We start from the raw sequence: 55,039 nt of genomic DNA on the forward strand, positions 1-55,039 counted from the left end.
GCGGCCAGGGCCGACCGGGGGTTCGCCAGGGGCAGGCTGCCCAGCGTCAGGGTCAGGCCGAGCGCCACGGTCGCGGCAAGCCCTCTGGCCGACGCCGACAATCGGCCACCCCAGTGGACGTTCGTACGATGCACGGTTACCTCCTGTGACTCACCCGGCAGCTCCGCAACACCGGTTCAGGGCACAGCCTCAAGGCCGATACTCGAATCGATTCGACAAGTCTGCCGGCGTCGCCGTCCACCCGGGACGGGGTGGCTGCGGCCGAATACATAGGTATGCATTAATGGGGACACCGAGCGTGAAGTCAAGGTTTCAAGGCGGTTACTTCCTGCCCCTGACGCATCGCAAGCTCCGAGTGGCCGCCCATGAGTACGGCCTTCCGGAGCACTAGGGCATCACGCTCAGGCATTCCGTGTCGCCGACCCAACGACGCGACGCCGATCAAATGGCGAACCGATTCGCCTCTGCGGCGCCCGGCCGCGTGACACGCTGCAGGCGTGGACAGCACTGTGGGTCTTGGTGAAGTCGGCGGGCGGCCGGCCTGCCTCGTTCGGTTCGAAACTGGGGTTAGGGTGGCGGCAAGGAACGTGCTTCGCCTGCGTCAGGGGCGGGTTACAAGATCTTGATGGTGGTGAGTGTCTGATGGCGTAGACATGACTGCGCAATCATACAGGACTATGGCTGGCGATGGGAGGTGCCGTGACGCGACTGGCGAGGCCGGGTGGAAGCCCTCCGACGCCGCGCAGCGTGGACGTCGCGCGGCTGGCCGGCGTCTCCCAGAAGACGGTGTCCAGGGTCCTCAACGACGAGCCGTATGTCTCGGCCGACGTGCGCCGGCGGGTCCTGGACGCCGCCGCGGAGCTCGGCTACCGGCGCAACGAGGCGGCCCGGGCGCTGGCCTCCGGGCGAACCCGGTCGATCGGTGTGGTGACGCTCGGCAGCGCCTTGTACGGGCCGGCGTCGTGGCTCACAGGCATCGAGCGGGCGGTTCGGAAGGCGGGCTACACGCTGCGGGTGGCCACCACGATCGAAGGCGACCCGGGCGGCATCGCGAGCGCCCTGGCGTCGCTGCTGGACCAGGGCGTGGACGGCGTCGTCATCTCCGAGCCGATCGACGAGGGCGTCGGCCTCATCAGCGTGGACGTGCCGGTCCTGGTCCTCGGCGCGCCGCCCACCTTCACCGCGCCGCAGGTGGTGACCGCCAGGGTCGGCGCGGGCCGGCTCGCGCGGGCCGCGACCGAGCACCTGCTGGAGTTGGGGCACGCGACCGTCCATCACCTGGCCGGCCCGCAGCGGTGGTATTCGGCACGGGACCGTCTCGCCGGCTGGCGCGAGGCACTGCGAGCCCACGGCGCGGACGAGCCGCCGGTCGTCGAGGGCGACTGGTCGGCGGCCTCCGGCTACGCGGCGGGCCGGGAACTGGCCGGCGACGGCACCGTGACCGCGGTGTTCGCCGCGAACGACGACATGGCGATCGGTCTCATCCGCGCGCAGCTCGAGGCCGGGCGCCGGGTGCCCGAGGACATCAGCGTCGTCGGGTTCGACGACATCCCGGTCGCCGCCTACGTCACTCCCCCGCTCACCACCCTGCGGCAGCCGTTCGACGAGGCCGCGCGGCAGGGCCTCGCACTGCTGGTACAGGTCATCGAGAAGCCGGACGTCGAGCTTCCACCGGCGGCCGACCAACCGGTCGAGCTCGTCATCCGCGCCTCGACGGCGCCACCACCGCCCCGGCCGATCCCGGGATGTGGCCGCCGAGCGATCCCCCATGCCCACGGTGGCCCGCACGGTCGGCCCGCCGGCAGCGAAGTCCCATCCACCCAGCCCTGATCAGCGTCGATCTGTCCACCTACGACGGCACGTCTCCGAGACCCGCACCGGCCGTCGCTGACGAGCGGCGGTAGCACCCACGTGCGGGCGAAGATGTCCCGGGTGGCCGAGCGGGTGCTGCGCGAGCGCGGAATCAAGGTGTGCCTGGGCAGCTCGGTCGCCCAGGCCACCGCCGACGGCGTACACCTCTCCGACGGCCGGTTCCTACCGTCGCGGACCCTGGTGTCGTGCGTCGGGGTACGACCGGACCCGCTCGTCGAGGCCACCGGTCTGCCGACGACCCGGCCCGACCCGGTGAGACCACCCCCGATGACCGCCCAGCACGCCGTGCGGCAGGGCCGTCCATACCGGGCAGCGCGACCTGGGTTTCGTCGTGGGCCTGGATGGGTGGCAGGCCACCGCAAACCCGCTGCACGTACCCCTGTCCGGGCCGCCAGCACGCGCCGTAGTCCGCGGCGACCACGGCTTGCAACCCGACTCGCGCTCATGCCCGATGATCAACGACGGGTTGACCACAGTAATGGCGACAGTCAGCACTCCTCCCGGCGAGACCCCCGGTCGTGCGCTTGGACATCGCAACGTGCGGTAGCTGGGACGTGTACCGCCGGTTCGCGAGGGTAGGGACCATCCCGGGTCAAGACATGCGCCCTCCACCGCCCGCCTTCGGGCAGATTCGCACCCTACGGCGGGCAGCCCCACTGAAAGCGGAGGCGCCATGTTGACCGACGGCATACCTCGTACCGGCCGAAGGCCCCGACCTGCCACCCCATCGGAACGCGACAGGCTCCGTGAGCCGATCATGTCACTGGCCCTGACCGACGACGGATCGGTCAAACTGATCACCGTCTCGGGTGAGATCGACATGAGTAACGCCCACCTGCTCACCGAACTGGTGGAGTTCGTGTGCCGCCGGCCTGCACCGGTGATCGCGGTGGACCTGTCCGCAGTGAGGTTCTTCGGCGCATACGGCGTAAGCGCACTGCTTCAGGCCCAGGGGATCGCCGCCGATGCCAGGGCCGCCGTCCTCCTGCGTGACCCCGCGCCGTGCGTCTTCTACGTCCTCGCCACGACCGGCGCCCTGGGGAGCTTCCGGTTCAGCCGGGCCGACGGACACCTGAATCCGTGGCGGCACCCATGACCGTTCCGCCCCATTGGAGGCATCCGTGACGTCTGACATCCACGCCTACCTCGACGCGCACCGCCAGGACCTGGTCGAGGAACTCATCGGGTGGGTGCGGATCCGATCGGTCGCCGGGCTGCCGGAGCGCGAGATCGAGGTGCTGCGGTCGGCGAACTGGCTGGCCGGCACCCTGCGCGACCTCGGACTCCCGGTGGTGCAGGTGTGGAACCGGGACGGAGCACCCGCCGTGTACGCCGAGTGGTGCGCCGCCCCGGGCGCGCCCACCGTGCTGGTCTACAGCCATCATGACGTCCGGGCGGCCAAGGACGAGCAGTGGGAGGAGACCCCGCCGTTCGAACCGGCGGAACGCGGCGGGCGCATCTACGGCCGGGGCACCTCCGACGCCAAGGGCCAGGTCCTCGCGCACCTGTGGGGTCTGCGGGCCCATCTGGCGGCCAGCGGGCGCACCGCACCCACGATCAACATCAAGCTGCTCATCGAGGGCGAGGAGGAGACCGGCTCGACACAGCTGTCGGACCTGCTCGACGAGTACCGACCCACCGCCGACCTCGTGCTGTTCTCCGACACGCTGCTGTGGCACCAGGAGCATCCGGCCGTCTGCATGGGCCTGCGCGGCATGATCAGTGCCGAGATCGAGGTGTACGGACCGTTGCGCGATGTGCACAGCGGCGCGGTCTCCGGGCCGGCACCGAACCCGGCGGTAGAGCTGAGCAAACTGCTCGCCGCACTGCACGACGACAAGGGCCGCATCACCCTGCCCGGCTTCTACGACGACGTCGACGAGCCGCCGCAGCACTTCCGCGAGGAGCTCGCCGCGCTGCCCTACCGCGACGAGGACTGGCTGGCCCGCTCGGAGACCCGCAGCATCGGCGGCGAGGACGGCTACAGCGTCCTCGAACGGCTCTGGACCCGACCCGCGGCCGAGGTGCTCACCGTCGCCGCCGGTGACATCACTGGCGCCTCCCGCGCGGCGGTGCCAGCGGTGGCCACGGCCAGCCTCAGCATCCGCACCGTCCCCGACCAGCGCATCGCCGATGTCGCCGAACGGCTGCGCCGGTGGGTCGCCGACACCATCAGCGACTGCGTCGAATACCAGCTGACCATCTCCGAGGAGACCGCTCAGGAGCCGTACCGCACCCCGGCCGACCATCCTGCGGTCGCGGTACTCGCCGCGGCGATGAGCGACGGCTTCGGCCGGCCCGTCGGCCGGATGGCCAACGCCGGCGGCGGACCCGCCGAACTGCTCGCCCGCAAGCTCGACGCACCGGTGCTGTTCTTCGGCACCGGCCTGCCCGAGGACCGCTGGCACGACAGCGACGAGAGCGTCTCCGTGGACGTCCTGCTGGCCGGCGCGGCCACTCTGGCCCGGTTCTGGTCCCGGCTGGCCGAGACGGACCTGACCATGCTCCCGGTGCAGGAGCCAGGCGGCGAGGTCTGAGCGTCCTGGTTACGACGTCATGGCCCCCAGAGGCCGCGGTATGGCACCGACGGGCCGACTGGATGGGGATGCGGCGAGCACGTCGCCGACGGGCGGCGTGCTCGTTCGCCGATAGGAGGCCGCCATGTTCCGCCACGACCGATATCTGCAATTCCAAGCCAAACCCGAGAAGCCGGACGCCCTGTTCGCCGCGAAGCTACAGGAAATCCTGGGCGGCCAGTTCGGCGAGATGACCGTGATGATGCAGTACCTCTGGCAGGGCTGGACGTGCCGAGTCCCTGGCAAGTACAAAGACATGATCATGGACATCGGGACCGAGGAGATCGGCCACGTCGAGATGCTCACCACGATGCTGGCCCGGCTGCTCGAAGGCGCCCCCGCCGAGACCACCGAGAAGGCCGTCGCCGCCAATCCGGTGCTCGCGGCCGTGATCGGCGGCATGAATCCCCAGCACGCCATCGTCGGCGGGGGCGGTCCGTTGCCTCGCGACAGCCAGGGCGTCCCGTGGAACGCCGGTTACATCGTCGCCAGCGGCAACCTCCTGGCGGACTTCCGCTCCAACGTCGCCGCCGAAGCGCAGAGCCGGCTGCAGACCAGCCGCGTGATGAACATGACCGACGACCCGGGCGTGAAGGAGATGTTGCGCTTCAACCTCGCCCGCGACACCTACCACCAGCAGCAGTGGCTGCTCGGCATCGAGCAACTCATCGCCGACGGCTACGCCGACCACGGCATCGAGAACTCCAACTTCGACGAGGAGAACAAGGACCACAACCACACGTTCTGGAGCTTCGGCACCGACAGCCAGGCCGGCGAGGGCCGCTGGGCACAAGGGCCGAGCCTCATTGGCGGACCCGACCTCACTTACCTTCCGCAGCCGGTACCGCTCACCGATGACACGGCCCTGCCCCCGCCGCCCGACCCCAAGCTGTACGCCACCTACGACGGCTCACGTGGCCCCGGCAAAACCGGCGACGCTGCCGGAGCACACGCCCAAGGAATGAGTAACGTGGTCAAGAAGGTGAAGGACGCCCTCGACTGACAGCTCGTACAGGCCGGTCCGGTCTCCGCGGTGAGGAGAGCGGACCGGGCGGACAGTGCCGGTACGGCGAGCGCGCCGATGGCCCTGCGACGGCCGATCCACCGACCGCCGCAGGGCACCAGCTCCTCAAGGGGTGGCAGTGAGCTGCACCCTCAGCTTGGCCAGCGCGCGAGTCAGCAGTCGGGAGACGTGCATCTGTGACACCCCGACCTGCCAGGCGATCTCCTGCTGGGTCAGGTTGCCGTGAAAGCGCAGCGCGACGACCTTCCGCTCCCGGTCGTCAAGGCGCGCGAGGGCCGAGGTGAGAGCCACCCTCAGCTCGGCGAGAGCGAGTTCGTTGTCGTCACCGCCGAGGGTGTCGCCCAACTCCAAGGACCTGGTGCCATCGCCGACCGGGATGGACAGTGAGACCGCGTTGTAGGCGCGGGCGCCTTCCAGCCCTTCGAGGACTTCCTCCTCGGTGAGGTCGAGATGTCGGGCGACGTCGGCGACGGTCGGCGAGCGGCCCAACAGCTGGGTAAGGCTGTTGTTGGCCTCGGCGATGACCAAGCGCCGCTCCTGCAACCGCCGGGGAACCCTGACGTCCCAGGTGCGGTCACGGAAGTGGCGCTTGATCTCTCCCACGATCGTGGGGATCGCGTAGCTGGCGAATTCGATCCCTCGCGTCGGATCGAACCTGTCGATCGCTTTGATCAGGCCCAGTGCCGCCGTCTGGGTCAGGTCGTCGTTCGGCTCGCCGCGGCCGCTGTAGCGTCGGGCGAGGTGATGGGCCAGGGGAAGCCAGGCCTCGATGGCCCGGGTCCGGGCGGCGGGCCTGGACGGATGGTCAGCCGGCAGCGCGACCAGCACGGCGAGGAGGTGGCTGGCCGGCGAGTCGGGCGCGGTGCTGCGGTCAGCCACGCTGTTCGTCGGCGCGGGCCGACCCGTCGAGACGGTGGTCATAGGTATCCTCCGCTGTCCGATGTGGGCATCGTCGCGACCTCCGGGTGGGGAGGCCGCATCGTGTCCAGATCGGGGCGGGCCGGCAGGCGTCCGCACGAACCTGTATTAGGGGACATCAGGTGCGCCTTCACGGCCGCTGCGGTTGCTGGGGTCGTCCGTCACGTGCGGACCCCGAGACTCGGGATCGTGGTGGGCACGTGGCTTGACCCAGAGGAGAGCCTAGATCGGCTGGCACGGTTCTGCCACTCGTCGAGCAGCCACCGCAGTGAACGGGTAGACGTTCGCTCCGCCGGCGAGGTCAACCACATCGATCTGGTGTTAACCGCCCGGCCGAGGGTAGGGGGACGGTCGGGTCAAGACATGCGCCCTCCGTGGTCACCCGTTTCGACGCTGTCGAGGCGGGTGCCAGCCCTTACCAGGGGAGGCGCCATGTCTTCAGCACGTTCTCCTCCTGCGGCGCTCGCGGCCGTGACGGGCCAGCGCCGTTGTGGTGCCCCGGACAGAGGCGCTTCCCCCAGAAGCCGGGGCAAGTCCGTTCACCCCCGATGGTTGGAGAAGGTGTGTTCAATCCGTTAGATCACAAAGGCATTCCCCTGGAAGGCCAGATCCGTAACTGGCGGGAGCTGAACGTCGAGCCCATTGACCCGGAGGCGGTCGACCCGTACACCAGGTGCCGGATCATCACCATGAACGGCATCGAGATCGAGGCGATCAACTTCCAGCATCAGTTCGCCCGCAACTGCCCGGACCAGGAGGTGCGCCGGCAGCTCGCCTACGTCCGGTACGTGGAGAGCCAGCAGCAGCGGGTGGTGAACTGGCTGCTTCCCGGCGTCGCCAGCGTGCTCGAAACGACGCTCGGCTACGAGCAGGTGGCCGTCGACCTGACCGCCTGGGTGGCCCGCCACGAACCCGACCCGTATCTGAAGCAGGCGTACGAGTTCGGCGTGCTGGAGGACTTCGACCACCTGTACCGCTACGCCAACCTGTACGAGATGGTCGAGCGACGCAAGGCGGAGAAGATCGTCGACGGTCTCACCGAGGTCATGCCCGGCCGGCCGACGATTCAGGAGCACCGGCACCCCTTCGACGAGGTGCGCACCCCGTACGACCGCAACTCGGTGGACCCCCGCTCGAAGCTGCACGCGCTGACGATCCTCTCGGCCGAGCAGCAGGTGATGTTCTACTACATGAACGTCGGCCCGCAGTACATGGAACCGATCGCACGCCAGCTCTACCAGGAGATCAGCCTCATCGAGCAGGAGCACGTCACCCACTACGAGTCACTGCTGGACCCGGGCGAAAACTGGTGGGAGCGGCTGCTCACCCACGAGTACAACGAGTGCTGGCTCTACTACTCCTTCCTCCAACAGGAGAGCGACCCCCGGATCAAGGCGGTCTGGGAGCTGCACCTGCAGATGGAGCTGGCCCACCTCCAGCAGGCCGCCGACCTGCTGCGTCGGCACGACGGTCGGGAGCCGGAGGAAATCGTCGGCAGCGCCGGGTTGCCCGAGCCGCTGACCTTCGAGCCCAACAAGGACTACCTGCGCCACCTGCTGGCCACCCAGATGGACCTCACCAAGCTCGGCGAGGGTTACGTCCGTGAGGCCCACGAGCGTTTCGAGTGGATGCAGGATCAACTGCACGACGGCCAGAAGCCGCCGAGCGAGCAGGTCATCGACATGCACCGGGAACGCTTCGGCGACGAGTACCGCATCGAGACCGAGGGCCCGCACCCGGTCGAGACGCTACGCGCCCAGGGAGGCAGCCATGCCTGACACCGACACCCCGGTCACCCCAGGTCCCGAGGAGGATGTGGTCGACCTGTTGCTCGCCCAGCACGCCCAGATCGAGCAGCTCTTCCTGCTGGTCGTCGGGGGCACCGGGGACACCCGGCGCGACGCCTTCGACGACCTGGTCAAGCTCCTCGCCGCGCACGAGACCGCTGAGGAGGAGGTCGTTCACCCACTCGCTCGGACACTGCCCGGTGGGGGTGGGGACGCCATGGTCGACGACCGGCTCGACGAGGAGCGGCAGGCGAAGGAGACCCTGCAAACCTTGATCAAGGGTGGCGTGGACGCCGACGGCTTCGACACCGGCATCGTCCTGCTGCGCGACGCCGTGCTCACCCACGCCCGGTACGAGGAGCGCTACGAGTTCCCCCAGCTTCGCCAGCACGTCCCGGTCGACCGGCTTCGTAGCCTCGCCACGGCCGTCCGGGCGGCGGAGGCGTCCGCGCCTACGCGGCCGCACCCCAGCGCCCAGTCAGCGAAGGGCAATCTCGCCGCCGGGCCGGTGCTGGCCGTCATCGACCGGGTACGCGACGCGGTGCGCAAGCCGGCCGACAGCTGATCCGAGCCAGCCCACAGGACAACCCGGAGAGGGAACGACGTGGAGCGGCAATCACGGGCGGAAGGTTTGAGTCATTCGGCCCGGACGTCCCTCTCGATCGCGTTGACCATCCGGCCGCCCCGCCCGATGGCGGCGTGGGCGGCCGGTGGTTTCCCGGCCCCACCGTACGGCGGACCTGCGGACCGTTCTCCAGCAACTGGCCCGGCGAGCCGTGGCCGGCCGACCTCACCTGAGGTAGAGACTTCAGTGGAGGCATTCACGAGGCGGTGGCGATGGCCAGCGTGAGCATCCGCACCATGCGGGCTCGCCGGCGGCGCCCGGCCTCGATGCTCAGCCGGCGGTGGTCTCGGCGGCCAAATGATCCAGGACCGCACGTCCGTCGCCATCGGTGCGGGCGATGATCCGCCGCTGTCGGGCCGCACCGGTGCCCTCGCGGCGCAGCCGGGCCACCTGTTCCCGGACGTACGGCAGGTCGCCGTGCCGAACCAGCGCCGGTCCGACTGTCGAGCTCCAGTTGATGCGTGACGCATCGGTGTCAGATGTTGGGTGACACGTCCGGCTAGACGATCATGGCTTGTTCTCTGTCTGATCTTGGTTCTTCAGTATCGCTTGCAGGAGAGCGGGCGGTAGCCGGCTGCGGGCACCGAGGATTTCCAGGCCGACGACGTGGCCCTCGGGGTTGAGGTCGAGGTTGAACATGCCTTGATCGGGATCGAACGGTATGACTCGCTGTGCGGCGGCCGGTGGGATGGGGTGGTCGAGGTAGATGTATGCCGTGTCGGCGTCGCTGTCGTAGCTGCAGAGCAGCGGGATGCGTTTCTCCGTATACATGTCGTCAGGCTGGCATATGGCCGGGATGGCTGGTGTGCCGCCGGGATGACTCTGGCTTGCGTGCCTTGAACCGGGCGACGGGCTTGGCGGTGGTGCGGGGCACTTCGGTGACCAGCTGGTCAGCGTCGTAAACGCGGAAGGTGGTGTCGGCGGCTTCGACGGTCAGGGTTGCTCCGGCCCTGGCGATCCCGACGTGGATGCGCTGGCCCGCGATGACCAGGGCCCCTCGGCAGCTGACGCGGCGTTCGACCCGCAGCGGCTGGGCTGCGGGCTGCGGGCTGCGGTGGGGGTCCGGCGGGGCGGGCGTCGCGGATGCGGGCGATCTCGGCGGTGGTGAGGGGGTTGGGCAGGCTGCGCAGCAGGACGCCGTCGGTGGTGATCGGTATGAGGCCGCGGTCGAGGCGGACGGTCACGCGTTGTCCGGCGAAGTGGTAACCGACGGGGTGTTGCCGGCCGGCGAGGCCGATCAGGCCGGTGGCGTTGACGAGCCGTTCGACCTCGATCGGGGCGCCGGCCCGGGCGGGGCCGGTGGTGATCGGTGGTGGCCCGGCAGGTTTGCCGTCGTCGGCGAGGAGTTGGCCCAGGTGGTTTGGGGTGAGGCGGGACGGGACGGTCTTGAGTCGGACGCCGTCGATGAGCAGGTGGACAACGGTGGTGTCGGCCCAGAGGGTGACCGGGAGTCCGGCCCGGGTGGGACTGAGCCAGAACTGCTGTCCGCAGACGGTGAGGTTGCCCGAGGCGGGAACGAGGCGGGTGACCTCCACGGCCAGGCCGACGTCATCGCCGGTCGCCATTGGCACTGGTGGGACGACGGGTTGCCCGGTGGATGACGGAGGCGGCGGCACTGGTGTCGGCACCGGCCGGCGGGGTGCGGGAATGGTGGTGACCAGCGTTGGCGGAAGCCGCAGCGGCAGCTGTTCCTGGGCCGGCTGGGCGGCGAATCGGTCAGCCGGGAATGCCATCCCGAGGGACTGGTGAGGCCGCTGCGTGTTGTATTCGTGCCGGAAGGCGTCGATCGCTGCTTGGGCCTCGTCCGGATCAGACCAGACTTCGACGTCGTCGAGTAGTTCGCGTTGCAGGGTCTGGTGGAATCGCTCGACCTTGCCGGTGGTGGTGGGTGAGCGGGGCTTGGTCAGCCGGTGGGTGATGCCGTTCTCCCGGCAAATCCGGTCGAACATCACCTCTCCACCGCCGCGGCCGAACCGGGCGGTGAATTGCTTGCCGTTGTCCGTCAACACCTCCTCGGGCACCCCGAACCGCTGCAGGGCTTCGGCGAAGGCGAGACAGACGGCCCGGCCGGTGGCCCGCCGGACGACAGCGGCGATGACGCAGAATCGGGAGTGGTCGTCGACGCCGGTGACGACCTTCGCCTCACCACCGTCAGCGAGCTGGATGCCGCCGACGATGTCCATCTGCCACAGCTCCATCGGCCGCTCACGCTGCCAACGGCGATAGTCCTCCCGACGACGACGGCGGGGAACCGGATCAATGAGTCCGTGACGGACCAGCACCCGGTAGATGGTGCTCAGCGACGGGACAGGCCCAGTGCAACCACGACGGCCCAGTTCATAGTGCAACCGCCGTTGCCCCCATCGGGGATGGTTGCGCCGTAGTTCGCAGATCACCGCCTCTACCTCAGCTGGGGTCTGGGCGGGATGCGCATGCGGTCGGTGCGACCGGTCGGCCAGGCCGTCCAAGCCGTGATCCCGATACCAGCCCAACCAGCGGTGCACGGCCTGACGTGAGACGCCGAAGCGTTCGGCGACCTCCGTCACGGACAGGCCAGCTTCGACTTCCAGCACTGCACGGTAACGCTGCTCCGTCACGCTCAACTCCACCAACACTCGGCGGAGTGTCACCCATGAAGTGAGGCCAACGTGTAACGCATCATCCGGAGTCGGACACCAGCGCCGGTCCGACCCTGGTGAGCAGTTCCTCCACGAGTTCCCAGGCCGGTCGCGATCCGCCGAAGCGCAGGTCGATCAGCTGGCCGTCCAGCCCCTCGTGCGCGGCTCGCCAGTGGGCCGCCGCTAGCAGGCAGGTACGCAACCGCGGCGCCGGAACATCGGCACGGCCAGCGCTGCAGTTGCAGGGAACGCCAGCTCGCGTGGCCGGTGTCGGCGCCGTCGTGCAGCGGCGAATTGGCGGTGAGCGCCTGAACGATCGGCAGCCACGGCCGAAGGTGGTTGCAGACCTGCACCGCCAGCTCCCGGTCGGGCAGTCCCACATGCACGTGGCAGCCACAGACCGCAGGATCGTGCGCGACCGGGCCGAACCGCCGCGACATGGCGTGATAGCGCGGTTCGTCCGGCACCGTCCGGTGAGACTCGCGCACGGGAGTGGCACCGACCGCAACCAAACGCGCACCCGCATTCTGCGCCGCGTCGGCTGCGGCGCGCCGCAGCGCCACCAGGTGCGCCCGCAGCTCGGCCAGGTCCGTGCAGACCGGAGTGACCATCTATACCATGCTGTGCCGGAACTCCTGCCGACTCTGCTCCCGGGTCGCACCGTGCAGGGCCGCCAGCACCCGGTCGGCGACCGGCAAGCTCTCCCCCGTCGCCGGGTCCAACAACAGGAACTCCTCCTCCACCCCGAGGGTCAGGCGCGCTGCCGTGTCCACGGCACGCGCCGACAGCGCGGCGGCCGGACGGTCGCTCATCGTCGGCGTCCTCTCCTGCCGGCGGGTCGTCGTGGGTTAGCGCGACTTCCCTGCCGCGGCTGCGACAAACGACCCGGCCTCGGTCCCCGGTTCACCGTTTCGCGCACAGCCCGAAGCGCGACCTCGCGGCGCACCGGCGTCAGAGCCGGCTGTCGGAGTGGCCGACCCGGTCCCGCCGCCCTGGTCGATCCGGAGCCGGGGGCGAGCGGGTCACTGATGACGTACCCGCCGGGCGAGCTCAGCCCGAAGGTGATCGATGCCGGCCCCGGTGCGCGCGGAGACCGCGACGGCGTCCGGGTGGACCCGGCAGAGCGCGTCGACCCACTCCGACGGCGCTACGTCGATCTTGTTGAGGACCAGGAGCTCGGGAACGTCGCGCGCGCCGATCTCGTGCAGCACTCCATGCACGGTGGTGATCTGGTCCAGCGCGTCGGGAGCAGAGGCATCAACCACGTGCAGCGCGAGGTCGCTGCGGGTGACCTCCTCCAGCGTCGAGCGGAAAGCGTCGACGAGTTGGTGGGGCAGGTGTCGTACGAAACCCACGGTGTCGGTGAGGGTATAGGTCAACTCGCCGGTGCTGATCCGGCGGACGGTCGGGTCCAGGGTGGCGAACAGCACGTCCTCGACCTGAGCGTCGGCACCGGTCAGCCGGTTGAGCAGGGCGGATTTGCCGGCGTTGGTGTATCCGGTGATCGACACCGAGGGCACCTGGTTACGGGCCCGCCGGCTGCGGGTCCGCTCACGACGCCGGGCGAGTTCGGAGGCGTTGCGGCGCAACCGGGTCGCCCGCTGCCGCAGCGTGCGGCGCTGGGTCTCCAGCCGCATCTCACCGGGACCCCGGACACCCATGCCCGCGCCGCCGGCCGTCCGACCACCGCCAACACGCGACATCGTCCGGCCACCGCCCCGCAAACGGGGCAACTGGTACGCGATCTGCGCCAGCTCCACCTGCACCCGGCCCTCGCTGGTGCGAGCATGCTCGGCGAAGATGTCGAGGATCAACGCGGTGCGGTCGACCACCCGTACGCCGATCCGCTCCTCCAGGTTGCGCACCTGACCGGGGGTCAGTTCGCCGTCGGCGATCACCAGGTCGGCGTGTGCCCGTTCGGCAAGCGCGGCCAGTTCGTCGACCTTGCCGGAGCCGACGTAGGTCGCCGGGTCGGGGTGCGACCGGCTCTGCACCACCTCGTCGGCGACGGTCAGACCGTCGGTGTCGGCGAGCCGGCGCAGCTCGGTCAGCGAGGTGAGCGAGCCTGTTCCGCTGTCGGCCGCGCCGTCGTCGCCGCGCACCGCCATCAGCACCGCCGTCGGGCGCTCGCCCTGGGCGCCGGCGTCGGGCCCCAGCAACCACGATCCCGCCATGATCCCACCTCACCTCGTCTCGGGTGCCTGTCACCTACCCCCGCCCAGCGCGACCATGCCGGCCGCTCGCTCCCGGCCCCGCGTCGAGGCGGCTTGAGCGCGACGAGTGCGCGATCGCCGCATCGGCCCTCGGTAACGCCGGGCACCAGAACGGCAGGGTCCTCGGAGAGCCGAGGGCACGATGTGGCGATACGCTCCTCGCCTGTGGCTGACTTTCCCATGGTGTCGGCGGTCTGGTCCTGGCTGCGGTGTCCCTGGCGGTGATGCCGGTCCTGTCGGCAGCGCAACGCCGCGCCGGTCGCGAACTCGGGTCGGCCTCGGCCGTCGCGGATTCCAAGCAGACCCTGCTGTGTAGGTACCTCTCGGCGGTGCTGTTGGTCGGGTTGGCGGTCAACTCGCTGTTCGGCTGGTGGTGGGCCGACCCCGCCGCCGCGTTGGTCATCGCCGCGGTCGCGGTCGAGGAAGGCCGCGAAGCGCGGGGCGGCGACAACTGCTGCACCCCGGCGCAGCGCTGGACTCCCCACCGCAAGCGGTGACGCCAACGGGTGCTGACTCAGAATCTTGCGCAGGCAGGTGGGGCGCTGATGGCCAGGACGGCGGTGTCGTCGGTCAGCCCGGCGCCGAAGGTGCCGAGCAACTCGGTGACTGCGGCGACGGCGGAGGCGGCGTTGGTGGGTGCGAGGGAGTGAGCGAACCGAGCGAGGGCCACGGTTCCGTAACGGCCATCGGCGGTCTCGCTGCTGGCGGGGCGGGCCTCAGTGAGTCCGTCGCTGTAGAGAAGCAATGTGTCGCCGGGGTTCGCCGCGATGGTGGTGTTGGTGTACCGGGTGTTCGGAAAGGCCCCGACGATGCGGCCCTTCGTACGGTGGTAATGGACGGAGCCGTCGGCCTTCAATACCAGTGGCTCGGGGTGCCCGCCGCTGGCGACGACCGCGGTGAACCCGCCGACGGCCGGCGTGGGTGTGAGGATGCCGGACACAACTGTGCAGTAGCGGGCGTCCTGGCGGTACTCCTGCCAGAGCACGGTGTTCAGGTTGGCCAGCGCGGCGGCAGGATCCGGGTTGTAGACGGTCGCAGCCCGCAACGTGTAGCGGGCCAGGGCGGTGACGGCTGCCGCTTCGACGCCTTTGCCGCTGACGTCGCCAAGGAAGAAACCCCAGCGGCGGTCCTCAAGGGGAAACAGGTCGTAGAAGTCGCCGCCGACTTCGTCTGTGGACGCCGCCCGGTAGTACGCGGCGCTTTCCAGTCCCGGCGGGGTTTGCAGCACGGCCGGGAGGAGACTGCGCTGCAGTTTGCTGACGAGTTGTCGTAGCCGTTCGTCCTCGCGTTCCGCGGCTCTACGGGCATTGAGGAGCTCCCGCTCGTAGGAGCGGCGCATCGTGGCGTCGAAGATGGCCGTTCGGATCAGCTGAGGTTGCCCGTCGCTGCCAACCTTGACCGTGGAAGTGACGAGGACCGGCATGCGAACGCCGTCCTTCGTGCGGAGGTCGAGGGCGACGCCGCCGATCTCGCCCTGCATGGCCAACATTGGCGCGAAGTGCGTTTCGTGGTAGATCCGACCCCCACCGGTGAGCAGGTCGCTGAAACGGCGCCGACCGACGAGTTCCTCACGGCTGTAGCCGAGCCAGGCCAGCAGCGTGCCGTTGATCTTCGCGATGGTGCCGTCCAGGAGGGTGGACAGGTTCCCGCACGGCGCATTCTCGTACAGGTCTTCGAGGTCGTCTTCAAGCAACGCGGGAAACCCCGCCTCGCTCGGTCGTGCGCTTCCGTCGTCGCTGGGACCTGGGCCGCGCGGATCACGCCCCCCAGTGGCGGTCATCGGTAGGCGGCCCTGACAAACGACGTGATCGCCGCGGTCGTGGCGTGCGGCGCGCTCAGCTGCGGGCAGTGCCCGGTCGCATCCAGTGTGACGAGCTGACTGCCGGCGATCTGCGCGTGCACGAACGCGCCGACTTCGGGCGGTGCGATGGCGTCCTGAGCACATTGCAGGATCAGGGTCGGAACGCTCACCGCGGCGAGGTCCGCACGGTTGTCGGACAGGAACGTGGCACGGGCGAACACCTGCGCCATCGCCGGGTCCGTCCGGCAGAAACTGGCCGTCAGCTCCTCGCCCAGCTCGGGCCGCTCCGCGTTGCCCATGATCAGGGGTGCCATGCTCGATGACCAGCCCAGGTAGTTGCTGTCGAGTGACTCCAGCAGGTCGTCGATGTCCTCGCGGGTGAAACCGCCCCGGTAGTCTCCTTCATCGATGTAGCACGGTGACGGGGTGACCAGGACAAGCGCGGAGAAGCGGTCCGGTTCGCGATTCGCCGCGAGGATCCCGATACTCGAACTGACCGAATGCCCGACGAAGATCGGCTGCCGGAGGTTCAGGTCCCGGCAGATGGTGAGCACGTCGTCGGCGTAGCCATCCAGGCGGGCGTACCGGTCAGCGTCCCAGGCCGCCGGGTCAGCCTTGCCGGACCCGACGTGATCGAATAACACCACCTGGGCCCACTGTCCGATTTCGCTGGCGACGTGACGCCACATGTGCTGATCACAGCCGAAGCCGTGCGCGAGCACAACGGTAGGGCCCCCCTTCCGACCGGTCAGCGTCACGTTGTTGCGGTCCCACACACCCATTCACCTATCCTTCACCACCCCCACCTCGGGGACCAAGCGCCAGCTCAGCTGGGCGATCGTCGGGTGGTGGCGCGGGCAGCCGGGCGAACCCGCCGAGGAATGTGTCGGGCCTCGGAAGCGACGAGCGTGATCATCGTGAGGTCGATGTGCTTCGCCGTCGTGGTGGTGTACCAGCCGAGGCGTGACGACAGGGGCTTGCTGATCATGAGCCCACGCCCCCGGAATCCCGTGACGGTGGAATCGGTGAGGTGCGGAACGCCGGCCGGGTCGCTGTCGGACACATCGAGGATCAGGTACTCGTCGTGGCCGCAGAGTCGAACGGTCGCCGGCGGCGTGGCCTGTTGGAGCGCCCGGCCAGTGGGTACCGGTCCTCGAAGTCGGCCTTGCCGCCGGCGCGGTAGCGGGTGATCTTCCCGAGGTCGCGGATCCGCGGGGAGAGCTGCTTGCCGACCGGGTCGAAGTCCAGCAGACGGCGCAGCTGGTCGCGGTCCCTGTTACGCCAGTCGGGCCACGGTTCCGGGTGTGTGTGGATCACGCCAGACTCGCGTGGCTCGCCCCGCGTTCAACCGGCCGCGCATCGTCACGGAGCGTGGGGCCCCGTCAGTCGCATGAGCGTGCACCCGATCATGAAGTCCCGCTGGGGGTGGGGCGGGCTGCGGTCCAGACCGTGCGGGAGGGGTGCTTGTCGGTGAGCGCTGAGCGGGTCGCGTGCAACGAGGCCAGGAGCTGCAGCCGGTCCGCGTCGGCGCTGCTGCCCGGCCAGCAGTGCCAGCTCCTCGCGCCGTAGCCCGGTGACCTTGCGCAGGCCGCCCGGCTCCAGGCCGACGTCGTGCGGACGCAGCCGGCCAGGAGGCTGGGTATCCAGGGGCGCCCGGGAAATGGGCGCGAATCGCCCTCGCGTTGCTCCGGACGCGACTACGGTCAGTCCAGTGGTCGACGACCCCAGAGCGGTGGAGGCACTCAAGGCGGACCCGACCCTGTCCGGGTTGCGCCGCTCCCTGGAGGCGTACTACGGCGACCCGGCCCGCGAGGCGGCGATGGACGCGTTCTACGCGCCCCTGGTTCGCCCAGGGGACCTGGTCTTCGACGTCGGCGCGCACGTGGGCGATCGGCTCGGCAGCTTCCGGCGGCTGGGCGCCCGCGTGGTGGCCGTCGAGCCGCAACCGCTCTGCACCCAGGCCCTGCGCGCCCTCTACGCGGACGACGACCGGGTGACCGTGGTGGAGGCGGCGTGCGGGGCGCGTACCGGGCCGGTGCGGCTGCACGTCAACTCGGCGAACCCGACGATCTCCACGGCGTCGGCCGACTTCCTGCAGGCCGCCGAGGGGGCCAGCGGCTGGAAGGACGAGATCTGGGACGTCGAGATCGAGGTGGCGGGAACCACACTCGACACCCTGGTCGCGGCGCACGGCGTGCCGGCCTTCGTAAAGATCGACGTGGAGGGATTCGAGGACGCCGTGCTGGCCGGGCTGAGCCGCCCCCTGCCGGCGCTGTCCTTCGAGTTCACCACCATCGAACGGGACCTGGCCGCGCACTGCTTGGACCAGCTCACCGGCTTGGGCTTCACCAGGTTCACCGTGGCGCTCGGCGACGAGATGGCGTTCGCACTCAATGGCTGGCGGCCGGCGGGCGAGGTGGCGGCGTACCTCCGGGCGCTGCCCCACGAGGCCAACTCGGGCGACGTCTACGCCCGCGCCCGGCCCGCCTGATCCTGAACCCCGTCCGCCCAGGTCACGCAGCGTATTCGTACTCGTCAAGGATGCCACCCAAGGGGTTTATGCCGACGTATGTCGAGAGGGCATGCCTCACCCATGGCCCGGCCCTCGGCCTCGGTGGCGCCATCGCCACCAATCGTGCCCTCGGCGCACCACGACTACCCGCCCGACTCTTCGGAAGGACCGGTCCGCCGGCCAGCCCTTGCGCCCACCGTGAGGGAGAATCGAAGAATGTTTGTCATCAGGGAGCGGTTCTTTTCGATCGGCGACGACTTCGACGTACTAGACGAGCACGGCACCAAGGTCTTCCACGTCGACGGCAAGGTGCTCAGCGTCCGCAACAAGGTCGTCATCGAGGACGCCTCCGGCCATGAGGTCGCCACGCTGCACCGGCACCTGGTGGCGCTGCGTCCCACCTACGAGATCCGGATCGGCGGCGAGAAGGCCGCAGAAGTCCGCAAGAAGCTGCTCACGCCGTTCCGCGACAAGTTCACCATCGACGTGCCGGGGCCCAACGACCTGGAAATGAAGGGCGACCTGCTCGACCACGAGTACGTGATCGAACGCGACGGCACCGAGGTGGCCGCGGTCTCCAAGCGGTGGCTGACGATCCGCGACACCTATGCCGTGCAGGTCACCGCCGGTGTCGACCCACTGCTCATCATCGGCAGCGTCCTCGCGCTCGACCTGGCCCTGGACCGCGACAAGAAGAAGGGCGACGAGGACTGACCCGTTGGGCGGCAGCAGCGTTGCTCCGGGCCCGCTCGTCGCCGCGACGGTCACCCGGGATCGTCCGCGGCGGATCGCCCCTCAATCAGGTCACCATTGCCCGCGACCGTCCACAACGGAGACGGGGCAGGTTATGAGACGTCTCTCTGCCGGCTTCAGGGTGGCGTGCTGAGGCCAGCTTCGTGGGGACCAGCCCTGTCGAGCCGAGCTCCGCGTTGATCAGCACATGATGAGCGTTTCACTGTCGCCGAAGAGGTCTCAAGCCTGAAGGGCCAGGTCAGAGCGCCGCATGCGGGATCGGTGTCTCGAATGACGGAACAGCGGCGGACCCCAGCAAGCTCACCGGTAACGCTCCACATCGATCTGCAGCACGTCCACCGACGCGACCTTAGGCGAACCGGGACGCCGACCGACGCCAGCGATGCCGGGAACAACTACGCCTGACCACTTCGACCTCTACTGGGAGGTCACGCCGCACCGCGCGAATGCAAGACCACAGGTCAACGCCCTCGTCGCCGTCCGGCGTCGGCGAGCACTTCGGCGCGTGACCACTTCGCCAACCTGCACCCAATCTGCTCCCAGTTACAAGGCCAGGCCGGCCAATAGCTTGAGGTCACGGCCGACCTATGGTGCCGGCATGAGTGTGAATCTCGGGCGAGGAGCGACGGCGGGCAGAGCTTCGGGAGTTCCTGCGCAGCCGGCGCGCAGGGCTCACCCCGGGTGAGGTCGGGCTGCCGGATGCTTGTCGCCGGCGTACGCCGGGGTTGCGGCGGGAGGAGCTGGCCATGCTGGCCGGGGTTGGGGTGTCCTGGTACACGTGGCTGGATCATGGCCGGGACAGCAAGGTGTCCGAGTCGGTGCTGGGCGCGGTCGGGTGGACGCTGCGGCTGGATACCGCCGAGGCGGCTCACCTCTTCCGGTTGGCGGGTCTCACTCCGGCGGCGCCGACCGGCGAGCGGCGGCCGCCGTCGGCACGTCTCATCAAACTGCTCGACGCGTGGGCGCCGCGTCCGGCGTACGTCAGGGATCGGTATTGGAATTTCGTGGCGATCAATGAGCCGGCGCGATTGGTGTTCGGGTTCGGCAAGACCGACCACAACTGAGCGCCGCGTAGGTCGACGCGATCAGCTCGCTGGAGCGGGACCTGCGTGTCGGGCCGCACCCGGCGACGTTCAACCGCTGAGCGCGCACTGCCTGTCCCCCGCCCCCCAGACACTGGTAGCCGTCGTCTGCCGGTCGGGGAATTCAATATAATTCCCCGACTTTGGAGGACTTACCAAGGAACATGGGCCCTGTGCTGCGGCACCCCCGCTCCAGGGCGCTACCGGGACAAGGGAGCGGCATGGCTCGGCACGAGCGGCCCGTAGATCCAACGGCTGGGCCGTTGTCGTCCTTCGCCCATGAGCTACGAAAGTTACGTGTCGAAGCGGGAAACCCCACCTACCGGCGATTGGCCGAAGTCGCCGGCTACAGCGCCTCGACGCTGTCCGCCGCTGCCAGCGGAATCCGGCAACCCAGCCTCGACGTGCTGCTCGCGTACGTCGGGGCCTGCGGCGGGGACACCGCCCAGTGGAGGCAGCGTTGGTTCGAACTGAACGAGGGACTGGGGCCCGCCAGTTCGGCCAGCGCACCAGCCGACCCGGCGAGGGCAGAAACACCCGACCCGACGCCGGCCGAACCGATCGCCACGCCCCTTGCCGAGTCACCGTCCACTGTGGCGGCGAGGGATCCATCCGCCCCGGCTACGGGTGAGCCAACCGGCACCAGCGGAGCAGCCGGACCGACCCACGACCGGCGCGCGAGCCCCCCGCGGCACCGGAAACTCCGACGGCGACTGGCGCTGGCGGCGGTGGTGGTCGCCGGTCTCGCCGGTACGGCGGCCGTGGTGCCGATGACCCAGCCGAGGTCGGCGGCCAAGGGGGCGACGTCGGCCGCTGGCACGACGACAACCACGGCCTGCCCGGCGACCACCACGGACGCCGCCTTCACCGCCGTCACCTACGACGGTGGCGTGCACGTCCGGAGCGAGCCCCGCCGCGACCAGGGCATCCTCTACACCATTCCGCCCGGCTGCGTGGTCGGGCTCACCGGCTACTGCCTGGGTGAGCGGATCACCGACTCCACCTCCCAGACCCCCGACATCCGCTGGTTCATCCTCGCCGACGGTGGGCTGATCGCCTCCGGGGTGGTGCACGGCAACCCGCCCACGGGCCTGGAACCGTCCCGCTGCCCGGGCGACCGACCCGGGCCGGCCGCGATCGCCCTCGCGATCGCCCCCGATGTGACCGGCCCGGGTGGGTGGCGGCTGAGCGCGACAGGCACGCACGTGGAGATCGTCGGCTTTGCCGCCTACTACGCGGACGACCCCGCGCTGCCGGCGGAGCGCCGCTGGCACCAGATCGGAATGACCGGCACGGCCGCCCCGCCGTTCGACCTCGTCTGGAAGCTCGACCGCCTGTCCGTGCAACACGGACCTACTGCCGAGATCCCGGTGGCCGCGGTCGCCTGTCTCGGCGGTGGCGCGCCGACCGACGTACTCGACGTGCGGGCGGCCCGCCCCGACGGCTCCAGCACCGCCGAGGCCCTGCCGCTCGCCGCCGACCAGCGGCTCGCGGCCCGCCGTACCGCCTGCCTCTACCCCTGATGGGGGCGTCCGCGGACGGCGGACGGCAACCACCGGTGGCCCGGCGGGACGGATCCCACCGGGCCACCGGTCAGGTGCACCGAACTCAACAGCCCTGGCGACCGGAGTGGATCCAGTAGGTGGTGCCGGCCCAGTCCATCTCGCCGTACGCGTCGACGCAGTTGTTCGCCGTGCCGGTCACTCCGCGCGGCCCGGCGTAGTACAGGTAGTCGGCGTTGTCCTTGGTGGAGACCGCAGTGGCGGTGCACGAGCCGGTGCCGGAGGTCTCCGCGCACCGGGCGATCTGCACGGAGGTCCGCGCCGAGGAGCCGTACGCCGCGCCACGGTGGTACATGCAGGCGCTGTTCGTGCCGCCGTTGCTGCTGTTGTAGTAGATGACCAGCTCGGCAACGGGCTTGCTCGGCGGGTACGCGTAGCTGTAGGTGATCGTGCCCGAGCACGCCACCGCCGCCTGCGACGGAGCCGCCGTGACGACCAGCACCGTGCAGAAGGTCAGCATCGCCAGCAGCGCTCCGAACGCCTTGCGCAGCATCATGACTTCCACTCCTCAGGGACGGGGTTGGTTGAGAGTCGTCCCGCCGTCCACTTCTACGGATCAGCGAAGTTGATCGCCGCTGGTGGTGGCGCCAATCAATCAATCTCGCACAACGCCGAACAACCGCGTGCCGCGTCGCCGCGTGCGGGGAGCGACAAGTGCTGACCACTTCGGTATCCAACAGGACGCCGTACCAACTCTGACCTGCGGAAACGTGGAGCTGCCGCCAGGGGGCGTGCAGTTGAGTGCCGTTTGATGCCGTTGGGCGCAGTTCAAGGCCGTTCAGGGCACCCCGCTGCTCCCAACCTGCTCCTCTTTTCGGGCATGGATTGTTGGAGAAGGGGTCATGATCCGTCGAGGGTCTGCCGGCGCATCGGGGAGTGCAGGATCGGCACTTACACCAGCGTGAGTCCGGCGCAGGCGACCAGGTGACGATGCGCGGTGAGGGGGCTGGCACCGAGCAGCCGACACCGGCAAAGGGTCACGGAACGTGACGGCTCTGGCTGAGGGTGACGCGCCCGGCTGGCGGCATGAGGCGATGGCTAGGGATCCGGCATCAGGCCGGCCACCAGGTCGTGCAAGGTGTGGATGAGGCGGTCTCCATCGCCACGCTCCAGTGCGTTGAGGATGGGCTCGCTGTGCAGGGTGGCGAGGAGGACGTGGGCGAGCATGTCGGCGTCGAGGTCCTGCCGTTGCTGGTGAATCAGGTGGCTGATGTGGCCGTGCCAGGACCGGTAGACCGGATGCGCCTCGCGCGGTTCCTGTTCCGGCACGGCAGTGACGGGCGCCGCAGGGCCAAGGGCGGCGAGCAGGCCCTTGTTGCGGGCGACCATCTCGACCACAGCAGTGAGGAACGCCAGGAGTCGTGCGCGCGGCGGGGCGCCCTGGCCAAGCGGCGGCGGGCCGGTGGTGATCGCGATCTCCAGGTCTTGCGCGCGTTCCTGCATGAGCGCGCGCATGAGCCCGTGCCGGCTGCCGAAGCGGTGGAAGACGGTGCCCTTGCCGACGCCGGCCGCAGCGGCCACCTTCTCCATCGAGATCTGCTGCGGGTGATACCGGGTCAGCAGTTCCTCAGTGGCGCGCAGGATGGCCGTGCGGTTGCGCATCGCGTCGGCGCGGAGTCGTTCGGGTTCGGTCATGACACCCACCTCGACAAATGGACCGTCGGTCCAGTAACGTCCTGAACCGAAATTGACTGTCGGTCCATTTTAGGTGAGGGGTAGCCGTGCAACGCGTCCGGTACTACGAGTACGGCGGACCGGAGGTGCTGACCGTCGAAGATGCGGACCCGCCGGCTCCGCAGGCGGGACAGGTGCTGCTGCGAGCCGAGGCGATCGGCGTCAACTTCGTCGACACCAAGTTCCGCCGGGGATCCGACAGCGGCAGCATCTTCCAGCGTCCGCTGCCTGGCCGACCGACCGGTGACGTCGTCGGCACGGTCACTCAGGTAGGCCCCGACGTCGACCGGCGGCTTGTGGGCCGGCGGGTCGCCGCGCTCGCCGAGGACGCGTACGCGGACTACGTCGTCGCTGAAGCGTCCTGGCTCGCCACCGTCCCTGACCATCTCGATTCCGGTGACGCCAGCATGCTCGCCATGAGCGCCCCCGTCGCCCTGCGGATCCTTCGCGCCGCGCGGCTGAACCCCGGCGACACCGTCCTGATCCACGCCGCCGCTGGAGGTATCGGACACCTCGCGGTGCAACTCGCCAAGGTCCTCGGCGCCGGCACCGTCATCGGCACTGCCCGGTCCTCACGCAAACTCGACTTCGTGCGGAACGTCGGCGCTGACGTCGCCATCGACTACGCGCTACCGGACTGGCCCGACCAGGTTCGCGCCGCCGCTCCGGGCGGTGTCGATGTCGTACTCGACGCGGTCGGTGGATCGGTCCTGCAATCCAGCCTCGACCTGCTTGCGCCCTTCGGCCGCACCGTGGTCTACGGCGCCGCGACCGGAGAACTGGAACGGGTCCCCGTCGTCAAGCTTTTCGCGCTGCGCTCCGTCACCGGCTTCAACCTCACCGCCTGGCGCCATGCGAACCCGGACCAGGCACGCCAGGAGATGGGGGAACTCGCCGACCTGTTCGCGGCCGGTCAACTGCGCACCACAGTGCATGCGAGCCTCCCACTCACCGAGGCCGCGACCGCCCACGAGCTCATCGAGGCCCGCTCTCACACCGGCCGCATCCTGTTGATTCCAACGACGCCCCCAGCCGCATAGGCATCCGCACATCGGCAGATCCAGGCACCTGACCTTGTTCAGGTCGGCCTCCAGGTCTGCCTACTTCCAGAGATTCGGCGCGTCAGGTCTCCCGCGACGTCGTCCCAATCAGGACCGCGCAGCCAGAGGTCCCGCGCAACCTCCCGCATCAGCGTGGGCTCATCGGATCGCTGCAGAAGGACCAGTGGGCACGAAGTGCCCGACCGCTCGGAGATGCCGCGCCGGCTCCAGGCCGGACGGCAGTGACTCCGGGTCGACGAGACTGGGGAGCCGGTACACCTCACCGGCGCCAACCCACCGTCGTAGAGTGGCGCGTCCGAGCCCGGGGTAGACGCCACAGGCCCAGCGCGGGCGTGGTCGGACCAGCAACGCGGTCGCCGAGGTTTCCGCCAATGATCGCGCAGATCCAGGCCGAATGCGCCCGCGCGGAAGCACATCTACGCACAATCGCGGGCACCACCCCGCGCCGGCTAAGCCGAGCAGAAATCACGGCCCCGGTAACCGCACTCAGCGTGCCTTGTCTCTTCATCGGTTCGCGTGTGACCGCCGCCGCACCCTCAGCAGCAGGTCGGCGCACGGGCCTCTGCGACCGCGTCGGCAAGGGCTGCCACTCCGTCGATGATGGCGCGTTCGGTGAGGGTGGCGTAGCCGAAGATCAGCCCGCCGGGTCGGGTGGGGCTCAGTCGGTACCGGGAGACGCCTTGCACGATCAGTCCGCGTCGGGCGGCGGCGGCCACGACCCGGGCTTCGTCCAGGTCGTGCGGGAGCCAGGTGACGACGTGTTGGCCCGCCGCGACACCGACCGGTTCCAGTTCGGGCAGCCGTGCGCGCAGCGCGGCCAGGAGTGCGTCGCGGCGGCGGCGGTAGACCGGGCGCATGCGCCGTAGGTGCCTGTCGAATTCGCCGCGGGTGAGGAAGTCGGCGAAGGTTAGTTGGTCGATGACGGGAGAGCCGCGGTCGGCTCGTACCTTGGCCGCCGTAATGTCGTCGACCAGGTGCGACGGCGCAAGCAGCCACCCGAGGCGCAGTCCTGGTGCCAGGGTCTTGCTCGCTGTGCCGCAGTACACGACGGTGTCGGGTGCCAGCCCCTGCATGGCGCCGATGGGCGAGCGGTCGTAGCGGTACTCCGCGTCGTAGTCGTCCTCGATCACCACGGCGCCGCGACGCTGCGCCCAGCCGATCAGCCGGGCCCGCGCGGGGGCCGACAGGACCCCGCCGGTGGGCCACTGGTGCGAGGGCGTCAGCACGACGGCGTCCGCGTCGGTCTGTTCGAGCTTCTCGACGAGAATGCCGTCTGGCCCGACCGGGACGCCGATCACGTCCAGGCCGGCGGCGGCCGCGACGAGGCGGGCGTCGTCGTCCGCGGATGGGTCCTCGACGGCCAGCCTGCGGGCGCCGCGCGCCGCAAGTACCTGGAGTATCAGCGCGACGCCCTGGCCGTAGCCACTGCAGATCACGACGTTCTCCGGGCGGGCCGCTGTGCCGCGGACCCGGTTGAGGTAGTCGGTCAGGGCTGCGTGCAGTTCGGGTACGCCACGCCCGTCGAGGTAGGCGAAGCGTTCGTTCGGCGTGGTGGTGAGGACGGTTCGCACCGAACGCAGCCAGGCCGCCCGGGGGAACGACGACACGTCGGTACGGCCGTACCCGAAGTCGGTGCGGGCCGCCGGCCGATCGCCGCTGTGCCGACCGGCCGGCGTCGGAGCCGACTCGACCGCGACCTGGGTGTAGCCGCCCGCCCGGCTGGTGAGGTAGCCCTCGGCGACGAGTTGCTGGTACGCCTCGACCACGACGCCGCGCGACACTCCCAGATCGGCTGCGATGGTGCGGGTGGGCGGTAGGGACGTGCCGAGACGAACCCGGCCGGAACGGATGCTGTCTCGGATCGAGGCGGCAATCTGCCGGTGCAGCGGTTCGGCCGCGGACCTGTCGACATGGATGAGCAGGTCCTCCGCAGTGCTCGAATTGGTCCTGATTCGGCCCATGCAATCGGACCTTATCGGTTGGACCGATTTCCGTCAGGCTCAGTCGTATGACGACAACGACAAGTCCCTGCTTCGACGGCCGCGTCCTCACGCCGGGTAGTCCGGGTTACGACGCGGCCCGCACCGTCTGGAACGCCATGATTGACCGGCGTCCGCGGATGATCGTGCGGGCCGCGAGCGTCACCGACGTGGTGGCCACGGTGCGCCTGGCCCGCGAACTGGACCTGGAGATCGGGGTTCGCTGCGGCGGGCACAACGTGGCGGGCCTCGCCGTCCCCGCGGACGGCCTGATGATCGACCTGACCTCGTTGAACGGCGTTCGGGTCGACCCGATCCGGCGACGCGCCCGGGTCCAGGGCGGCGCGCTGCTCGGCGCACTCGACCAGGCATCGCAGCCATATGGTCTCGCCACGACCGCAGGTAACGTCTCGCACACCGGGGTCGGCGGCCTGACCCTCGGCGGCGGCATGGGCTGGCTCGCCCGCCAACACGGCTTGGCCTGCGACAACGTCGTCTCCTACACGATGGTCACCGCAGACGGGGAGGTGGTGACCGCGAGCCGAACCGAGAACCCCGACCTCTACTGGGGCCTGCGCGGTGGCGGCGGCAACTTCGGCATCGTCACCGACTTCGAATTCCAACTGCACCGAACCGGAACGCAGAGCCTCGTCGCCGAGTTCGACTTCCGCGCCGAGGACGCCGTACCGGTTCTCCAAGGCTGGCGGGACCTCAACGCCGTCGCGCCGCGCCAGGCGACCTTCACCGCCGACGTCCACAGCACGGCCAGGGGCCCTGTCGCCACGGTCGGCTTCGTTTGGGTCGGCGACCCGGCACAGGGTCACCGTTTGCTGCCGGCGATGCGCGCGCTCGGGCGCCCGGTCGCCGAGCGGATCACCACCCCGTCCTACCTGGATCTACAGCAACGCGACGACGCCGTCGGCAGCCACGCCTACCGCCGGTACTCCAGTGCGCACTACCTACGGCAGTTCCCCACCGCGGCGATCGAGGCGTTCCTGCTGCGCGGCGCGTCGGACCTGCACAACGGCACCGACCTGGCCGGCGTCGGCCTGCAAGCGCACGGCGGGGCCATCGCCGACGTCGCGGATGCCGACGCGGCCTTCAGCCACCGCGGCACCATGTTCGAGTTCGGCGCCGGCTCCCGCTGGACCGAGCCGTCCGAAGACGACGTCCGGATGGCAGCCGCTCGCAGTGCCGGAGCCGCGCTCGACCCGTACGCCGACGGCGTCTACGTCAACTCGCTCGCCGCGGACGAGGGGCAACGCGGGGTACGCCGCGCATACCCGGCCGCCAAACTCGCCAGGCTCACCGCACTCAAGACGATCTGGGACCCGCACAACGTGTTCCACCTCAACCACAACATCCGACCGCACAGCCAGTAGCGCGGGAAGCCACCCCTGCCCAGCCGCGTTAGCATCCCAACCGGCTCCCCCGAACCGGGCTCGCGGTAGCCGGCGGCGTGTGCGCATCCGGTGGGCGGCGCCCCGACGTCCTGAGTGCCGTCGACACCGCCATCGGCGGTCGGGCTGGTGTCGCGCTCGGCTCGGAAGGTGGCGCGTACAGCCGGCGGGGTGAGCGGATGTTCCTGGTGCACCCATCTCCGGGTGCTTACGCCGTTAAGGCAGCATCATCGTCATGCAGACGGTTGTCGCGCTCCGGCGTTACCCGCTCAAGAGCGCCAGGGGTGAGGTTCTCAAAGCGGCCGATGTCGAGCCGACCGGCCTGCGCGGCGATCGGACATGGGCCTGTATCGACTCCCTGGACGGGACGGTCGGCAGTGCCAAACACCCCCGACGATGGGGTCGCCTGCTCGATGTCGGTACGACAATGCGGGACGACGGCCCGGAGACGATGTTGACGCTGCATGTCAACGGCACGTCGCTGCGAGCCGGAAGCGCCGCGGCAGATGCCGCCCTCAGCAAGCACCTGGGCCGGCCGGTGCGGCTGAGCCGGGAGCTGCCGCCCGACGCGAGGCTGCACCGGACGTTGCCTGACGAGGTCGGCATGGTGCCGGATTGGATGGGCGGCGCCCGGCCCGGTCAGGAAACGATCACGGCGATCGCGGGCGCGGGGCGGGTCGGCCGGTTCGTCGACTTCGGCGCCGTTCATATCGTGACCACTGGTGCGCTGTCCTTGCTGGGTGAACGCATGGGAGGTGGCAGTGTGGCCGCGCAGCGGTTTCGCCCGAACCTGGTCATCGACGCACCGCGTGACCCCGAACCGGGGCAGGAACTACGTCTGGGCGATGTCGTGCTCCGGGTGGTCCTGCCCACTCCGCGGTGCGTCATTCCCGGGCTCTCCCAGGCCGAGCTACCGGCCGACCTCGCAGTGCTGAGCGCCCTGGCCAGGCACTATCGCATCCCGGTGGCCGAGCTAGGGCGTGCGGCCTGCTTCGGGACCTATGCCGATGTTGTCCAGCCAGGCCGGCTCGGACTGGGGCAGCTCGTCCGCTGAGCCCGCACCTGGTCGTCGACGTCCGGGCCAACCAACGGCTCCTTGGCGCCTTGACCTCGCACACTCCCCTGCCGGGCGACAGAAAGAGCCGTCGAATGCTGCGCAGAACCGCGACCACTCTGACCTGTGGGAACGTGGAGCCGCAGGCAGGGGTGTGTGCAGTTGAGCTCCGTTCGATGCCGTTGGACGCAGTTCAAGGCCGTTCAAGGCACCCTCTGCTCCCAAACCTGCTCCCCTACCGACGCGGCGGTGCCGTTGCGCGACAGGCATCGGGAGCGCTGGCTCGCGGCCATCGAGGTACGAGGGATCGCGGCGTTGCGTTCGTCGACTCGGTGCGTCAGGTGCTGGGGCGGGACGGCTGACGCGACGAGCGGTCGGATCGTCGTGCTCCTCACTCACCGGTTCGGCGCGCCCGCAGGACCCTCCGATCGTCGCGCCACAGCGCGATCCGCTGGCGGCCCGCGTACAGCACGCCTATGGTCACCAGCACCGTGAGGAGACCGGTCCAGATCCAGAACCGGCCACCCACCCCGCCGGGTGGTTGTGCGTCGCGGATGCGTCCGCTGCGGATCACCTGGTCGGCGATGTCGACGGCGACCACCTGGTCCGGTGCGGTGAGTACGGTTCGTGGCGCGGTGGCGCCGGGCGTCAGTGCCAGCACCCGCACGGTTCGCACTGTCTGGTCGGTGCCGGACGGCTGGCCGGTCTGCTCCTGCAGTGGTGGGTCGGGGGCGAGGGGGTCCGGCTGGTAGGCCGCCACCAGCGCTGACCCGTCCGGCGTCCAGCCGAGCAGCCGGATGGAGACGACCCCGGGCACCGCGGGCAGGCGCAGTGGCCCGACGTCACGTCCGGTGGCGGGATCGACGTGGCGAAGCGTCCACTCGTCGGTGTCGGGACGGTGGGTGGTCAGGGTCAGCGCAGTGCCGTCGGGACTCCATGCGCCCTTGCCGGCCAGCGAGGTCTCGTCGGGCAGGGTGAACGAGGACTGCTCCCGGCCGTCCAGGTCGGTCACCGCGACGGTGCGGCCGTACTGGTAGGCGAGCCGGCCCGGCGCGGCGGCGACGACCGACCCGACGTGCGCCTCCTGGGCGCTGGCGGCCAGTCTGGTCCATCGCTGTCCGTCAACGGTCACCGCGCTCAGCACGGTGGTGTAGGTGGCGCCGTCGAACGCGACCGGCACGTCGTCGCGGACCACCAGCGAGTCGCCGTCGGCGGACCAGCCGGCCGGCGTGCTCCACACACTGCGGCCGACGGTCGACGCCAGCCGCCGGGTGCGGCCGGTGACCAGGTCGATGACGTCGACGCCCGGGTCGTCCTGGTCTCCGCGGCCGGGCCAGGTACCGGCCGTCCGGCGAGAGGTGCACCAACTCGCCCGCCAGCGACTCCCCGCCCATCCGCATGATCCGGTAGCGGTCGGAGTCCGCGTCGACCACGCCGACGACGTTCACGTCGTTCCAGCCGTGCAGACGCGGTGCCCGGCCGTCGAAGATGACCGACGCCGGACCGAGCCGGGGTCGGTCGGTGACGTGCAGCGTGCCGATCGGTGGCAGCGCGATCCGGTCGGGCAGCGCGGCGTCCCCGGCCGCGGCCGGGTCGAGGGCAGGGGTACGGGCCAGCGGCAGTGCCACGCCGGCCAACGCGAGCAGCGTCACGACTGCGGCGGCGGCGGCCAGCCGACGTCGACGGTCGCGGCGGGCGGTGGCGAGGGCCCGTTCGTACACCGGGTACGCCGGCACGCCCTCGGCGGTGGAACGGAGAGCGTCGCGGAGTCGGGCGGTCATTGGATGCTCCTCTGTGCGGCGACTTCCACCAGCTCGGGGGCGACCGATCGCAGCCGTCGCAGCCCGTCGTGACCGTGTCGCTTCACGGTGCCGACCGAGCAGCCCAGCACCTCAGCGACCTGCGCCTCGGTCAGATCCTCGTAGTAGCGCAACACGATCACCGCACGCTGACGGGGGGTGAGCTGGCGCAGCGCCGCGGTCAGCGTCAACCGGAGCGTCGTGGCGTCACTGTGATCGGCATCAACGCGTTCGGTGGGCTCCGCCTCCAGTCGCTCCACCAGCCGGCGACGGCGCCACCAGGAGACCTGCTGGTGGTACATGACCCGTCGCACGTAGGCCTCCGGGTTGCCGTCCCGGACGCGTCGCCAGTGCCGGTAGGTCCGGGCCAGGGCCGTCTGCACCAGGTCCTCGGCGAGCTGGTGGTCACCCGTGAGCAGATAGGCGGTCCGGGACAGAGCCGCCGAACGATGCACCACGAACTCGTGGAACGACTCGACCATGCCCACCCCCTCGCTCAGGAGAAACGCCTCCGGTCCGGCGGATGGTTGAGGTGACGCCCTATCCTCGCCACGGAGCGTACGGGGGGACCGTGATCGTGGAGCTGGCAGACGTCGATGCGGTGCTGTTCGGCATGGCGGCACCGGGTCCTCCGTCGCCTCGCTGGAAGGTCGGCAAAGGGCTGTCCGTCCGCCAGGTGCGAAGGATCCTGACCGCCGCAGCCGGTCATCGGCTCCACGCGCTCTACGTCGTAGCGGCGACGATGAGGTCTGCGGCGAGGCAGGCTGGTCGGCCTTCGCTGGTCGGATCTCGACCTGAGCGAGGGCACGCTACGGGTGCAGCAGACCGTCCAGCGGATTGCCGGGCAGCTTCACGTCCAGGCCACATCGTCCGCGACGACGACGGCACTGTCCGCGCCCGGATGAGGAGCATCTCGTACGACGCCATCCTGGCGATGATCATCGACGACATTCGACTCGTCTCGCGGCAGCAGCCCCGCGTCCAACGCCTGCTGGACGCCGTCGTCCACGACGTGGCCGCCGTCGCGCTTCCCGTCCACCACGCCGCGATCCGGCGTCGGCTAGCAACGCCGGCCGCTGACGACCTGCCCTGACACCCTTCAATTGACGTCGTTTCGCAGTTCACGTCCCGGGTCGGCACCCAACCGGCGGAACAGGTCGGGTTCACCCTCGCGACCAGCGCCCCACGGTGGAGACGCTCGTCGACGGCCTGCTCGTCGGAGTGGGCGTCACCCTCGGGAAGAGCCAGCGCGTCATCCTCACGATCGCACTCACCCTGGAGGTCATGTGCCTCGGTAGCGGGGTTGACCGGGGATCCGGATCACGTTTAGGTGAGGCGGTAGGTGTTGGCCCGGTCGGGGCTACCTCACTCGGAGGGTGAGCAGGGTGATCTCGCTCGGCGCGAAGATCCGGAATGGCGGACCCCAGAAACCGGTCCCTCGGCTCGTGTAGAGCTGGGTCTGGCCATGCCGGCTGAGGCCCTGCACGACCGGCTGGTCGAGCCGGACCAGGTAGTGGAACGGCCACATCTGGCCGCCGTGGGTGTGCCCGGACAGTTGCAGATCCACGCCGGCCGCGACCGCGTCGTCGATCTGCTTGGGCTGGTGCGCCAGCAGCAGCACGGGCAGCCGCGGGTCGGCGCCGGCGAGCGCCCCGGCGTGGTCGGCGCGGTGACCGGCGACGCCGGACGAGGCGGCGGTCAGGTCGTCCACCCCGGCGACGACGAGCCGGGCGCCGCCCCGCTCCACCACAAGGTGCCGGTTGTGCAGCGGCTCCCAGCCGAGGGTCCGCATGTGCTCGACCCAGCCCTCCGCCTCGCCGTAGTACTCGTGGTTGCCCGTCACGTACACCCGGGCCAGCCGCGCCTGGACGGCTCCCAGCGGCGCGGCCTGCGCCCGGCGCTGGTCGACCGTACCGTCGGCGATGTCGCCGGTGTGGCAGACGATGTCGGCAGCCAACCCGTTGACCACCTCGGTGGTCCGGGCGGACCAGCGGGCCCGGTTGATCGGTCCGTAGTGGGTGTCCGTCAGCAGCACCACCCGGACGCCGTCAAGACCGGCACCCAGCCGATCCACGGTGACGTCCACCCGCCGGACCCGAGGCACTCGCATCGCCTCGGCGTACCCCCAGACGGCCAGGACGACCGAGACGACCGCCGCACCGACCGCCACAGCCCGGGACCGCGCCGGATCGGCGACCCCCGCGGCTGCCAGCGGGAGCCGGGCCGCGTTGCCGATCAGCGCCCAGACGAACAGGATCCAGACCAGGCCAAGGAGTGTGTCCCCCGCCCGGGCCGCCGCGTCCAGCCGGCGGCGGCCGTGCCCGAGATACATCAGAACGGGGAACGCGACCAGCGCCACGACGAACACGCTCGTGCCGGCGGCCACGACCGGCGCCGGCCACCGGGCCGCCACCGTCAACGTCCACCAGGGCAGCCCGAACAGCAACGCCAGGAGCGCGACCAGCGTCGCCCCGGACACCAGCGGTCGCAGCGACCCTCGCGCCGGCCTCACCTGTACGGCATCGCCAGCAGCCATCGTCATCCTCCGTTCGGGTCCGTGCAGCATGACACGGTCCGGGCCGGATCGACCACGACGGAATCCGTGAAGGACCGCCCCCGTAGGGAATCGACCCGCGACCCGGGGGTGCCTCGTTTCGGGTGCGGTCAGCGGGTGGCGTGCGACGCCCCGGCCGAGAGTCTGCGCCTGATCCGCGCCCGCCGCGCAGGCGCGGCAGCACGGTGTCGGTTGCAGTCGTCGCGCCGGTGCTGTTGACGCTGATCCGGGCGGCCCACCCGGGGCGTGGGCAGGGTCGGTCTGTCCGGTGCCAGGACGGCGGCGTTGTAGACCAGGACGTCGGGTTCGGCGAGTTCGGCGATGGCGTTGGTGAGCCGAGAACAAACTCACCGGACTGGACCGCAACCATCCGGGCCCACACCGTTCGGGGACCGACCATCAACCTGCCCGAAGGCCCGACCCTGAGCACCATGCGCCGAAGCCCGCGCCACCACACGCCTGGCCAACCACAGCCAGTCCCACCACAAGCCAACAAACCCGCGCCGTTCCATCCAGTCCCCTCAACATGCGATCCGCAGGCCAACCGTCGACAGGAAGGACGATGGCTCCCCCGCAGCAGCGGACATGCCCAACCGCGTCACCTTCAGGCGGACAACCGACGACGCTCACACCATCGGCGGCTCGAGAGTCGCAGCGCCGACGGCGACGGACACGACGAGCTGTGCAGCGGCAAAGCTCGGGCCCTGGGAAGGACACTCGCAAGTACCTGTGGGATCTTCGCCCCAAAGGCGGACCGCGGGACAGAAATCGGAACGCTCCGCTCGGGCGCACCCTGAACGCCGATGCGGCCTCGAGGAGGAGGCAAACGCCACGCGAGCCGCTGCTCCCCATCCGCAACGGCCATACCCCGCAGTTATCGTGTCCGACGTGAGCCTCGCGGATTCTGTGATCGCCGCAGCCAGCACAGATTCGGGCAGCCTGGACGCGCGGGTGAATGTCCAGCTGATCGGGCGGGTGGATGAGTTCCGGGTGGGAAGGGCTGGACCGTGGGTATCGCGTGGCGCGAGTCGCCGAAAGAGCTGGTCGGGCTACTACGCCAACACGGCCTGACTCCGCACCGGGTGGACAACGTCGAGACGGCGTGGCAGGCGTTCCGCGAGTTCCTTGCCCAGCGGGTCGACGGCTTGGAGCCAGGGCCGGACAGCGACGCCGATGGCTTCATTGTTCAGTGGGGCCGGTACAGCTGGCACGGCCGGCTTCCCAGCCTGAGCTTCACCCGACAGTTCGCCGTTGACGTGCGAGGAACCTGGACCGAGAACGACTGGTACCAACCAGAGATCTGGCAGGTGAGCCTGGACTTGGTCTTCCCAGACGCACCCGCGCTCGCCGACCTAGACCGGCTCAACGTCCAGGACACCGGGTTCGACTTCAGTCCCTCCGGTCCGCAGCGAAACCATGCTACTGCTGAAGCGGAGTCGCAGGTCAAGCACCACCCGACATTGCAAGCACTTTGGGTGAGCACCCCCGTGCACAGCGCCGTCACGCTGGACCGCGCAGACTGATCACCAGAACGCCCCAGCCGGACCCGGCTCCGGTGGCCCGCGCGTTGCTCGAGTGCACGGCAATCGACAGTCACAGGTGGTCTCGTGGTAGCAGCCTCATCGCCAGGCGGCCGGCTGAACGATGTCCGGGCCGCCGGTGTGCGGCGTCGGGAGGTAGCCAGGGTAGGGCTGCGGCAGTGCCGCCACGCAGGCCGCGGAGCACGCGTTTACCAGCAACGGCAACACGTCGGTGGCGACCAGGCCGGAGATCCAGACTTGGCGAAGCTCACCGTCAACCGGCCCATCGCAGACGCTGCAGGTTCGCACCGCGTCGCAGCCCCAGACGTCTGGGTCGAGCGCGGCGAAGTCCGCCTCAACTGCACGGGTCGCTGGCTGCAGCCGTGGAAAAGGCGGACGGAACTTGAAGTTGCCATAGAGGACGCGCGTGCTCACCGTGCTGTCGGCTAATTTCGTGCATCTGGTCAGCTCATACGGATACCAATGCAGCCGGTGCGAGGTGTACGGCTCGAAGACCTCAAGGCTGGTCATGGAACCAATCTCGGGCGGGATGCGAACCAGATTCGTGCCATAGAGCACCAGACGTTTGACGGCGGTCAGCTTCGCGATCGTCGCCGGTAGCGTGACGATCTGCCGCCGTTCAGGCGCAGTCAGCTCCACGAACGGCGTGAACACCGTCCGCCCATCCGCTGCGGCCTCGTCGATCAGCGCCAGCAGATGCCGCCAACCCGCCGCCTCGGTGTCCTGACGGTCCGCATGGAAGACGACGTTGTTCGGCCGGGTCGCGACCGAGTGGCCGACGCAGCGGCAGTGGTCGCGGGCCGGACCGCCCGCATCGGGTCCGACCGCATCCGCAAAGCGATTGGGAACCAGCTGCGGCGTGATCTCGTTCGCGTCCACGCCGAGGACCCTATCGGCACCCATCAGCCACGTGCGTGCTGTCATCGGCTACGCCAGAGAGTCGACGACCAGAACCCACTCGTCGCCGAGCGCGCCGATGACGAGGTCGCCGCTCTCGAATCGCAGCAGGAGACCAGCACAGACCTCGTCAACGTCCTGGCCGACGATCACGGCACCGCCCGTGAGCCGGGCCCAATGAACCCGGACAACACATCCGGACGCCGCGCCGGGCCGCCCCTGGCCTCTCCGCACCTGTCCATCTCGTAGGAACGATAGGGACTCTCCTTCGCGAGCAGGAGTTCGTCGCCGCGACCGTGCAGACCGACCGGTATCGCGTTTTCTACGAGTAGCCAAGCGTGCAGCAGGCTCTCGGCGTCCGGATCACGCCGTCCCTCACACCAGTACCGGGCCTCCATCACGGCATCGAGCCGTCGACCCACCATGCTTTCAAGCCACGACGCGACCATCGCGGGGTGGCTGAAACCCACGTACGACGCCGGGTCTTCGACGCGCATGGCCTGCCATACGGCGCGGGCAGTGGCCTCGTAGACGTCGCCCACACTGGTGTCGACCTCACTGACGAAAAGACTGGTGACGGTTACCCTCGCCGCCGCAGAAAGTCCACGCAGCGCCCACCGAGCGCCCAGCTCAGCCTCCCGCCGGTGTTCGTCGACTGCGACGGCGCTCACCTCTACGGCGGAGCGGCTCGACACTGCGACTTGGACGGTGACCTCAGCGAATCGGGAGGGGCGATTCGTCTGCCGCAGCAGGCGGAAGGTCCTCACGGCTCTGATGGTTCCCGGTAGGTTCCGGCCTCGGCAGGTCGGGGGCCGAGCACACCGAGCGGGCTGGCGATCGGCGACCGGCCGGGCTGGCTGAAGGCCCAGCGCTACGTGATGGGCACCGTGCTCGGCGCGATGGCGGTGCGGATCGCCGCGGACCGGTCCCGCGCTGTGGTCACCGCCACGCCGTGATCAGCCGGCGGTCAGCCACCCCAGGGGCCTGGTGGAAGCGGAAGCGATCGAAGTGTTGGCGGGGTTCCGGGAGCGGTTCTACCGGTGCCTGAGCCGACGGGCGGATGCGTTGTTCGAGCTGACCGAGGCGCTGTTGTGCACTGACGGGCCGTCACAACCATTGTCGGGCTGTCTCTCGCTCCGGTGCATCCCCGTGGCCACGGCGCGTTGCATGACGGGACTTCTTCGCCGGGCCGGCGGGCGGCGTCCGCCGAAAACTCAGGAACGAACGATCCGGGTCAACGCCGCCAGCAGGCGCTCGAGCTCCCTGCGGTCGGCGTCGGACAGCTCACGGAGAATGGCCGCCTCGTTGGCCAGGTGCTGCTCGATGAGGCGGTCGGTCAACGCCACGCCGGCCGGGGTCAGCCCCACCACTCTGCCCCGAGCGTCGATGTCGGAGACCGAACGCGACACGAGGCCCCGGGTGACGAGCCGGTCGACTCGCTTTGTCACCGCCCCGGTGGTCACGAGCATCCGTTGGCTCAACTGCCCGGCCGTGAGCGTGTACGGCGCGCCTTCCCGGCGCAGTGCCGCCAGCACGTCGAACTCGCCGTTTCCCAGATCCACCTCGGCGAACGGCGGCCGCAGGGCCGTGTCGAGCACCTCGGCCAGCCACTGGATCCGCCCGATGATCAGCAACGGGTCGGGGTCGAGCTCGGGACGTTCACGACGCCACTGGGCGACGATGTCGCCGATGCGGTCCTCATTCATGCTTGCATCTTACCTTCCATGGAAGGTAACTTTCCTTCCATGGAAGATAACTTCGACCGCGCGTCGGTCCCGGTGGTCACGGCCTACGTGGATCCGTCCTGCCCGTTCGCCTGGATCACCTCCCGCTGGCTCATGGAAGTGGGGCGGCTGCGTCCGATCGACCTGCGGTTCGAGGTGATGAGCCTTTCGGTCCTCAACGAAGACCGCGAGCTGGAGCCCTGGTACCGCGCCTTCAACGACCGCGCGTGGGGGCCGGCGCGGGTGTGTGTGGCAGCCGCAGTGCACCACGGCCCGGCGGCCCTTGCCCGCCTCTACCCGGCGCTCGGCCGCCGCATTCACGACGAGGGCGACAAGGACTTCGCCACCGTCGTCCCGGCGGCCCTGGTCGAGGCAGGCCTGCCCGCCGACCTCGCCGATGCCTCCCACCGCAGCGACCTCGACCCGCAGATGCGCGCCGGCACCGCCAAGGCTCGGCAACTCGTCGGCGAGGACCTCGGTACCCCGACCGTCGTGGTCGACGGCGTCGCCTTCTTCGGCCCGGTGCTGACCTCCATCCCCCGCGGCGAGGAGGCCCTGCGGGTCTTCGACGGCGCCCGCCTGCTCGCTGGCTGCCGGGCCTTCTCCGAACTCAAGCGGGCCCGCTCCGATGGCCTCAGCTTCGCCTAGCCCGGCCGCGCTCACCGCGGTCCCTCGCCGGCGGCCGGCCACCACCCTGCTCCGGGCACAGCTTGTCACCGCCGTGGGCGACGGCTGCTTCTACGTGACCTTCGTCGTCTACCTGGTGCAGGTCGGCGACCTGAGACCGGCGCAGGTCGGCGGCCTGCTGACCGTCGCGTGGGGGGCCGGCTTCCTCCTCACCCATCCGCTCGGAGCCCTGGGCGACCGGATCGGACTGCGGCGGGTGACCATCCTGCTGTCCGTGGCCACCGCGGCCGCCCTGCTGACATTGGCGTCGGCACCGAAACCCTGGTTGGTCTCGTCCGCCTGCGTCGCGTACGCGATCGCCCAGAGCGGGGCCGGCGCGACCCGGCAGGCCCTGCTGGTCTCCCTGGTGCCGTCCACTCAACTGGTCACGGTGCGAGCAGGTATCCAGACCGCCGTCAACGCCGGCATCGGGCTCGGCGCCGCCTTCGGAGGGCTGGCGCTCCTCTCCGGTACGCCGACCGTCTACCGCGCCGCCCTGGTCGGTGACGCGGCGCTCTTCGTCGTGAGCGCGATCATGCTCACCCGGCTGCCGCCCGCCGCGCGGGCCCCGGTACGGACGGGCCGCGGATGGGACGCCCCGCGGGACACCCGCTACGTGGTGGTGGCAGCGCTCAACGCGGTGCTGTACCTGTACATGCCGATGCTCAGCGTGCTGCTACCCCTCTACCTGACCAGCCGCACGGCGGCGCCGCGCTGGATCGTGGCGGCGGTCTTCGTCGTCAATACCCTCGGCGTCCTCGGCTGGCAGCGCCGGACGGCCCGACGGGTGATCACCCTGGCCGAGGCGACCCGGGCCATCCGCCTCGCCGGCCTCGCCCTTTGCGCAGCCTGCGTGCTCTTCTGGACGGCGACCGCCACCACCGACCCTGCCGTCACCACGGGTCTCCTCCTCGCCGCAGTGGCCGTGCAGGTGGCCGGCGAGCTGCGACTGGCCGCCGGGTCGTGGTGCGTCGGATTCGCGTTGGCTGATCCCACCCGCCCGGGGCAGTGGCAGGGCGTGTATTCCAGCGGCGTCCCGCTCGCTCGGGCCGTCGGGCCGGCCGCCCTGACCACCCTGGTGATGGTCTGGTCCGGTCCGGGGTGGCTCGTTCTCGGGCTCGTCTTCCTGGCCACCGGGCTCACCACGACCCTCGCTGTCACCTGGGCCGCGCACCGCCGGCCCTTTCAGAGACTCGACCCGGGAGCCACATGACCACTTCGACACCGACCCTTCAGGAGAAGGCCCGGCGGCTGCGTACGCTGCACGACGAGTCGAGGATCCTCGTGCTTGTCAACGCGTGGGACGCTGCCTCGGCCCGTGCCGTGGCAGCCGTGCCGGGGTGCCACGCGATCGCGACGGCGAGCCACTCCATCGCGGCGGCCCACGGCTACGAGGACGGCGAACAGATCCCGGTCGAGCTCGCGCTCGCGGCCATCGCCCGCATCGCCGCCGCCGTGGATCTTCCGGTGACCGCCGATCTGGAGGGCGGCTACGGCGACGTGGCGGCGACGGTTCGCGCCGCGATCCGCGCCGGCGCCGTCGGCGGCAACATCGAGGACGCCATGCGGCCCGTCGACCAGGCAGTGCGGGCGGTACGCGCGGCGGTGGCCGCGGGCCGCGACGAGGGCGTGCCCTTCCTGCTCAACGCCCGCACGGACGCCTACCTCACCGGCCCGCCCGAGACCGCCCTCGCCGCCTCCGTCGAACGCGGCACCGCCTACCTCGCGGCCGGCGCCGACTGCGTCTTCGTGCCCGGCTGCAGCGACCCGCGCGACATCCGGAAACTCGTCGCCGCCTTCGGCCCGGGCCGTCTCAGCCTGCTGGGAATGCCCGCCCTGCCCGCGCCCGCCGAGTTGCAAGCACTTGGTGTCGCCCGGGTCTCCTACGGTCCGTACCCCCAGGCGGTGGACGCTGGATGCCCTCACCAGCAGAGCCGCGACGCTGCTCGCTGCAGCGCCCGACCGGCGGGCCAGCGACGCCCGCCCACGTCCGTGACCGACGGCACGCACCACCGCGCTATGTCGCCGCACCGGTCCTACCGAAGAGAAGGAACACCTGCCGCCATGACGTTCGACCTGAACACCCGCGACCGGTCGGCGACCGCCTCCGACACCTCCCTGCGCCAGGCCCGCAACTCCGCCGCCTTCTGGACGGCCGTCGGCCACGCCCGTGGTCACACCGTGATCCGGCGCCGCGGCTTCCTCGCGGTCGCCGGAGATGAGCGCGCGGGCCTGCGCATCCTGGTCCAGGAGCCCGACCTTGGTCGCGAGGAACTCGCGGAGCTGATCGACCTGGCCGGCCGGGCATCCGGCCCGATCGACGCGGAGGATCCGTTCAGCGCCACGGACCTGAGCAACCTCGACATGCACGGTCGGCAGATGCCGATCATGCTGCGTGCGCCCGGTGCGGTCGCCGAGGCGACGATGCAGGTGATCCCGGTACGGACCGAGGAGGACCTGCGCGCGGCCGAACAGGCCGTGATCGCGGCCTTCACACTGTCCAGGTTCGAGCCCTACCGGGCCGGTGAGATGTTTCCCGCGGCCCTGATCCACCAGCCAGGTGTCGACGTGTTCCTCGCCAGACTGGACGGCGAGGTCGCCGGGGCGTGCGTCACGACGGTGGAAGGCGGGTACGGCAGCCACTACTGGGTGGGAACGGCGCCGGCGTACCGCTCCCGGGGCGTGGGGCGCGCGATCATGCTCGGCTCCCTGGTGTCGATCACCGGCCTGCCGGTCACCCTGACCGCGTCCCGGCTGGGCAGGCCCCTGTACGAGTCCCTCGGCTTCCGGGTCACGGCGACCTCGACCTGGTGGTCGTCCCGATGACGCAAGCCCTCTCCGGCACTCCTCCGCCGGGGCGACCCCGCCGGCGTCGACGCGAGGACGTCGGACTCCCGCGCCGACAGCTCGATCTGCCGACTGTTGCGGAACACCCGCCGTCGAGCCGGGTCGAGCAGCAGGTCATCCGCGCGGAACTCCGCCGGCACGGGTCCGACGACCCCGGTGCGGCGCGAGCAGCCGAGCGAGGATCTCGTCGAGCGGGAACAGCTCGGCCAGGTAGTCAGGCCGCGGTTACCGCCGTCGTGCACGCCTACTGAGACGACGGCCTGACCGCCGAGACCGAGCGGCAGGCCCCACCGAGACATGAACGGAAGTTCGCCGATGCCGAGGATCACTCTGCGGCAGGGGCAGCTTCGCCAGCGGCTCGGGCGGTCGGACAGCCGACGGCACGGCTATCTACAACATCGACAACGACGCCAAGGGCGACTTCGTCCGGGAGCTGACCGGATCGCCGTCGATCGGCTGATCACGGACCGCCCCGCCGGCCTGGGCGCAGGCGCCCCCCGGCCGTGGCGTGGCCGGCCGCCAGGGAGGGGCACGACGATGACGGGTCGTGGATTCTACGACGCCAACGAGGTACTGGCGTTTCTGCTTGAGCTTGCCGCTTTGGCGGTGTTCGCCTGGTGGGGTTTCACCCGGGGCGCGCATGTCGTCGTACGGCTCGCCCTGGGCCTCGGTGCACCGCTGGCGGGTGCAGTGCTGTGGGGAATGCTCGCCGCGCCCAAAGCTGTACTGCAACTGCCGCTCCCTGCCGTGCTAGCAGTCAAGGCGGCGTTCTTCCTGACGGCTGCGCTGGCCTTGGCCAAGGTACGGAACCTCACCGTCGCCGCATTGTTGGCACTGCTCGTGGCGGTCAACCTCACCGTGGCAACGGTGGTCCGCTGATGCCGGTAGCGGCCCGGACGGCGGAAGCGGTCCGGGCGTGCAGGCCACGTCGGACGAGCCGTAGCCGCCAGGGTGGCTGCGGTGCTCACCAGTGCTTCTCGCCGGGGCGGGCGTACCGTCGATCGCTGGTGACCAACCTGCGCGAACCCGGCCGGATGGCCGCAGTACGCGGCGTGTTCACGTCGATGACGCCACATGGGACCGACCGGGCCGGCGCGGTCACGCAACCGGTGCTGGTGCTCGTGGGTGACAAGGACCGCGCCGCCTTCCGTTCCTGGCCCGACATTCGGCTGGGTACGTACCACAAGGGTCGGGGGTGGTGACCGTGCTCCGGGGACTCGGGCTGCTGCTGATCTTCCTGCTCGAACTCGCCGTGCTGACGATCGGTGCGCGCTGGGGCTGGATGCTGGATACGCCCACCGCCGTTCGGCTGCTCGCTGCCATCGCGGTGCCGCTGCTGCTCGCCGGGCTCTGGGGTGCCCTCGGCTCACCGAGGGCCCGGGTGCCGCTGCTCCCACCGGCCAAGCGCGCGGTCCAAGCCGGCTGGTTCGTGCTCGGCGGTGCGATGCTCGCCCTACTAGGACATCTGCGGCTCGGTCTCGCCCTGGTCGTCGTCTGGGTGACCGTCACCATCCTGCTGCGCCGCGACCCCTGACCCGCCCGGAAGCGCGGCAACGGCACGGCGCGCCGGCTACGCCGTCCCGGACGGCCTTCTCGACCAGGTTCGGCACGCTCCGGATAGGCGTACGGGTGCCCCTGGTAGCCACCGCGACCGAGGCCACGGCGGCTCGGCTCCGCCTTGGCCGAGGTCGAGCAGACCCAGCGTCCACCGGGCCCACGCCCGGCCGGCCGCCTTCGGTGCCGTCCAGCGCGGAGGCCACCAACTCCTTGCAGCGCGCCTCATCGCCGGCGACCGCAGCCAACACGACATCTCTTCGCTCCGTCGTAGCGAATGCTGGAAGATCGTGGCGCTTCTAGGGCCTGTTTCATAAGGGCGGTCGAGCCGAGGCGGAGTCCGGGCGGCGATCCGGCAAGGCGCGGTTTCGTTCGGATACCGGTGTTGTATCCGGACGAAACCGCAACGCCGCCGGTCGTCGTCCGGGCCCGCCGCAGGCCGGCCAGTCCTTATGAAACAGGCCCTAGCCCGTGTTTCATAAAGCTCGGAGGTACTGGTTGATGGCGGCGATGGTCAGGGTGGCTTCGTAGCGGACGGCCAGCTTGTCGTAGCGGGTGGCCATGGCGCGGTGTTGCTTGAGCTGGTTGATGCCGCACTCGACTGCGTGGCGTCGGCGGTAGGTTTCAGGACTGAAGGCGGGTGGCCGGCCGCCGCGGGAGCCTTTCGCGAGGCGGTGGGCGTCTTGGTCGCTCTTGCTCGGGATGCAGGCCTTGATTCCGCGTCGGCGCAGGTATGCGCGGTTGGCCTTGGACGTGTAGGCCCGGTCCGCCAAGATCTGCTGCGGGCGGGTCCGGGGCCTACCGGGCCCGGACCGGGTGACGCGGATACGGTCGAGGACCGTGGTGAATTGCGGGCTGTCACCGCGATGTCCGGCCGTGACGACGGTGGCCAGGACCTTGCGGCCCTGTTCACAGGCAAGATGAGTCTTGGTGGTCCACCCGCCCCGCGACCGGCCCAGCGCGTGATCGGCAGGCTCGGCATGGATCCCGCCGGGTGGTTCTTTCTGCCGATCGCCGTCACGACGGGCACCGGCGGCGTGTTGATGGGCGCGGCTGATCGTGGAGTCGACGCTGACGCTCCAGTCGATGCGCCCGGCCGCGTCGGCGGCGGCTTGGAGCCCGGCCAGGATGCGGGCCCAGGTGCCGTCACGTTGCCAGCGGCGGAACCATCGATACAGCGTTTGCCATGGGGCGTAGTTCGCGGGCACGTCGCGCCAGGGTGCACCGGTGCGTACCCGCCACCGTATGCCGTCGATGATCTGTCGTCTGGTCCACTTGCACGGTCTTCCCCGCGACGATTCCGCAGGCAGCAACGGGTGCAGGTGCTGCCACTGGATGTCGCTCAGGTCATGCCGCGCCGCCGCCGCTAGGCTGGCCACGAGGTCTCCGGTATTCAGGTTTGCTTGGTCGCTAACCCACTTACCGGAGACCTCTTCAGTTATCGATCACCGCCACGCCGTGACCTCACCCGGCCCACGCCCACTTACGAAACACGGCCTAGGCGTTGGCCGCAGGTATGAAGATCAGCGAGGCTTCCAGAGCTAGCGGTGTGAGTGCCCGATCGTTGCGGCACTACGAGGATGAGGGCTTGATCGTCTCTGGCCGTTTCAGCAATGGGTTTCGCGATTATTGTCAGTCAACGATTGATCGGGTGCTCGTCATCCGCTCGCTGCTGGAGTCCGGGCTGCCCGTGCGGTTGATCAGGGAAGTCCTGCCCCGCCTCACTGACGGCTCCGATGCTGGCGCCGAGGCGGCGTGCGCGGAGTTTCTGCACGAGGTTCAGAGCTATCGCGATCGGCTCGCTGCTCGCATCGCCATTCTGAGCGGTCAGCAGGCGGCACTCGACGCCTACCTGCGAGAGGCCCGGCGTATTGATCTCTGACCGGCACTTGACCTTGACGTAAGTGTCAGACTCCTATCTTCGGTGCATGGACATCAACGAGCAGCGGCACACGGCGGAGCAGACGGTACGAGCGCTGGTCCAGCGGTCGCACCGGGGGCCGAAGGATCTGACCCTCACGACCGATCATCCCCGCCCCACCCCTGGGCCCGGCGAGTACCTGGTCCGCGTCGGTGCCGCCGGGGTCAACTTCGCTGACGTCATGCAGACGCATGGAACCTATGGCGGAGGCCCGCAGGCACCCTATGTGGCGGGCTTTGAGGCCGCCGGCGAGATTGTGGGTGTCGGCCCGGACGTTGAGAGTCCGCTTCAACTCGGCACACACGTCGTCGGAGCCGGTCCGGGGGCCTTCGCGCAGTACATGACGATGCCGGCCGGGGGTGTGGTTCCGGTGCCGTCCGGCTGGAGCGACGCCGAAGCCCTCGGCCTGGTGCTGAACTGGGCCACCGCCTTGGCGGCACTGAAGCCGTTGGGGGAGATAAAGATGGGCGAGGTGGTGCTCGTACATGCCGCGGCCGGAGGCGTGGGCCAGGCCGCCGTTCGCCTCGCCCGCCACTACGGTGCGCGCGTGCTCGCCGCGGCGTCACCCGCGAAACACGACACCGTCAAGGCCCTCGGCGCCGACGATGTCCTGGACAGCCGACGCCCGGATCTGGCCGAGGAGATCACCCGCCTGACGGGCGGGGTCGATCTGGTCCTGGAATCGGTCGGACAGGCCACATTCAAGGTCAGCCTCTCGGTCACCAAACCCTTCACCGGACGAGTTGTCGTATTCGGTGCCGCTTCCGGCGACGCCACCCTGACCACACACGATCTGGTCTTCACCCACCAGGTCCAACTCAAAGGTCTGCACATCGGTGCGCTGGCGACCGCAGCCCCGTCCCTCTACCAGTCGGTGCTTGTCGAGATCGAGTCGCTCATCGCTCACGGCGTGTACCCGCCCGGTACCCCCCACCTGCATCCCCTCGCCGAGGGAGCATCGGTGCTGCAGCAACTCGAAGCGGGCCAGACCCGGGGCAAGCTCGCCCTCGATCCCTGGCGTTAGGAACGCCTGACGATCTCGCCGGCCGTTCGGCGGGTCGGTTATCACGACTAGCCCGTGTTTCATAAAGCGCGGAGGTACTGGTTGATGGCGGCGATGGTCAGGGTGGCTTCGTAGCGGACGGCCAGTTTGTCGTAGCGGGTGGCCATGGCGCGGTGTTGCTTGAGCTGGTTGATGCCGCACTCGACTGCGTGGCGCCGGCGGTAGGTCTCAGGGGTTGAAGGCGGGTGGCCGGCCGCCGCGGGAGCCTTTCGCGAGGCGGTGGGCGTCTTGGTCGCTCTTGCTCGGGATGCAGGCCTTGATTCCGCGTCGGCGCAGGTATGCGCGGTTGGCCTTGGACGTGTAGGCCCGGTCCGCCAAGATCTGCTGCGGGCGGGTCCGGGGCCTACCGGGCCCGGACCGGGTGACGCGGATACGGTCGAGGACCGTGCTGAATTGCGGGCTGTCGCCGCGGTGTCCGGCCGTGACGACGGTGGCCAGGACCTTGCGGCCCTGTTCGCAGGCGAGGTGAGTTTTGGTGGTCCATCCGCCTCGCGAGCGGCCCAGCGCGTGATCGGCAGGCTCGGCATGGATCCCGCCGGGTGGTTCTTTTTGCTGGTCGCCGTCACGGCGGGCGCCGGCTGCGTGTTGATGGGCGCGGCTGATCGTGGAGTCGACGCTGACGGTCCAGTCGATGCGCCCGGCAGTGTCGGCGGCGGCTTGGAGCCCGGCCAGGATGCGGGCCCAGGTGCCGTCACGTTGCCAGCGGCGGAACCATCGGTACAGCGTTTGCCATGGGGCGTAGTTCGCGGGCACGTCACGCCATGGCGCACCGGTGCGTACCCGCCACCGTATGCCGTCGATGATCTGTCGTCTGGTCCACTTGCACGGTCTTCCCCGCGACGATTCCGCAGGCAGCAACGGGTGCAGGTGCTGCCACTGGATGTCGCTCAGGTCATGCCGCGCCGCCGCCGCTAGGCTGGCCACGAGGTCTCCGGTATTCAGGTTTGCTTGGTCGCTAACCCACTTACCGGAGACCTCTTCAGTTATCGATCACCGCCACGCCGTGACCTCACCCGGCCCACGCCCACTTACGAAACACGGCCTAGGCGCGACTGGCCCCGAGGTTGCCGCTGACCAGCGAGGCGCAACGTCAGCGACGTCCGCTCGGCCGGTTGGCGGGCAGCAGTGCGAGGGCGGCCTGCTTGGCGTGGTGGCCAGCACCGGCCCGGTCGTGGTGGGCGGCGACCAGGGTTGCGCCCTCGACCAGCAGGAGCAGTTGTCGCCCGAGAGCGTCGGGGTCGGCTGCGCCGGCGCGCTCAGCGATCGCGGTCAGCAGGCCGAGGCGGCGGTCCAGATGGCGAGCGGTGACGGCCTGTACCGCCTCGACCTGGTGTTGAGCGGCGGCGTTCTGCATCGCGCAGCCACGGAAGGTGGGTTCCTCGTACCACCGTTGGAGTTCGTCGAAGACGGCGGCGAGCTGCTCGCGGGGATCGTCCCCGGCTGCGGCCGCGGCCCCGGCGATCCAGGCCGTCACCCGCTCGCTGCGGGCCTCCAGCACCGCCTGGATGAGACCGTCCTTGGTGCCGAAGTATCGGTAAACGGTTTCCTTCGACACGCCGACGCGGGCGCACAGTTCGGCGACGCCGATGCCGTCGAGGCCCCGCTCGTACAGCAGTGGGGCGGCGGCGTCGATGATGCCGGCGCGGGTGCGCTCCGGGTCGATCGTCGAACCCTTGGGAACTGGCATGGCAGAGATAGTACCGTACGGTTCTTTCTGCTGCTACCATCGCTCAGTTCGTACCGATCAGTTCGATGATGTGGAGGGCTCATGACGGCGACCGCGCCCGCGAGTGTGTGGCGCGCCGCACGGCTGGCCCTGGGCACCGCCGCCGCGCTCGGCCTGGCACGCTTCGCCTACGGGATGCTGCTGCCGGCCATGCGCGACGACCTGAACTGGACGCTGGCCGCTGCCGGCGGAATGGGGACAGCGAACGGGCTCGGCTACCTGCTGGGCGCGCTGCTGACGAACCGGTTGGTACGCCGAGTCGGTGCCGCCACCGCGTTCCGCGCTGCCATGGTGCTGACCGCCGCGTCGCTGGTGGCGACCGCGGTCAGCGGCGATTACCTTGTGCTGCTGGCTCTCCGAACGCTGTCCGGCGCGGCCGGAGCGGTGGTGTTCGTCGCGGGCAGCGTGATCGCGTCCCGCCTCGCCGCAGACGCCGCCTCGGCTACTCCCCTCACCGTCTACTTCGCCGGCGCTGGGCTGGGCATCGTGGTCAGCGGCTTGGCCGTACCCCTGCTCGGCGTGCACTGGCGGCTCGCCTGGGTGGCCCTGGGTGCTGCCGCCGCCGTAGCGACCGGGGTGAGCTGGACCGCGGCCAGCTCCGCCGGTGCCCGGCAACCCGAGGTCGGCCGCGCCCGACTCCGGCCACTCCTGCCCGCGGCCCTGGCTTACCTGCTGTTCGCCGCCGGCTACATCACATACATCACCTTCCTCTCCGCCTACCTGGTCGAACGGCACAGCTCCGTGTTGCAGGTGATGCTCACCTGGACGGTGCTCGGAACGGCGGTGGCGGCAGCGCCCGCCGTCTGGACCCGCCCGATCGCCAGGTGGCCCGGCACCCGCGCCCTGGCCATCCTGCTCGCCGTCCTGAGCGGCGGAGCGGCACTGGCGCTGACGTCATCCGCGACACCTGTCGTCCTGGCCTCCGCCCTCATTTACGGGGGGACCTTCATGGGCGTGCCGGCCGCGATCACCGCCCTCATCAGGGCTCACACTCCGAGCGCTGACTGGACCGCCACGCTCGCCGTCTTCACCGCAGTGTTCGCCGCCGGCCAGACCGCCGGTCCGTGGCTCGCCGGTCTGGTCGCCGACCACACCTCCACCGCGGCCACACTCGGGTGGACCGCTGTCCTGTGCGCCGCCGCAGCATTGAGCGCCCTCCTCGGACGACTCGCCACCCTGGACACCACCCTCAGAACCAACCGAAGGAGCAAGCCCGATGTCGAACTTTCTACTCGTCCCAGGGATGTGCCACGGTGGATGGTGCTTCGAGCACGTCACCCGGCGGCTGCGCGACCTGGGACACACCGTCCACCCGCTGACGTTGACCGGCGTGAGTGAACGCAGCCACCTGCTGCACGGCACGGTCAACCTCGACACGCACATCCAGGACGTGGTCGCCCTCCTCGAAGGCGAGAACCTGCACGACACGGTGCTGGTCGGGCACAGCTACGCCGGGATGGTCATCACCGGCGCCGCCGACCGGGCACCGGACCGGATCGACTCGCTGGTCTACCTCGACGCCGTGGTACCCACCGACGGCGACTCCTGCTGGTCACTGGTGTCCGACCAGGAGCGGAGGTGGTATCTGGAGGTGGATGAGACCGGCTCCGCGTCCCGAACACTGCCGTTCTTCGACGCCCGGGCGACGCCGCACCCGCTCGCCTCGGTGCTCCAGCCACTCCGACTCACCGGCGACCCAGGACAGGTCCGCCGCCGGGACTACGTCTACGCCGCCGGGTGGGCCGACCAGTCCCCGTTCACCACGATCTACCAGAAGCTCAGCGCGGAGCCCGGCTGGACCACCCATGCTCTTGCCGGCGGACACAACCTCATGGGTGACACACCGGAGGAGCTGACGAAGATCTTGTCCGACGTTGCCGCGTCCCGCTGAGCACGCATCCGGTGACCCACTCCGGAAGGTCGCGCCGGTCACGACGTCGACGTGCAGCGTGAGGCCCGGTGTCCAGCCCAAGGCCCGCAGCAGCGCACGAGCGGTGACGCGGCCGGCGGCGTCGGGTCGGCCCACGTCGAACAGCACGCCATCACTCGTGCGGGCGGAGGGCGCGGACAATGTCGGCAGCGGTGCCGGCTCCGGCGACGCGACCGGCCGTGGGGTGAGTACGAGAGCCTCGGCGAGCTGCTCGTCGGGCCGGCGAGAGCGCGGCCTGCCGGGGCTCACCTCTAGATCAGGCAAGTACGGCTGGAGTACTAGCGCCGCCGGACAGCGTGCCCAGCGGTCAGTGCCCGCTGGGGTCCGAACGAACTCGTGCCAGTGCCTGGGACAGTCGCTCGATCTGGCCCGTCGCACGGACGCCCTGCACCCCCTGCAGGATCACGGCTGCTTCGGCCTGGTGCTGCTCGACGCGCCTGGTGTCACCCTGCCGAGCGTACGACAGGGCCAGCCCTTCGTGGCAGGTGGCGGCCCACAGGTGACTCGGTCCGACCGACGCCACGTACACATCGAGCGCTTTGCGGCAGGCCTGCATTGCCTCCACGGCGTCGGCGGTTTGGGCGAGCGCAATGCCGATCCAGGACATGCTGTACGCGTAGCGGGGATGGTGCTCCCCGTACAGGACCTCGTAGGTTTCCAACGCGCGACGGTGGCAGGCGAGCGCTTCCTCATGTCGGCCCTGTCCCTGGAGCGCCTCGCCCAGTCCGTCGTACGCCTAAGCGACGCGGGGGTCATGCGGGTCGGCGTAGAGGTTGTGGATGTCAAGCACCTCGCGATGAGCTGCCTCCGCGTCGGCATACCGACCGAGGCCGCTTAGCGCGTGACCCTCGGCGTTCCGGGTCGCCGCCACCGGTGGGCTGGACGTACCGAGGACAAGGGTGCGGATCCTCTTTGCCTCGGTGTACGCCTTCAGTGCTTCGTCGAAGTGGCCGAGCCCGCGCAGCGCATGGCCGATGCCGTCGTACGCGTGGGAAACCTTCAGGTCCTCGCAGCCAGGGCGTGCCCGCGGAGGTCCATCGCGTCCGCGAGTCGACGCCGCCACCGTGTTCGGCTCGACGCCCGTTCCATCGCCATGGTCATCAGCTGCTCGACAGCCCGGAACCTTCGACGCGCTGCCAGGAAGTGTCCCGCCCGGTTCATGACCTCAAGCAACGCGTCGGAGGTCGAGCGGTCGTCGGAGTGCTCGACGAGCGCGAGGACGTGTGGCAGATACCGCTCGCACTCCGCCCAGCACGCGTCGGACTCCACGTTATTCGGGAACACCTGGGCGAGCGAACTCGCGACGCGCCCAGCAACTTTGCGGTAAGTCCTCGGCGACATCTCGGATCGGGTCATCGCCTGCACAAGCCGATGCACGGAGACGCTGCTGTCGGAGCGGTTCACCAGCGAGTACGCCCGCAACGTCGTAACAGCGTCGTCTGCTTTGTCGGACGCCGATCCGCCGCGCGACGAGAGGGTCAGACGGCGGCTCGCGGCGAGGGACAGTAGGTCGAGGGATATGTCCTGGGGAGCGAGGAATGCTGCGGCCGACAGCATGTCGACGGCGGCACGGGAGCGTCGGCGGGCGGCCTCGACCGACATCGACCAGGTGCCGGCGGCGGTGTACCCCCGCAGTCGCTTGTGCGTCCGCCGCAGCTCGTTGGAGCGGTCACGCAAGCTTTTTGAGGCGACCGCCGCAGGTTCACCCACCACGACGGTCACCGCCAACCCCGATGGCCTGGCCGAATTGACCCAGAGCGCCGTGCCGATTCGCAAACGTATCGACGGCTAGTGGAAGGACCTTGGTCAGCCCTTGACGGAGGGCCGAGGCGTTAACGGATGGTGAAGGTCAGCGGGTTCGAGATGCCGAGGCCGCCGTGGGAATCGTGGACCCGCACGGTGAAGGTGGACGACGTGCCGGCCGACAGGGCCGTCTGGAACTGGTAGCGCTGTCCGCTGTTGGTCGGCGTCACGGCCAGCCGGGTTGCGCCGAGGTAAAGCTCCACCCGGCTGACGAGGTCCCCGGGATCGGTGTCGGCGACGTCGGCGACCAGCGTGACGGTCGTCGGCTCGAGGAAGTAGGTCTGCCCGCCGGGGGTGCTCAACGCCACCGCCGGCGGGTGGTTGGTGCCGGTGGACGCCGGCGTCACCACCGTGACCAGCAACGGCGGCGCAGCGCCAGACAGCGACTGGTCGGTGCCGGCCGAGACGTACAGCACGAAGGTGGTGCTGGTGCCGGGCTCCCCGATGGGTGGTGTCCACAGCGCCTCGTACCGGTCACCGGTCGTCCTCACCCCCCGGGCCGCCGTGACGCCGTCCACCTGGAACGACACCGAGGTGATGCCGTGTCCGCCTCCCACGGTCGCGGTCGCCGCCAGCAGGACGGTTCCCGGCGTGGTGTACACCGCGCCGGCGGTCGGGCTGAGCCAGGTGACGATCGCCGGGTAGTCAGCGACCGGCGGTGTGGTCGTCCGGGTCGGCGTCACGCTGGGCAGGACGCCGCCGGTGCACGTGACGCCGTTGAGCGTGAACGACGCCGGTATGGGGTTGCTGCCCGACCAGGCGCCAACGAAACCGATGTTCGCGGAGCCATCGGTGCCCAGGGTCGCGTTCCAGCCCAGATTGGTCGCGCTGACCTGCTGGCCCGCCTGGGCCCAGGTGGCGCTCCAGGTTTGCGTGAGCCGCTGGTCGACTGCAGGGAACGCGAACCGCAGCGTCCACCCGTTGACCAGGTCACCCAAGTTGGTGACCGCGATGTCAGCGTGGAAGCCACCGGTCCACTGGCTGGTGACGACGTAGTTCACCCGACACCCGGCCGCCGCGTTCGCCGCACTGGCGTGTGAGATCGCGGCCGTCATCGCGACCATGGCAACAGCGATGGCGGCCACAGCAGTCAGCGACTTCCGCATGGCACACCTCGCCGAAGATAGTTAAACGTCTATGAATATGTCGACTGTCCTGCTGCTCCGCCTTCCTGTCAAGGCACGCACGGCAGTCCTGCCGCCGGCAGGACAAGGACAGCCTGCCCATGGCTGATCGGCAGCGGCCACAGCGCCGAGCAGGCAGAAGAGTGGATAGCGCAGCTTCCCACCTGGACCGCGACTGACCGCCAGGTCCTGGACGACTTCGCGTCAAAGAACGCAACGAAGTGGGCGGCCAAGTCCCAGAACAAGCAACGCCCGACGAGGTCCTTCTCGACGTCGACGACGTCGCGCTCGGTCACACCGGTGTCATGCGCTGGAACCCGCGGGACAAGTGGGTCATCTCCAAAGGGACCACCCACCCACCGATCATCGAAGAGACCACCTTCGAACAGGCGCAGACACTGCTCGCACGACACGCGCCAAGTGAGGCAATGGCGGGCTGAAGGCTATACATGGCGGGCCATCGCTGCCTGCGCCGACGACGCGTGGGGCACCGACTCCCACGGCAACCAACTGTTCGGCGAAGACCTGTGCCTGGAGAGTGCGCGGCTGCTCGGCGAGAATCCGAACGCCGACCCCTGGAACTGATCGCCCGTCCGTCTTCGCGGCTTCTTCGCGGCGCGGCCTGAGGGCAGCATGCGCCCTTGCGCCTGGCAGCGGCGGCGGACCCGGCCGTCGCTGCAGGCCGACGTCCGGGACTGTGGTCGGCCGGCATGTTGCGTCCGCAGCACGACAGCTTCGATGCCGGACCACGGCACCACCGCAAGTGACCACAAGCGCGTCCAGCAATGGCCGCTCCGCGCCTGGTAACCCGTCGACTACAGGGTCACCGCGACAGCCGAAGGCGATGTCGACCTCGAGGCCTACACGCCCCGCAGAAGGTCACCCGCGATGTGATGGCCGTTACAGCGGATGCACCGACTCGTCGCTGTCGACGGCGGTGGCGGCCCAGGAGGCGAGAAGAGCCAGCGCCTGGGCGGTCGGTGAGGCCGGCTCGGCGGCGTAGATGGTCAGGGTGAGGTCCGGCTCGGCGCGCAGGTCCATGCTCTCGTACGCCAGGGTGAGCTCGCCGACGACGTGGTGGTGGAACTTCTTGGTGCCGGTGCCGTGGGTGCGCACGTTGTGGGCGCCCCAGCGGCGGCGGAAGTCGTCGCTGCGGGTGGACAACTCGCCGACCAGGTCGTGTAGGCCCTTGTCGTGTGGGTCCTTGCCGGCTGCGGTGCGCAGGTTCGCGACGGTCATGTCGGCGGCAAGGTTCCAGTCGGGGTAGAAGCGGCGGGCGGCGCTGTCGAGGAAGGTGAACCGGCCGAAGTTGGGCACGTTCGCCGGGTCGATGTAGAGGTCGCTGTACATGGCTCGGCCGAGGTGGTTGGCGGCGAGCAGGTCCTGCCGGTTGTTGACCAGGATCGCCGGGGTGGTGATGGCGTCGAGCGACCATTGCAGGCTGGGCCGGGCGGTCCACTGCTTCGGTCGGCGGCTCGGCCGCAGCAGCGCGTTGCTGCCGTTCGCCTCCTGTGCGAGGCGGAGCAGGTGGGTCCGTTCGGCGTCGTCGAGCTGCAGTGCCCGGGCGATGGCGTCCAGCACGCTGGCGGAGACACCGGCCAGCTGACCGCGTTCGAGTTTCGCGTAGTACTCGACGCTCATCCCGGCCAGCGCGGCAACCTCACTGCGCCGTAGCCCTGGCACCCGTCGCTGCCCGGAGGTCGGGATCCCGGCCTGCTCCGGGGTGATCTTGGCGCGGCGGGTGGTGAGGAACTCGCGTGCTTCGACTCGGTTGTCCACGACTTCGACGATACGACGGGCCGCGGAGAGGTGCGATGTACTGCTGGTACACCCATCGTCAGGGCCTTTTCCGGGTGCGGCGTGCGAGATCTGCTTGATGCATGACCGCGGTATCAACCACCCGGATGGACGAGACGTCCCCGCTCACGTCCGCCACCGAAGCCAGTGTCGTTCCCGACCCGGTACGCCGTCAGGCCCGGATCACCTCCGCCCTGGTCGCGACCGTGATCCTCCTGACCGCGATCGCCCCGCTGGCGACCGACATGTACGTGCCAGCGTTCCCCCGCGTCGCCGGGGACCTGTCGGCGTCCGCGACGCAGGTGCAGCTCACCCTGACCACGTTCTTCGTCGGGATGGCGTTGGGCCAGTTGATCGGCGGGCCGGTCTCCGACCAGCGCGGCCGGCGCCGGCCGCTGATCGCCGCGATCGTGATGATGAGCGTTGCCTCGGTCGTCTGTGCTCTCGCCCCGTCCATCGGCGTGATGATGGTCGCCCGGCTGGTGCAGGGCTTCAGTGGCGGCTGGGCGATGGTGATCGGCCGGGCGGTGATCGTCGACCTGGCGGCCGGCGCGCGGCTGGTTCGCCTGCTGAACGTGATCGCCGGTGTCGGCGGCGTCGCCCCGATCGCCGGTCCGCTGCTGGGCGCGGTCATCCTGCAGATGTCGCACTGGCGGGTGTCGTTCTGGGTCGTCGCGGCCCTGGGTGTGGTGATGACGCTGGCGGTGCTGCTCGCCGTGCCGGAGTCGCTGCCGTTCGATCGCCGCCACGGTGGTGGCCTGCGGGCGTTCGCCGTTGCCGGGCGGCAGGTCCTCGCTCAGCGCCGTTACGTCGGGTACCTGCTGGTCAGCGGTTCAGCGATGGGTGCGCTGTTTGCGTATGTCGCCACCTCCGCGTTCGTGTTGCAGTCGATGAATGGAATGTCGCCCATCGCGTACTCGGTCGACTTCGCCGTCAATGCCGGCGGCATGACGGTGGCGGCTCTGATCGCCGCACGGCTGGCCGGGCGGGTCGCCACCCGCAAGGTCATTCTCGTCGGGCAGGCCGCGGCCCTCGCCGCGGGTGTGGCGATGCTCGTCGGCGCGCTGTGGCTCGGCACACCGATGCTGCTCGCGGTGGTCTGCTTCTTCGTGCTGATGAGCGCCCAAGGCCTCATCGGCCCCAACGGCGGCGCGCTCGCCTCTGCGGAGGTGCCCGAGCATCCCGGGACCGGTTCGGCGATTCTCGGGTTCGTCCAGTGGGTCGCCGCCGGGATCATCGCCCCGATCGCCGGGCTCGGCGGCGAGCACACCGCTGTGCCGATGGCACTGCTCATGGTCGCCGGCGCGGCGCTCTCGATGATCGGCCTGCTCGTGCTGGCCCGCCCGGAAAAGACGGCGGCGGCGGGCGCCGCAACAGCAGGTAACGGTGTCCTGCACCACAGCGCGCCCTGAACTCCAGGGCCGTACCGGACCCTTCCTTGCCGGCCTGATCGGCTGGAGCAGCGCCCCCGCTTGTGTAAGGGGTACTGGCAGTACACCCATTGGCAGAGACTCGCAGCGCCGCCGCACCTGTGGTGAGGTGCAGGTAGGTCAGCATCACGTCACCGGAGGACATCATCTTC

57 protein-coding genes and 5 pseudogenes (2 of these 62 only partly in view) are annotated in these 55,039 nt (G+C 69.7%); 32 read left to right on the forward strand and 30 right to left on the reverse strand.

Going from position 1 to position 55,039, the window contains the following annotated elements:
• On the reverse strand, window positions 1–134 hold the beginning of the coding sequence (locus MILUP08_RS34825) for an RICIN domain-containing protein (protein WP_007462269.1). Its footprint begins 2,575 nt before the window's first position; the window shows 134 of its 2,709 coding nt (coding positions 1–134); the start codon lies at window positions 132–134; its stop codon lies off the left edge, out of view.
• 565 nt (window positions 135–699) lie between these two features.
• On the opposite strand from MILUP08_RS34825, the gene MILUP08_RS23230 reads away from it, so the two are divergent.
• From MILUP08_RS23230 to MILUP08_RS23245, 5 genes are all read left to right on the forward strand, one after another.
• Window positions 700–1,830 carry a LacI family DNA-binding transcriptional regulator gene (locus MILUP08_RS23230; RefSeq protein ID WP_007462273.1) on the forward strand — a complete coding sequence of 377 codons (1,131 nt, stop codon included), beginning with the start codon at window positions 700–702 and terminating at the stop codon, window positions 1,828–1,830.
• A 93-nt stretch (window positions 1,831–1,923) separates the two neighbouring features.
• Window positions 1,924–2,451, forward strand: a complete 528-nt coding sequence (locus MILUP08_RS34830; protein WP_237747286.1) for an FAD-dependent oxidoreductase — start codon at window positions 1,924–1,926, stop codon at window positions 2,449–2,451.
• A gap of 178 nt (window positions 2,452–2,629) precedes the next feature.
• The gene (locus tag MILUP08_RS23235; RefSeq protein ID WP_051065794.1) at window positions 2,630–2,968 is read left to right on the forward strand and encodes an STAS domain-containing protein; all 339 of its coding nucleotides are present in this window, start codon (window positions 2,630–2,632) and stop codon (window positions 2,966–2,968) included.
• A 25-nt stretch (window positions 2,969–2,993) separates the two neighbouring features.
• Window positions 2,994–4,409 (forward strand): M20/M25/M40 family metallo-hydrolase, encoded by a 1,416-nt coding sequence (locus tag MILUP08_RS23240; RefSeq protein WP_007462279.1) that lies wholly within the window; start codon window positions 2,994–2,996, stop codon window positions 4,407–4,409.
• A gap of 124 nt (window positions 4,410–4,533) precedes the next feature.
• Window positions 4,534–5,451, forward strand: coding sequence for a manganese catalase (locus MILUP08_RS23245; RefSeq protein ID WP_007462280.1), 918 nt, complete (start codon window positions 4,534–4,536; stop codon window positions 5,449–5,451).
• Window positions 5,452–5,577: 126 nt separating this feature from the next.
• Here the strand turns inward: MILUP08_RS23245 and MILUP08_RS23250 are convergent, their stop codons facing one another.
• Window positions 5,578–6,393, reverse strand: coding sequence for a SigB/SigF/SigG family RNA polymerase sigma factor (locus MILUP08_RS23250; RefSeq protein WP_007462282.1), 816 nt, complete (start codon window positions 6,391–6,393; stop codon window positions 5,578–5,580).
• A gap of 560 nt (window positions 6,394–6,953) precedes the next feature.
• Here MILUP08_RS23250 and MILUP08_RS23255 point away from each other — a divergent pair.
• Both MILUP08_RS23255 and MILUP08_RS23260 read left to right on the forward strand, forming a co-directional pair.
• Complete coding sequence (locus tag MILUP08_RS23255; RefSeq protein WP_007462285.1) at window positions 6,954–8,168, forward strand: hypothetical protein; 1,215 nt, start codon at window positions 6,954–6,956, stop codon at window positions 8,166–8,168.
• Complete coding sequence (locus tag MILUP08_RS23260) at window positions 8,161–8,742, forward strand: hemerythrin domain-containing protein (protein WP_007462288.1); 582 nt, start codon at window positions 8,161–8,163, stop codon at window positions 8,740–8,742. The genes MILUP08_RS23255 and MILUP08_RS23260 overlap by 8 nt, the downstream gene beginning before the upstream one ends.
• Window positions 8,743–9,072: 330 nt before the next feature.
• Here the strand turns inward: MILUP08_RS23260 and MILUP08_RS36880 are convergent.
• The 5 genes and pseudogenes from MILUP08_RS36880 to hflX form a co-directional block, all read right to left on the reverse strand.
• A pseudogene (locus tag MILUP08_RS36880) lies at window positions 9,073–9,243 on the reverse strand (carboxylate--amine ligase); the annotation flags it as partial.
• 66 nt (window positions 9,244–9,309) lie between these two features.
• Window positions 9,310–9,573: a DUF2283 domain-containing protein gene (locus MILUP08_RS23265; protein ID WP_007462292.1), complete on the reverse strand. Its 264-nt coding sequence runs from the start codon at window positions 9,571–9,573 to the stop codon at window positions 9,310–9,312.
• A 4-nt stretch (window positions 9,574–9,577) separates the two neighbouring features.
• Window positions 9,578–11,417, reverse strand: a pseudogene (locus MILUP08_RS23270) (IS481 family transposase).
• Between the two features lie 61 nt (window positions 11,418–11,478).
• A pseudogene (locus MILUP08_RS34835) lies at window positions 11,479–12,232 on the reverse strand (carboxylate-amine ligase); the annotation flags it as partial.
• 210 nt (window positions 12,233–12,442) lie between these two features.
• The gene (gene hflX / locus MILUP08_RS23285) at window positions 12,443–13,594 is read right to left on the reverse strand and encodes a GTPase HflX (protein ID WP_007462302.1); all 1,152 of its coding nucleotides are present in this window, start codon (window positions 13,592–13,594) and stop codon (window positions 12,443–12,445) included.
• 218 nt (window positions 13,595–13,812) lie between these two features.
• On the opposite strand from hflX, the pseudogene MILUP08_RS23290 reads away from it, so the two are divergent.
• Window positions 13,813–14,165 (forward strand): annotated as a pseudogene (locus tag MILUP08_RS23290) (cation efflux transmembrane domain-containing protein); the annotation flags it as partial.
• Here the strand turns inward: MILUP08_RS23290 and MILUP08_RS23295 are convergent.
• The 4 genes from MILUP08_RS23295 to MILUP08_RS23310 form a co-directional block, all read right to left on the reverse strand.
• On the reverse strand, window positions 14,148–15,326 hold the full coding sequence (locus tag MILUP08_RS23295; RefSeq protein WP_237747179.1) for a PP2C family protein-serine/threonine phosphatase: 1,179 nt from the start codon (window positions 15,324–15,326) through the stop codon (window positions 14,148–14,150). The pseudogene MILUP08_RS23290 and the gene MILUP08_RS23295 sit on opposite strands and share 18 nt — an antisense overlap.
• A gap of 83 nt (window positions 15,327–15,409) precedes the next feature.
• Window positions 15,410–16,216, reverse strand: coding sequence for an alpha/beta fold hydrolase (locus tag MILUP08_RS23300; RefSeq protein WP_007462307.1), 807 nt, complete (start codon window positions 16,214–16,216; stop codon window positions 15,410–15,412).
• 44 nt (window positions 16,217–16,260) lie between these two features.
• Window positions 16,261–16,422 (reverse strand): hypothetical protein, encoded by a 162-nt coding sequence (locus MILUP08_RS36075; RefSeq protein ID WP_167626064.1) that lies wholly within the window; start codon window positions 16,420–16,422, stop codon window positions 16,261–16,263.
• Window positions 16,423–16,505: 83 nt separating this feature from the next.
• Window positions 16,506–16,751, reverse strand: a complete 246-nt coding sequence (locus MILUP08_RS23310) for a hypothetical protein (RefSeq protein ID WP_007462311.1) — start codon at window positions 16,749–16,751, stop codon at window positions 16,506–16,508.
• A gap of 343 nt (window positions 16,752–17,094) precedes the next feature.
• On the opposite strand from MILUP08_RS23310, the gene MILUP08_RS23315 reads away from it, so the two are divergent.
• The 5 genes and pseudogenes from MILUP08_RS23315 (at window position 17,095) to MILUP08_RS36390 (ending at window position 21,304) form a co-directional block, all read left to right on the forward strand.
• The gene (locus MILUP08_RS23315) at window positions 17,095–17,925 is read left to right on the forward strand and encodes an FkbM family methyltransferase (RefSeq protein ID WP_083915908.1); all 831 of its coding nucleotides are present in this window, start codon (window positions 17,095–17,097) and stop codon (window positions 17,923–17,925) included.
• 237 nt (window positions 17,926–18,162) lie between these two features.
• A complete protein-coding gene (locus tag MILUP08_RS23320; protein WP_007462316.1) occupies window positions 18,163–18,660 on the forward strand; it encodes an LURP-one-related/scramblase family protein in 498 nt (165 codons plus the stop codon).
• A gap of 785 nt (window positions 18,661–19,445) precedes the next feature.
• Entirely contained in the window at window positions 19,446–19,763 is a 318-nt protein-coding gene (locus MILUP08_RS23325; protein ID WP_007462318.1) for a helix-turn-helix domain-containing protein, read from the forward strand.
• A 239-nt stretch (window positions 19,764–20,002) separates the two neighbouring features.
• Window positions 20,003–20,215 (forward strand): annotated as a pseudogene (locus tag MILUP08_RS36385) (helix-turn-helix domain-containing protein); the annotation flags it as partial.
• 336 nt (window positions 20,216–20,551) lie between these two features.
• Window positions 20,552–21,304, forward strand: a complete 753-nt coding sequence (locus MILUP08_RS36390; protein WP_202805308.1) for a hypothetical protein — start codon at window positions 20,552–20,554, stop codon at window positions 21,302–21,304.
• A gap of 85 nt (window positions 21,305–21,389) precedes the next feature.
• Here MILUP08_RS36390 and MILUP08_RS23335 read toward each other — a convergent pair whose 3' ends face one another.
• Entirely contained in the window at window positions 21,390–21,839 is a 450-nt protein-coding gene (locus tag MILUP08_RS23335; protein WP_007462323.1) for a hypothetical protein, read from the reverse strand.
• Window positions 21,840–22,381: 542 nt separating this feature from the next.
• On the reverse strand, window positions 22,382–22,978 hold the full coding sequence (locus tag MILUP08_RS23340) for a TetR/AcrR family transcriptional regulator (protein ID WP_007462324.1): 597 nt from the start codon (window positions 22,976–22,978) through the stop codon (window positions 22,382–22,384).
• A gap of 125 nt (window positions 22,979–23,103) precedes the next feature.
• Here MILUP08_RS23340 and MILUP08_RS23345 point away from each other — a divergent pair, with 125 nt between their 5' ends.
• A complete protein-coding gene (locus MILUP08_RS23345) occupies window positions 23,104–24,057 on the forward strand; it encodes a quinone oxidoreductase family protein (RefSeq protein WP_237747180.1) in 954 nt (317 codons plus the stop codon).
• Between the two features lie 557 nt (window positions 24,058–24,614).
• Here the strand turns inward: MILUP08_RS23345 and pdxR are convergent.
• Entirely contained in the window at window positions 24,615–26,039 is a 1,425-nt protein-coding gene (pdxR, locus tag MILUP08_RS23350) for a MocR-like pyridoxine biosynthesis transcription factor PdxR (RefSeq protein WP_007462329.1), read from the reverse strand.
• Between the two features lie 47 nt (window positions 26,040–26,086).
• Here pdxR and MILUP08_RS23355 point away from each other — a divergent pair, with 47 nt between their 5' ends.
• Together MILUP08_RS23355 and MILUP08_RS23360 are read left to right on the forward strand one after the other, a co-directional pair.
• The gene (locus MILUP08_RS23355) at window positions 26,087–27,439 is read left to right on the forward strand and encodes an FAD-binding oxidoreductase (protein ID WP_007462331.1); all 1,353 of its coding nucleotides are present in this window, start codon (window positions 26,087–26,089) and stop codon (window positions 27,437–27,439) included.
• Between the two features lie 253 nt (window positions 27,440–27,692).
• Window positions 27,693–28,511: an MOSC domain-containing protein gene (locus MILUP08_RS23360; RefSeq protein WP_007462333.1), complete on the forward strand. Its 819-nt coding sequence runs from the start codon at window positions 27,693–27,695 to the stop codon at window positions 28,509–28,511.
• A 391-nt stretch (window positions 28,512–28,902) separates the two neighbouring features.
• On the opposite strand, the gene MILUP08_RS23365 is transcribed toward MILUP08_RS23360, so the two are convergent.
• The 3 genes from MILUP08_RS23365 to MILUP08_RS23370 are packed head-to-tail and all read right to left on the reverse strand — an operon-like array spanning window position 28,903 to window position 30,792.
• Window positions 28,903–29,751 carry a hypothetical protein gene (locus MILUP08_RS23365; RefSeq protein ID WP_007462335.1) on the reverse strand — a complete coding sequence of 283 codons (849 nt, stop codon included), beginning with the start codon at window positions 29,749–29,751 and terminating at the stop codon, window positions 28,903–28,905.
• Entirely contained in the window at window positions 29,633–30,292 is a 660-nt protein-coding gene (locus MILUP08_RS35500; protein ID WP_007462336.1) for a hypothetical protein, read from the reverse strand. The genes MILUP08_RS23365 and MILUP08_RS35500 overlap by 119 nt, the downstream gene beginning before the upstream one ends.
• A complete protein-coding gene (locus MILUP08_RS23370; RefSeq protein WP_007462338.1) occupies window positions 30,289–30,792 on the reverse strand; it encodes a SigE family RNA polymerase sigma factor in 504 nt (167 codons plus the stop codon). Before MILUP08_RS23370 ends, MILUP08_RS35500 begins: the two co-directional genes overlap by 4 nt.
• A 419-nt stretch (window positions 30,793–31,211) precedes the next feature.
• Here MILUP08_RS23370 and MILUP08_RS23375 point away from each other — a divergent pair, with 419 nt between their 5' ends.
• Window positions 31,212–31,403 (forward strand): hypothetical protein, encoded by a 192-nt coding sequence (locus MILUP08_RS23375; protein ID WP_007462340.1) that lies wholly within the window; start codon window positions 31,212–31,214, stop codon window positions 31,401–31,403.
• Window positions 31,404–31,670: 267 nt separating this feature from the next.
• Here MILUP08_RS23375 and MILUP08_RS23380 read toward each other — a convergent pair whose 3' ends face one another.
• Entirely contained in the window at window positions 31,671–32,846 is a 1,176-nt protein-coding gene (locus tag MILUP08_RS23380) for a metallophosphoesterase (RefSeq protein ID WP_007462343.1), read from the reverse strand.
• Between the two features lie 1,025 nt (window positions 32,847–33,871).
• Here MILUP08_RS23380 and MILUP08_RS23385 point away from each other — a divergent pair.
• Window positions 33,872–34,387 (forward strand): hypothetical protein, encoded by a 516-nt coding sequence (locus tag MILUP08_RS23385; RefSeq protein WP_007462345.1) that lies wholly within the window; start codon window positions 33,872–33,874, stop codon window positions 34,385–34,387.
• Between the two features lie 96 nt (window positions 34,388–34,483).
• Here the strand turns inward: MILUP08_RS23385 and MILUP08_RS23390 are convergent, their stop codons facing one another.
• The 4 genes from MILUP08_RS23390 to MILUP08_RS23400 all read right to left on the reverse strand — a co-directional run bounded on the left by MILUP08_RS23390 (window position 34,484) and on the right by MILUP08_RS23400 (window position 37,008).
• Window positions 34,484–35,284 carry a leucine-rich repeat domain-containing protein gene (locus MILUP08_RS23390; protein ID WP_202805235.1) on the reverse strand — a complete coding sequence of 267 codons (801 nt, stop codon included), beginning with the start codon at window positions 35,282–35,284 and terminating at the stop codon, window positions 34,484–34,486.
• Window positions 35,285–35,332: 48 nt separating this feature from the next.
• Window positions 35,333–35,455 (reverse strand): hypothetical protein, encoded by a 123-nt coding sequence (locus tag MILUP08_RS37190; protein ID WP_272944013.1) that lies wholly within the window; start codon window positions 35,453–35,455, stop codon window positions 35,333–35,335.
• The gene (locus tag MILUP08_RS34855; protein ID WP_007462349.1) at window positions 35,452–36,069 is read right to left on the reverse strand and encodes a hypothetical protein; all 618 of its coding nucleotides are present in this window, start codon (window positions 36,067–36,069) and stop codon (window positions 35,452–35,454) included. Before MILUP08_RS34855 ends, MILUP08_RS37190 begins: the two co-directional genes overlap by 4 nt.
• 447 nt (window positions 36,070–36,516) lie before the next feature.
• A complete protein-coding gene (locus MILUP08_RS23400) occupies window positions 36,517–37,008 on the reverse strand; it encodes a MarR family winged helix-turn-helix transcriptional regulator (protein WP_007462351.1) in 492 nt (163 codons plus the stop codon).
• Window positions 37,009–37,026: 18 nt separating this feature from the next.
• Between MILUP08_RS23400 and MILUP08_RS23405 the strand changes: the two genes are divergently transcribed.
• The 6 genes from MILUP08_RS23405 to MILUP08_RS23435 all read left to right on the forward strand — a co-directional run bounded on the left by MILUP08_RS23405 (window position 37,027) and on the right by MILUP08_RS23435 (window position 42,073).
• Window positions 37,027–37,674 carry a mycothiol-dependent nitroreductase Rv2466c family protein gene (locus tag MILUP08_RS23405; protein WP_420329262.1) on the forward strand — a complete coding sequence of 216 codons (648 nt, stop codon included), beginning with the start codon at window positions 37,027–37,029 and terminating at the stop codon, window positions 37,672–37,674.
• Window positions 37,655–38,905, forward strand: coding sequence for an MFS transporter (locus tag MILUP08_RS23410; protein WP_007462355.1), 1,251 nt, complete (start codon window positions 37,655–37,657; stop codon window positions 38,903–38,905). The genes MILUP08_RS23405 and MILUP08_RS23410 overlap by 20 nt, the downstream gene beginning before the upstream one ends.
• Window positions 38,902–40,518, forward strand: a complete 1,617-nt coding sequence (locus tag MILUP08_RS36395) for a GNAT family N-acetyltransferase (RefSeq protein WP_007462356.1) — start codon at window positions 38,902–38,904, stop codon at window positions 40,516–40,518. The genes MILUP08_RS23410 and MILUP08_RS36395 overlap by 4 nt, the downstream gene beginning before the upstream one ends.
• A 558-nt stretch (window positions 40,519–41,076) precedes the next feature.
• Window positions 41,077–41,418, forward strand: a complete 342-nt coding sequence (locus MILUP08_RS23425; RefSeq protein WP_007462359.1) for a YrdB family protein — start codon at window positions 41,077–41,079, stop codon at window positions 41,416–41,418.
• A gap of 128 nt (window positions 41,419–41,546) precedes the next feature.
• A complete protein-coding gene (locus MILUP08_RS23430) occupies window positions 41,547–41,741 on the forward strand; it encodes a hypothetical protein (RefSeq protein ID WP_039906510.1) in 195 nt (64 codons plus the stop codon).
• Window positions 41,742–41,743: 2 nt separating this feature from the next.
• Window positions 41,744–42,073: a DUF2568 domain-containing protein gene (locus tag MILUP08_RS23435; protein WP_063827273.1), complete on the forward strand. Its 330-nt coding sequence runs from the start codon at window positions 41,744–41,746 to the stop codon at window positions 42,071–42,073.
• Between the two features lie 496 nt (window positions 42,074–42,569).
• On the opposite strand, the gene MILUP08_RS23440 is transcribed toward MILUP08_RS23435, so the two are convergent.
• On the reverse strand, window positions 42,570–43,472 hold the full coding sequence (locus MILUP08_RS23440; RefSeq protein ID WP_007455974.1) for an IS5 family transposase: 903 nt from the start codon (window positions 43,470–43,472) through the stop codon (window positions 42,570–42,572).
• A gap of 137 nt (window positions 43,473–43,609) precedes the next feature.
• Between MILUP08_RS23440 and MILUP08_RS23445 the strand changes: the two genes are divergently transcribed.
• The gene (locus MILUP08_RS23445) at window positions 43,610–43,975 is read left to right on the forward strand and encodes a MerR family transcriptional regulator (RefSeq protein ID WP_007462366.1); all 366 of its coding nucleotides are present in this window, start codon (window positions 43,610–43,612) and stop codon (window positions 43,973–43,975) included.
• Window positions 43,976–44,021: 46 nt separating this feature from the next.
• A complete protein-coding gene (locus MILUP08_RS23450; RefSeq protein ID WP_007462368.1) occupies window positions 44,022–45,038 on the forward strand; it encodes an NADPH:quinone oxidoreductase family protein in 1,017 nt (338 codons plus the stop codon).
• Between the two features lie 59 nt (window positions 45,039–45,097).
• Here MILUP08_RS23450 and MILUP08_RS34215 read toward each other — a convergent pair.
• Together MILUP08_RS34215 and MILUP08_RS23460 are read right to left on the reverse strand one after the other, a co-directional pair.
• Window positions 45,098–46,001 (reverse strand): IS5 family transposase gene (locus MILUP08_RS34215; protein WP_237747181.1). Its coding sequence is split into 2 segments (ribosomal slippage): window positions 45,098–45,250 and window positions 45,252–46,001, totalling 903 coding nucleotides; the frame shifts between segments, so codons are not numbered across the junction.
• Window positions 46,002–46,167: 166 nt separating this feature from the next.
• Entirely contained in the window at window positions 46,168–46,764 is a 597-nt protein-coding gene (locus MILUP08_RS23460; protein ID WP_007462372.1) for a TetR/AcrR family transcriptional regulator, read from the reverse strand.
• Window positions 46,765–46,845: 81 nt separating this feature from the next.
• Between MILUP08_RS23460 and MILUP08_RS34875 the strand changes: the two genes are divergently transcribed.
• Window positions 46,846–48,141 carry a YbfB/YjiJ family MFS transporter gene (locus MILUP08_RS34875; protein ID WP_007462374.1) on the forward strand — a complete coding sequence of 432 codons (1,296 nt, stop codon included), beginning with the start codon at window positions 46,846–46,848 and terminating at the stop codon, window positions 48,139–48,141.
• A complete protein-coding gene (locus MILUP08_RS36080) occupies window positions 48,047–48,694 on the forward strand; it encodes an alpha/beta fold hydrolase (protein ID WP_007462375.1) in 648 nt (215 codons plus the stop codon). Before MILUP08_RS34875 ends, MILUP08_RS36080 begins: the two co-directional genes overlap by 95 nt.
• A gap of 346 nt (window positions 48,695–49,040) precedes the next feature.
• On the opposite strand, the gene MILUP08_RS23475 is transcribed toward MILUP08_RS36080, so the two are convergent.
• From MILUP08_RS23475 to MILUP08_RS33995, 4 genes are all read right to left on the reverse strand, one after another.
• Window positions 49,041–49,457, reverse strand: a complete 417-nt coding sequence (locus MILUP08_RS23475; protein WP_083915911.1) for a tetratricopeptide repeat protein — start codon at window positions 49,455–49,457, stop codon at window positions 49,041–49,043.
• 12 nt (window positions 49,458–49,469) lie between these two features.
• Complete coding sequence (locus MILUP08_RS37460) at window positions 49,470–49,796, reverse strand: tetratricopeptide repeat protein (RefSeq protein ID WP_007462379.1); 327 nt, start codon at window positions 49,794–49,796, stop codon at window positions 49,470–49,472.
• The gene (locus MILUP08_RS23480) at window positions 49,733–50,455 is read right to left on the reverse strand and encodes a DUF7779 domain-containing protein (RefSeq protein WP_144057003.1); all 723 of its coding nucleotides are present in this window, start codon (window positions 50,453–50,455) and stop codon (window positions 49,733–49,735) included. The genes MILUP08_RS37460 and MILUP08_RS23480 overlap by 64 nt, the downstream gene beginning before the upstream one ends.
• 110 nt (window positions 50,456–50,565) lie before the next feature.
• Window positions 50,566–51,642 (reverse strand): cellulose-binding domain-containing protein, encoded by a 1,077-nt coding sequence (locus MILUP08_RS33995; RefSeq protein WP_007462382.1) that lies wholly within the window; start codon window positions 51,640–51,642, stop codon window positions 50,566–50,568.
• Between the two features lie 239 nt (window positions 51,643–51,881).
• Here MILUP08_RS33995 and MILUP08_RS35505 point away from each other — a divergent pair, with 239 nt between their 5' ends.
• On the forward strand, window positions 51,882–52,100 hold the full coding sequence (locus MILUP08_RS35505) for a recombinase family protein (protein WP_007462386.1): 219 nt from the start codon (window positions 51,882–51,884) through the stop codon (window positions 52,098–52,100).
• Entirely contained in the window at window positions 52,081–52,245 is a 165-nt protein-coding gene (locus MILUP08_RS36890) for a hypothetical protein (RefSeq protein ID WP_007462388.1), read from the forward strand. Before MILUP08_RS35505 ends, MILUP08_RS36890 begins: the two co-directional genes overlap by 20 nt.
• A 315-nt stretch (window positions 52,246–52,560) precedes the next feature.
• Here the strand turns inward: MILUP08_RS36890 and MILUP08_RS23500 are convergent, their stop codons facing one another.
• Entirely contained in the window at window positions 52,561–53,439 is an 879-nt protein-coding gene (locus tag MILUP08_RS23500; RefSeq protein WP_007462390.1) for a helix-turn-helix transcriptional regulator, read from the reverse strand.
• Between the two features lie 101 nt (window positions 53,440–53,540).
• Here MILUP08_RS23500 and MILUP08_RS23505 point away from each other — a divergent pair, with 101 nt between their 5' ends.
• The gene (locus MILUP08_RS23505; RefSeq protein WP_007462393.1) at window positions 53,541–54,869 is read left to right on the forward strand and encodes a multidrug effflux MFS transporter; all 1,329 of its coding nucleotides are present in this window, start codon (window positions 53,541–53,543) and stop codon (window positions 54,867–54,869) included.
• A 164-nt stretch (window positions 54,870–55,033) separates the two neighbouring features.
• Window positions 55,034–55,039, forward strand: the start of a protein-coding gene (locus MILUP08_RS23510) for an NAD(P)-dependent alcohol dehydrogenase (protein WP_039906518.1). Its footprint extends 1,038 nt past the window's final position; only the first 6 of its 1,044 coding nucleotides appear in the window; it begins with the start codon at window positions 55,034–55,036; the stop codon falls past the right edge of the window.

Source organism: Micromonospora lupini str. Lupac 08 (assembly GCF_000297395.2).
GTDB lineage: Bacteria > Actinomycetota > Actinomycetes > Mycobacteriales > Micromonosporaceae > Micromonospora > Micromonospora lupini.

What these genes read in the sequence shown, in the direction of transcription:
- MILUP08_RS34875 (WP_007462374.1), top strand. Translation starts at nt 46,846, where the DNA reads ATGACGGCGACCGCGCCCGCGAGTGTGTGGCGCGCCGCACGGCTGGCC.
- MILUP08_RS23320 (WP_007462316.1), top strand. Translation starts at nt 18,163, where the DNA reads ATGTTTGTCATCAGGGAGCGGTTCTTTTCGATCGGCGACGACTTCGAC.
- MILUP08_RS23460 (WP_007462372.1), bottom strand. Translation starts at nt 46,764, where the DNA reads ATGCCAGTTCCCAAGGGTTCGACGATCGACCCGGAGCGCACCCGCGCC.
- MILUP08_RS23325 (WP_007462318.1), top strand. Translation starts at nt 19,446, where the DNA reads ATGCTGGCCGGGGTTGGGGTGTCCTGGTACACGTGGCTGGATCATGGC.
- MILUP08_RS36390 (WP_202805308.1), top strand. Translation starts at nt 20,552, where the DNA reads ATGACCCAGCCGAGGTCGGCGGCCAAGGGGGCGACGTCGGCCGCTGGC.
- pdxR (WP_007462329.1), bottom strand. Translation starts at nt 26,039, where the DNA reads ATGGGCCGAATCAGGACCAATTCGAGCACTGCGGAGGACCTGCTCATC.
- MILUP08_RS23370 (WP_007462338.1), bottom strand. Translation starts at nt 30,792, where the DNA reads ATGGTCGAGTCGTTCCACGAGTTCGTGGTGCATCGTTCGGCGGCTCTG.
- MILUP08_RS23300 (WP_007462307.1), bottom strand. Translation starts at nt 16,216, where the DNA reads ATGGGTGTGTGGGACCGCAACAACGTGACGCTGACCGGTCGGAAGGGG.
- MILUP08_RS23505 (WP_007462393.1), top strand. Translation starts at nt 53,541, where the DNA reads ATGACCGCGGTATCAACCACCCGGATGGACGAGACGTCCCCGCTCACG.
- MILUP08_RS23340 (WP_007462324.1), bottom strand. Translation starts at nt 22,978, where the DNA reads ATGACCGAACCCGAACGACTCCGCGCCGACGCGATGCGCAACCGCACG.
- MILUP08_RS23410 (WP_007462355.1), top strand. Translation starts at nt 37,655, where the DNA reads ATGGCCTCAGCTTCGCCTAGCCCGGCCGCGCTCACCGCGGTCCCTCGC.
- MILUP08_RS36080 (WP_007462375.1), top strand. Translation starts at nt 48,047, where the DNA reads ATGTGCCACGGTGGATGGTGCTTCGAGCACGTCACCCGGCGGCTGCGC.
- MILUP08_RS36395 (WP_007462356.1), top strand. Translation starts at nt 38,902, where the DNA reads ATGACCACTTCGACACCGACCCTTCAGGAGAAGGCCCGGCGGCTGCGT.
- MILUP08_RS23425 (WP_007462359.1), top strand. Translation starts at nt 41,077, where the DNA reads ATGACGGGTCGTGGATTCTACGACGCCAACGAGGTACTGGCGTTTCTG.
- MILUP08_RS33995 (WP_007462382.1), bottom strand. Translation starts at nt 51,642, where the DNA reads ATGCGGAAGTCGCTGACTGCTGTGGCCGCCATCGCTGTTGCCATGGTC.
- MILUP08_RS23450 (WP_007462368.1), top strand. Translation starts at nt 44,022, where the DNA reads ATGGACATCAACGAGCAGCGGCACACGGCGGAGCAGACGGTACGAGCG.
- MILUP08_RS34830 (WP_237747286.1), top strand. Translation starts at nt 1,924, where the DNA reads ATGTCCCGGGTGGCCGAGCGGGTGCTGCGCGAGCGCGGAATCAAGGTG.
- MILUP08_RS23400 (WP_007462351.1), bottom strand. Translation starts at nt 37,008, where the DNA reads ATGAATGAGGACCGCATCGGCGACATCGTCGCCCAGTGGCGTCGTGAA.
- MILUP08_RS23445 (WP_007462366.1), top strand. Translation starts at nt 43,610, where the DNA reads ATGAAGATCAGCGAGGCTTCCAGAGCTAGCGGTGTGAGTGCCCGATCG.
- MILUP08_RS23245 (WP_007462280.1), top strand. Translation starts at nt 4,534, where the DNA reads ATGTTCCGCCACGACCGATATCTGCAATTCCAAGCCAAACCCGAGAAG.
- MILUP08_RS23360 (WP_007462333.1), top strand. Translation starts at nt 27,693, where the DNA reads ATGCAGACGGTTGTCGCGCTCCGGCGTTACCCGCTCAAGAGCGCCAGG.
- MILUP08_RS23260 (WP_007462288.1), top strand. Translation starts at nt 8,161, where the DNA reads ATGCCTGACACCGACACCCCGGTCACCCCAGGTCCCGAGGAGGATGTG.
- MILUP08_RS23355 (WP_007462331.1), top strand. Translation starts at nt 26,087, where the DNA reads ATGACGACAACGACAAGTCCCTGCTTCGACGGCCGCGTCCTCACGCCG.
- MILUP08_RS23405 (WP_420329262.1), top strand. Translation starts at nt 37,027, where the DNA reads ATGGAAGGTAACTTTCCTTCCATGGAAGATAACTTCGACCGCGCGTCG.
- MILUP08_RS35500 (WP_007462336.1), bottom strand. Translation starts at nt 30,292, where the DNA reads ATGACCGCCCGACTCCGCGACGCTCTCCGTTCCACCGCCGAGGGCGTG.
- MILUP08_RS23235 (WP_051065794.1), top strand. Translation starts at nt 2,630, where the DNA reads ATGTCACTGGCCCTGACCGACGACGGATCGGTCAAACTGATCACCGTC.
- MILUP08_RS23315 (WP_083915908.1), top strand. Translation starts at nt 17,095, where the DNA reads ATGGGCGCGAATCGCCCTCGCGTTGCTCCGGACGCGACTACGGTCAGT.
- MILUP08_RS23380 (WP_007462343.1), bottom strand. Translation starts at nt 32,846, where the DNA reads ATGGCTGCTGGCGATGCCGTACAGGTGAGGCCGGCGCGAGGGTCGCTG.
- hflX (WP_007462302.1), bottom strand. Translation starts at nt 13,594, where the DNA reads ATGGCGGGATCGTGGTTGCTGGGGCCCGACGCCGGCGCCCAGGGCGAG.
- MILUP08_RS23250 (WP_007462282.1), bottom strand. Translation starts at nt 6,393, where the DNA reads ATGACCACCGTCTCGACGGGTCGGCCCGCGCCGACGAACAGCGTGGCT.
- MILUP08_RS36075 (WP_167626064.1), bottom strand. Translation starts at nt 16,422, where the DNA reads ATGATCAGCAAGCCCCTGTCGTCACGCCTCGGCTGGTACACCACCACG.
- MILUP08_RS23335 (WP_007462323.1), bottom strand. Translation starts at nt 21,839, where the DNA reads ATGATGCTGCGCAAGGCGTTCGGAGCGCTGCTGGCGATGCTGACCTTC.
- MILUP08_RS23265 (WP_007462292.1), bottom strand. Translation starts at nt 9,573, where the DNA reads ATGTATACGGAGAAACGCATCCCGCTGCTCTGCAGCTACGACAGCGAC.
- MILUP08_RS23375 (WP_007462340.1), top strand. Translation starts at nt 31,212, where the DNA reads ATGAGGAGCATCTCGTACGACGCCATCCTGGCGATGATCATCGACGAC.